Below are 57,671 nucleotides of genomic sequence, written 5' to 3'. Positions count from 1 at the left end.
CGATGGTTCCGAGTGAGTTTAGATAGCGCTCCATTTCATGAACGACGGGAGCGGCCGCCTCTTGAATACTTTCCTTCATGATTTCTCGACCATGACGTGAGTTATTCAAACCGGCCACGATCAGCGCCCCCAGCGGACTACCCTCTCGAATACTGCGCAAACGCTCAGGTGTCATTTCACCGCTACGAATTAACTCCCAAACCTCTGCCAGCAACCCTTCCGGCAAAATACGACTAGAGCGTAAAAACCATAGACGCTCTAAACAGATCGCGAGCGCTGCAACCGAACAGGCCAGAATCGGGATCATTAACCAGCCGCCAGAACGAATCAACTCAAACACCGCTTATACCTCCTTTTTGCACGCGACAACTCTAGCATAGGCCGATATCGATAAGTAGCATCTGCTTTAGCGCCAAGTCCAATAGCGGCGATGTTTAAGACGTTCAGCATCAACTCGACAGTCGTTTTGGCTGGCACTTAAAGCAATTGCGCCCACCTCTGCTGTGTTCATCATCTGAACACCCTGATCGCTAAAACTCTGCACGACACTGGGTGCAGGATGCCCATAACGGTTACGGAATCCAGCCGTAAAAAATGCCCACTCAGGAGATAAGGCACGAATGAAAGCAGGCGAGGAGGATGTTTTACTGCCATGATGAGCCGCCACCAACCAAGTCACCGGCTGCAGTGTCCGGCTGCGGATCAGGTCATACTCAATGGCATGCGTGATATCACCTGTTAAGAGCAAAGCACAAGCTTGATTGCGGATTTCCAAGATACAGGAACGATCATTCTCACTCTCGGTGGCGCTGGGTGCCGTGGAGAGATAGCGAAATGCCACACCCGCGCTTTGCCAAGCGGGCAGTTGATGACAGTCACGAAACCCCTCTTCGAGTAGCGTCAGACTGCCCGAATCGGCTAGCTGATAGGTGAGTCTCTGACGCAAATCAAGCAAACCGCCGGAATGATCCAGGTCACGATGGCTGATGACCAAACGATCTAGGTTCTGAATATTTTGTGCCTGCAAAATCGGCCACACCACTTTTGCAAAGGCACTACCACTCGGATAATAACCTGGCCCTGTATCATAGAGCAGCACCTCATCCCGGGTTCTCACGAGCACCGCTAATCCCTGCCCGGCATCCAAAATCCAGACCGAGAAGTGTCCATATTTGGGCAAGCCTGCGGGCTGAAACAGCAACATCAGCATGATGAACAGCGGCAGAAGACACCAACGCCGTGGCAAGGGCAGTAAAAAATAGACGATGGTGGCACTGAGGCTAAATAGCGCCCAGTAGGTCGGTTTTTTCACGGACCAGGAAAGGCCTGAAAAAACCTCCAGACTCCAGTCCAACAGAGTCCAAAAACCCTCAATCACCGCAACCAGTGAGCTCTGCGCATAAGGCACTTCGATAAAAACGGCCAAGAGCCAAAACGGCAAACTCATCATCCAAATCGAAAATAATGGGACGGCCCAAAGATTGACCCACGGAGCCAGTAAGTTGAGTTGCTGAAACCAGAAAACACCCAAAGGCAACATCACCCAGAAAATTCCCCACTGACTCAACCAAAGCTGTTTAAACCAAGTGGTACCGAGTGGCTGACGTGTTTGTAGGATCCAAATCAATAAGGCCACAATGCTAAAGGAAAGCCAAAAACCGGCCTGCAATATCGCCAAGGGCTGCAGTGTCACCACCAGGCCTAACGCCCAACGCCAACGCCGCCAAGCAGAGATGGGCATCCAGGTCAGCTGTGCCAGCAAAAAGACAGCGGCCATCATCCAGGCGCGTTGCACAGGAATGCCCCAGCCTGATAAGGCGGCATAGATGGACGCCATGAGCAAAGCACAGATCGGTGGTAGATAACGACTCGCGTGCCGCCACGTCGGAGCGATCCAAAATAGGACCGCAAATACTCGCCCCAGCCCCCAACCGACGGCCACAGCCAAACTGATATGCAAACCACTGACGACCCAGAGATGAGCCGTCCCCGTTTGCTGCAACAGATTGCGGAGCGCGGGATCAAACTCACCACGCTCACCCAAGATGATCGCAGGTAACAGCTGCGCTGCAGGTGTATTGCTAAATCGCTGCTGGAGTTGATTCAACAGCTCTTGGCGCAATGCGGGCCAGAACCGATCCCCAGAGACCTGTTGCTCGATGCTTTCCACCCAACCTAAAGCATCGATCCCCTGTGCCAGACGCTCCCTTTCCAGATCACGCGCATAAGGATTACGTAGATCGCGCGTTGAACGCAGACGTAACCGGAGCTCGAGATGATCGCCTGCGAAGACCCTACCTTGAGCCGCATCGAGACTCACCTGAATACGCCGCAAAGAAGGTAAAGCGGGCTGTGCTGCCTCGACCTGATCTATTTTGAAAAGAAATCTCTGCCCTCGCCAAGTCGGCTCGGGTAAGGTTTCAACCCAACCGCTGATACGCATCGAGGGAACTTCAGCTTGACTCGATAATCTAAACTGCAATTGCCACTGCGCCCAAAGTAAGGCCCAAAGCACACCCAAGGCAAAGCAAACAAGAGGTTTGCGCCCACAGCGCCAATACGCAGCTCCCGCTAAGGGAAGTAGATAGAAGAGCGCATAGAAATTTGGAATAAACGCCAAAACGCTTATACCCAAAAGGTAGAAGATCATCCTTGATCCCTCTTTTTGGTGCCATTTCCGTAACGGACTAGAGTCTAGGTTGGTTTAATTTGGGCAAATCGGCATAATTTAACTTTTACACTCTTCAGTAGCCACATCACAGTAGCCCCATCATGCCGCGCAAATTTCTTAAACGATTTATGCCTGATCCCCACTGGGTACGCAACCATCCGCACTTACGTTGGTTAGGCGAACATTTACGTAATCCGAATCTTTGGCATCTTTCACACCGATCCGTATCCCTGGCATTTATGATCGGTATCTTTTGCGCGTTTTTGCCCATGCCTTTTCAGATGGTGGTCGCCGCTACGCTGGCGGTCTTAATTGGCTGCAATCTGCCCGTGTCCGTCGCCCTGGTCTGGATCTCAAACCCAGTGACCATGCCTGCGATGCTGTATTTCTCCTACCGCGTCGGCATTTGGATTCTCGGCACCGATCTGTCTACTCACCCGATGGAGTGGCATCTCGATACCCTATACAGCAACTTCAAAATGATCTGGCGTCCTCTCATTTTAGGTTCCGTCATCTGTGGTATGGTTGCGGGACTATTAGGTTCTCTCAGCATCCGCCTGTTGTGGCTGATCAGTGTACGGCGTACCTGGATACGCCGTGGCCGTGAACGTCTGAAACGTAAACAAAAACCCTCTCAGGATGTTTAGAAGCGGCAAGAAGTGAGCTGACCGTCAACCAGTTGCAAGGCACGATCCATACGCGCCGCCAATTGTAGATCGTGGGTGACGACAATAAACGCAATCCCAAAGCGCTTATTCAGATCATCCAAATATTGCTGCACTTCTTCTGCGGTATGACGATCCAAATTTCCGGTGGGTTCATCCATAAGCACACATGCGGGCCGTGTTACTAGGGCACGGGCGATCGCCACACGTTGGCGCTCCCCCCCACTGAGCTGGCCTGGTTTGTGCTCAGAGCGTGCGGCCAACCCCACCTTATCTAACAAATCACGTGCCGCGGCACGTGCAGTTTCGACCGCTTCACCACGAATCAAGAGTGGCATCGCGATATTCTCCAACGCCGAAAACTCATGCAACAGATGGTGAAATTGATACACAAACCCTAATCGCTCATTGCGCATTCGACAGCGCAATCCCTCAGAAACCTGATAAAGCGCTTCACCTTGTAACCAGACATCACCCTGATCAGGCTTATCCAAACCACCGAGAATGTTTAACAGCGTACTTTTTCCACTGCCAGAGCTGCCAACAATCGCTAAACGCTCAGCCGCAGCCACTTCGATACTCAGGTGATCAAGAATCACCAACTCACGCCCTGCTTCAGAATAAGCCTTACGCAAGCTTTGCGCTTTTAAAACGGAATTATTCATAACGCAGGGCCTCCGCAGGCTGGGTACGGGATGCTTTCCAAGCAGGATACAAGGTCGCAAAGAAACTAATGCCTAAGGCTGTGGTGATAATGGTCACCAGATCATTCACCTGTAACTGTGAGGGCAGATAACTGATGAAATACACCTCAGCGGAGAGGAATTGAATACCCAACAAACTCTCAATACCGGCCACCAGATCACTGACGGTGAGCGCCAAGACAATGCCAAGCAAAGTACCCAGTGTGGTGCCAATCAAACCTATCACCACCCCCTGTACCATAAAGATTCGCATAATCATGCCAGGCGTTGCACCCATCGTACGCAGAATCGCAATGTCTGCACGCTTATCTGTGACCACCATCACTAAGGTCGACACGATATTAAAAGCGGCCACAAACACGATTAAAAACAACAGAAGTGCAATCATACGCTTCTCTAATTGGATCGCCTGAAAGAGATTGCCATGCGTGCGTGTCCAGTCCGTCACCTGCAATGGCCGATTCAAATCCCGCGCCAAGGATCTGACCAGGGCCGGTGCCTGAAAGAGGTCGGTAAACTCCAAGCGAATGCCATCCACTTGACCGGGTAACATACGCTGTACACGTGCGGCATCTTCAATATGTACATACGCAAGGCTGGCATCCAACTCAGCGCCCACCGAAAAAATACCTGCCACGGTAAAGCGCTTTAGACGCGGCACAATCCCGGCGATACTAACGGATGCTTCGGGTAATACCAGGGTAATCTTATCGCCCACCTGAGCACCCAGATAGCGTGCTAACAGATCACCGAGAATGATGTTGTACTCACCCGCCACCAAAACCTCTAAACCACCCTCTTTAAAATGATCCTCGATGATGGAAACCCGCGCTTCATGGATCGGATCAATCCCGCTGAGCAGCACACCCTGCACATGACCGGCATAGGTCAACATGCCCTGGGCTTGTACAAAGGGCGCTGTCGCGATCACCTGTGGCGAAGCCTCCAGCTCGGCTGCCACTTCTTGCCATGACTCTAACTTCGCGCCATAAGGGCTGAGCGTGGCATGGGGGACCATACCGAGAATTCTCTGCCTGAGTTCACGATCAAAACCGTTCATCACGGATAAAACTAGGATTAAGGCCGCGACACCCAACATCAGTCCTAAAATAGAGACGAGAGAGATGAAGGAGATAAAATGATTGCCGCGCTTCGCTGCGGTATAACGCAGACCGACAAAAATCGAAAAAGGCTTAAACATGCGACTCCATTGCCCTTAGGGGCAAGCACTCAGGCTGACAGCAGAAAGGTGGGTTGGGTATACTCACGGTTAATCATTCTATCCCATAGACTCCAGGGTTAAAACCAGGTTCCGCATGAACGAATCCAGACGCAAACTTCTTCACCACTGCGCCACAGGCGTAGGTTTTGTATTCCTAATTTTCTGGTTCTACCTAGGACGTAAAACCGGAATTCTGGATCTGATCACTGAGCAAGCCCCCTCAGGCTATGAAGGTGCAGGTTTAATGCTCGGCATTATGTTGATGATGACTCCAGGCTTTTTCCTCTGGACACTGTGGACACGCTGGACAGAGAAACACTTGCAGATCAAAGGGCGCTATTACGAAGACGGGGTCTTTAAAGACCCCGTCAAACGCAAAAAAGAGTGATCTTTAGGGCTTAAAGATTGGCCACACGATTCAAGCCGGCAATCGCCGCAACACGATAAGCTTCCGCCATAGTTGGATAGTTAAAGGTGTTATTAACGAAGTACTTCAGCGTATTCGCTTCACCTTCCTGACGCATGATCGCTTGTCCGATATGGATAATTTCAGAGGCCTGATCACCAAAGCAGTGAATCCCCAGAATCGCAAAGGTCTCACGATGGAACAGAATCTTCAGCATGCCCACTGGCTCGCCTGAGATCTGTGCACGTGCCGTATCTTTGAAAAACGCCTGACCGACTTCGTAAGGGATACATTCACGCGTCAGCTCTTCTTCCGTTTTACCGACTGAGCTGATTTCAGGAATAGTATAGATCCCAGTAGGAACTTCATTGATGTAGCGGAAATCATCGGCGTTCAGAAGATCCGAAGCCGCCGCACGCCCTTGATCCAAGGCGGCTGAAGCCAAACTCGGCCACCCAATCACATCACCGACGGCATATACACCTTCGCAAGCCGTTTGATAATGCTCGTTCACTTCGATCTGGCCACGACTGTTTGCCGAGAGACCAATTTTTTCCAAACCCAAACCTTGAGTATTGCCAGTACGCCCTGCACACCAAAGGAAAGCATCGGCACGAATACGCTTTCCAGACTTGAACTCAATGGTGACACCTTTAGCATCCCCAATCACAGTTTTATATTCTTCGTTGTGACGGATCTTAACAGCGTTGTTACGCAGGTGGTAACTCAAAGAATCGGAGATCTCCGCATCCAGGAAAGACAGAAGACGATCACGATTATCAATCAGATCGACCTTGACACCCAAACCACTAAAAATAGACGCATACTCACAACCAATCACACCGGCACCGTAGATCACCATGGTACGGGGGGTATGGCTGAGTTTGAGAATAGAGTCTGAGTTGTAGATACGAGGATGTTTAAAATCAACATCCGCCGGGCACCAAGGACTCGAACCCGTCGCGATAATAAAGTGCTTGGCACGCAGAATCTCTTGATCAGAGGTTTCGTTGCGCACGCGTACAGCCCCCTTCTCAATGAACTCGGCAAAGCCAAAGAACACATCAATGCGATTGCGTGCATAAAAATTGGTTCGCAACATGACCTGGTTAGAGATCACCTTTTCTGCACGACGTAACACCTTAGGGAAAGAGAACCAACGCGGCTCGCCGATATCACGGAACATCGGGTTGGTGTTAAATTCAATGATCTGCTTGACCGAATGACGCAGCGCTTTAGACGGAATCGTACCCTTATGTGTACAGTTACCGCCCACCGTGTCCTGCTCTTCCACGACGGCAACACGCAGACCTTTCTTGGCCGCATTCATCGCAGCGCCTTCTCCGGCAGGACCACTTCCAATTACTACGACATCATAGTCATACTCAGCCATTGCTTTACCCTTTTATGATTATGCCGACATTTCAAAGCCAGACTTTTAAGCTTTGCCCTAGCCTAACCTGAGCCACCTAGGAATACCAATTAACCTTTAGATTTAACCTCATAGGCAAGATCGGTTGTTGCAGAGGCCGTCTTAGCATCACGATTCTTCTCCTGCACATCATCACAGATCTGCTTATCACCGCCACACACATCACATGCCTTTTCCATGCCGAGCGCACTCATGCCTCCACAAGAACCGGAGATCGGCTTACGCCCCATTAAAACACCCACTGACATGGCTAAAGTCAGAGCCAGCAAAACTGCTAAAGTAATAATAAATGTATCCATTTCCACCTCCTACAAACAAAAATGGCCGGTCACAAAGATCCGGCCATTTTAACAAAGAACACCTAAGACTGTACGGAATTAGCCGCCAAAATCATCCAACAGGATGTTTTCTTGTTCAACGCCCATGTCCAACAGCATTTTGATGACTGCCGAGTTCATCATTGGCGGTCCACACATGTAGTACTCGCAATCTTCAGGCGCTTCGTGCTCCTTCAGATAGTGCTCATACAAGACATTATGGATAAAGCCGGTGTACCCCGTCCAGTTATCTTCAGGCAGAGGATCAGACAAGGCCAAATGCCAAGTAAAGTTCGGATTCTCTGCAGCCAGCTGATCAAACTCTTCTACGTAGAAGGCTTCACGCAGTGAGCGTGCGCCGTACCAGAAGGTAATCTTACGTTTCGAGTTCAAACGCTTGAGCTGATCAAAGATGTGCGAACGCATCGGTGCCATACCCGCACCACCACCGATAAAGACCATTTCGTTCTCGGTATCACGCGCGAAGAACTCACCAAAGGGTCCATATACGGTAATCTTGTCACCTGGTTTCAGGTTAAACACATACGAAGACATGATACCCGGTGGCAGATCCGTACCCGGCGGGGGGGATGCGATACGAATGTTGAACTTCACCAGACCTTTCTCTTCTGGATAGTTCGCCATAGAGTAAGCACGGATGGTGGTTTCGTTCACTTTCGATACATAACGCCACATATCGAACTTATCCCAATCACCACGATATTCGGGCTGAATATCGAAGTCCTTGTAGTTCACAACGTGAGGCGGACACTCCAGCTGAACATAACCACCGGCGCGGAAATCAACGTTTTCACCTTCTGGCAGACGCAGCGTCAACTCTTTGATGAAGGTCGCAACGTTCGGGTTGGACTCAACCGTACATTCCCACTTCTTCACACCAAAGACATCGTCTTCAACGTGAATTTTCATATCCTGCTTCACAGCCACCTGGCAAGACAAACGCCAGCCTTCCTTGCCTTCACGCAGGGTGAAATGTGACTCTTCGGTGGGCAGCATAGAGCCACCGCCATCCAGAATCTGACATTTACACTGAGCACAAGTACCGCCGCCGCCACATGCCGATGCCAGAAAAACCCCCTGATCAGCCAGGGCGTTTAACAGCTTTCCACCTGCGGGAACTGTGATTGTTTTCTCCGGGTCACCATTGATCTCAATCGTGACATTACCGGAGCTGACTAATTTTGAGCGAGCTGCCAGGATCACCGCCACCAGTGCAAGCACCACGGCTGTGAACATGACAACGCCCAGAACAATTTCTGCATTCATCAGCTTATTCCACCTATATACGTTTCTGTCTCAGCGGATTAAAGCGATACGCCGGAGAAAGACATAAAGCCCAGGGACATCAAACCTACGATGATGAAGGTGATACCCAGACCACGCAGACCTGCCGGTACATCACTGTACTTGAGCTTCTCACGGATACCTGCCAGCGCCGCGATCGCCAAGGCCCAACCGATACCGGCTCCAGCACCATAGACTACGGATTCACCGAAGGTGTAATCACGCTCAACCATGAAGAGTGCGGCACCCATGATGGCACAGTTCACTGTGATCAGTGGCAGGAATACGCCCAAAGCGTTGTACAGAGCGGGTACAAATTTATCCAAGAACATTTCCAGGATCTGTACCAGAGCCGCGATAACACCGATGTAAGAGATAAAGCCCAAGAAGCTTAAATCCACATCTGGATAGCCGGCCCAGCTCAACGCACCTTCACGTAACAGATAGTTGTAGATGAGGTTGTTGACCGGAGTTGTGATCACCAACACCACAACTACGGCAATACCCAGACCAATCGCAGTCTGCACCTTCTTCGAGATCGCCAAGAAAGTACACATCCCGAGGAAGAAAGCCAGAGCCATGTTTTCAACGAAAATCGCTCTGACAGCAAGGCTAATATATTGTTCCATGACTTATACGCCCTCCTTACTGGTGTTAGGGGCAATCACAAACTCAGGTTTTTCGACCTGCTCAGGATACCAAGTACGAATCGCCCAGATCAGAATACCGATCAGGAAGAAGGCACTCGGCGGCAGTAGGAAAAGACCGTTGCTGTAATACCAACCACCATTCGTGACCAGAGGCAGGATCTCAATGCCGAACAGAGAGCCTGCACCAAACAACTCACGGAAGAAGGCAACAAAGAGCAATACCATACCGTAACCTAAACCGTTACCTACACCGTCAATGAAGCTCGGGATTGGCGGGTTCTTCATCGCAAAGGCTTCTGCACGCCCCAGGATGATACAGTTGGTAATGATCAAACCTACGAACACCGATAGCTGCTTAGACACGTCATAAGCCACCGCTTTCAAGATCTGATCGACGACGATTACCAAGGAAGCGATGATCGTCATCTGCACGATGATACGTATATTGCTTGGAATGTGACTGCGAATCACAGAAACAAACAAGTTAGAAAAGGCTGCTACCGCCACCACCGCCAGGGTCATGACCACGGCGTTGTTCATGTTGGTAGTGACCGCAAGTGCCGAACACACCCCCAATACCTGCAGAGCAATTGGGTTGTTCTTAAAAATCGGCGTAACAATAATTTCTTTAGTATTCGCCATGATTACACCTCCTCCGTCGCATCGACATCTGCGCTCAGAGCTTCAGAATCGTCCGCAGCGTCCAGGTCTTCATCTGACTCCAGCTCCACTTCAGCCTCTGCCGCTGCTCCTTGAGCCGCACGCAGATTTGCCACCAGTGGGCCAAAACCGGATTCACCCAACCAGAAACGGATCATGTTGGTGACGCCATTGGCAGTCAAGGTCGCACCGGCCAGACCATCAATACGGTACTCAGCACCTGCCAGAGAGGTATCAACAACACCCTTCACCACCTGCAAGCTAGGACGTGAGGTATCTTCACCCGCGTAGATGCGCTTACCCTGCCAAGACGCTTTCCAAGACGGGTTGTCAATCTCACCACCTAGGCCGGGTGTTTCTGCGTGCTCGTAGAAACCTAAACCGGCAACGGTGTTAAGATCCCCTTCCAGGGCCAAGAAGCCATACATGGTTGACCAAAGGCCATAACCATAAACAGGCAGAATCAACGTTTCGATAGCGCCTGATGCATCTTCCACCATGTAAACCGGCATGTAGCGCGGCTGACGTTTGATCGAAGCAATATCGGTGCGACGATCCAGCGCTGAAGACAGCGCTGGGTCACCCGCCGCACGGCGGAAATCTTCCGCTTCAGGACGGCCATCCACAAACTCACCGGTTTCCATATCTACGATACGGGTCGTGATCTGGCTGAAAAGCTCATCGACGCTCTTGCTTGGATCTGTGATGCCCGCAGCACGCAGGATGTTCGACTTACGGTCTTGATCCTGGTTGTACTGCTGCATCGGCTTGAGGAGCACGGCCGCCGCAGACACGACAACCGAGCAGATCACACAGAGAAGTAAGGCAACCGTGACGGTTTTGCCGATTGAATCGTTATTAGACGACATTACGCATCATCCTCCGTTTGATGTTCGCCTGGACAACAAAGTTGTCGATCAGAGGCGCAAACAGGTTTGCAAACAGAATGGCCAACATGATGCCTTCTGGGAACGCCGGATTCACCACACGAATCAGAATGGTCATCACACCGATCAGAGCACCGAAGATCCACTTACCGGTATTTGTCATAGAGGCAGATACAGGATCTGTCGCCATAAAGAACATACCGAAAGCAAAACCACCGATCACGAAGTGCCACCAGAAAGGCATAGCAAACAACGGATTGGTTTCAGAGCCGATCATGTTGAACAAGAGTGTCGTCGCAATACCCCCTAAGGCAACCCCAGCCACAATACGCCAAGCGGCAATGCGCGCCCAGAGCAACACCGCGCCACCAATCATAATGGCCAATGTCGAAACCTCACCCACGGAGCCCTGAATGGTGCCAACAAAGGCATCAAACCAGGTCACATTCGCCGCCAGAATGGCTTCTACACCACCCTGTGCCGCCAGACCCAGTGGCGTCGCCCCTGAGAAGCCGTCAACCGCAGTCCAGATAGCGTCACCGGAAATCTGTGCCGGATAAGCGAAATACAGGAAAGCTCGGCCTGTCAGCGCTGGGTTAAGGAAGTTTTTACCGGTTCCACCGAAAACCTCCTTACCGATCACCACACCGAAGGTGATACCCAAAGCCACCTGCCAAAGCGGAATGGTTGCAGGCAAAATCAGCGAGAAGAGAATAGAAGTAACAAAGAAACCTTCGTTCACTTCATGGCCACGCTTCATCGCAAACAGCACTTCCCAGAAACCACCGACAATAAAGGTCACAGCGTAAATGGGCACCCAGTAGACAGCACCATGAATGATGTTATCCCAGACGCTGTTAGCGTTATAGCTTGTCAGAGCGCTTAGGATAGCACCTCGCCAACCGGTTGCTTCCGTCAGCCCCAGATCAGCCATTGCGGTATTGGCTTGTAAACCAACACTGTAAAGGCCAAAGAATACAGCAGGGAAAGTACACATCCAGACCAGGATCATCATGCGCTTGAGGTCAACCGCATCACGAACATGGGCACCGGCGCGTGTTACCTGACCCGGGGTGTAAAAAATTGTATCAACGGCTTCATAGAGCGCGTACCATTTTTCGTACTTACCACCTTTATGAAAGTGGGGCTCCATTTTGTCCAGAACAGTTCGTAAACTCATGCCAGCCTCTCTTACGCCTCTTTCTCGATGCGCGTCAGGTTATCGCGAAGAATGGGGCCGTACTCATACTTACCTGGGCAGGCAAAAGTACAGAGTGCGAGATCCTCTTCATCCAACTCAAGACAACCCAGCTGCATAGCCAGAACAATATCACCTGTCGCCAGGGCGCGTAGCAGCTGCGTTGGCAGAATATCCAGTGGCATCAGTTCTTCGAACTGACCAACAGGAACCATTGCACGCTCGGAGCCATTGGTGGTCGTTGTGAAGTCAAAACGCTTGTTCGGTGAGAACTGGGATAGGAACATGTTCAGTACCGAGAACTTATTCGCACCCGGTGCCACCCAACCCATGAACTCACGCTGATCACCTTCCAACAACACCGTGATCTGATTCGCATAACGCGTCAGGAACGCCAGAGGGCCCTGTGCGGTTGCACCATTCCAAACTGAACCACTGATAATTCTGTTGTTGCCTTTACGCAAACGGCCAGCCGTTAGCTCAGTCAGGCAAGCACCATTACGCGTGCGCAACAGCAGTGGTTTTTCCACCTGTGGCCCAGCCAGAGCCACGACACGACTCGTCGGCAGAACACCGGTGGTAAACAGCTGTGCAATGGCGACAACGTCTTGATAACCGACGTACCAAACATTTTTAGTACGTGAAACAGGATCCAGAAAATGGATATGGGTACCCGGATTGCCTGCAGGGTGAGGACCGGCGAACTCTTCAACCTGAACACCTTCGGCACCCGCAATTTTGCTGCCAGCGGCTTTACACAGGAATACCTTGCCGTCGGTAAGTTTTTTCAGCAAGGATAAACCCTGAGCAAAATCAGCTTCCTGACCGGCCAGCACCACTTCAGGCTGAGCTGCCAAGGGGTTGGTATCAATAGCGGTAACAAAAATGGAGTGAGGCACAGTTCCGACATGAGGAACCTTGCTAAAAGGACGTGTACGTAACGCCGCCCAAAGACCTGAAGCCACCAGATTCTGCTGAACCTGCTCGCGTGTCAGACCTGCAAGCTGAGCCGCATCGTAACGAGCAAACTCTATTGCATCTTCTTGGTCATCCAGTTCAATGACAACAGACTGCAGAACACGGCGCTCACCACGGTTAATTTCTTTGATTACACCGGCACCCGGTGCGGTGTATTGCACACCTTCGTTCTTCTTGTCAGTAAAGATCACCTGACCGAGCTTGACACGGTCACCTACCTTCACAGCCATAGTAGGTTTCAGACCAACGTAGTCATTCCCTACTAGGGCAACCGTACGAACCTTAGGAGCATCCTGAATCGTCTGCTCGGGCTCACCGGTAATCGGTAGATCCAGACCCTTTTTGATCTTGATCATTCGCCTCACCCAATTTAACTGAAAACTTCGGAATTCCGTTTGAGTCATGCGCAAGAAGTTATTCAGCTACAGAGACAACAAGTTGTTGTTTTTAGTAACTGAGTAGCATTCTCACGAACCTACAAAATCCCACCCAAAAGCCCCGGTAGTATATCTGAAGGAGCTGTAGTTTTTCTACCAAACCTCTGATTTTAGGACTCCTTCTATAGTTGCATACGCCCGCACTCGAACGAGTTTTTAGCTATAACCAGATAATTTTCAGCTATAAAAAAAGGCGGCCTAAGCCACCTTTTTAACTTTCTGCGCGGTTTACACCGCCGGATTACTTACTTTTTTTAGGGTAAGCCGGCAGAGTGCATTTGCAGATATGCTGCGCCATACGAATCACCTGACAGCTGTAGCCGTATTCGTTGTCGTACCATACATAAAGTACACAACGGTTACCGTCTACGATCGTCGCCAAGGCATCCACAACACCTGCGGCACGCGAACCGACAAAGTCGGTGGAAACGGCTTCAGGTGAGTTGCTGTAATCCACCTGCTTCTGCAGATCTGAATGCAGAGCAATTTCACGCAGATAGTCATTCAACTCATCACGTGTTGTACCGGCTTTCAGATTCAGGTTGAGGATCGCCATCGAAACGTTCGGGGTTGGAACACGAATCGCATTCCCCGTCAGCTTACCTTCCAGTTCAGGCAGCGCTTTGGCAACAGCTTTAGCCGCACCTGTTTCGGTCAAAACCATGTTCAGCGCAGCAGCACGACCACGGCGACTACCCTTATGGTAGTTATCGATCAGGTTTTGGTCATTAGTGTAGGAATGAACCGTCTCAACGTGACCATTCTCAACACCGAACTTATCCTGCAGGGCCTTTAAGACCGGCACAATCGCATTCGTGGTGCAAGACGCAGCCGACAGAATCGTATCGTCATCAGCAATATCAAGATGGTTAACGCCCATCACGATATTTTTCATGTTTTTACCCGGCGCGGTCAGCAACGCACGTGCCGCACCCTTAGCCTGCAGATGACGCGCCATACCCTCAGCATCACGGAACATACCGGTGTTGTCGATCACCAGTGCGTTATTGATACCGTAGGCGGTGTAATCCACATCTTCCGGCTTATCCGCAAAGATCACCTGAATGGAGACACCGTTGGCAATGATGCACTGGTTCTCTTCATCAACCTGAATGGTACCGCGGAAAGAGCCATGGACCGAGTCACGGCGCAACAGACTGGCACGCTTCTCCAGATCATTTTCTGCCTTGCCTTTACGTACCACAATCGCGCGCAAACGTAGGCTGTGACCAATACCGGCACGATCCACCATCTGGCGCGCTAAGATACGACCGATACGACCAAAACCGTACAGCACGACGTCGGTTGGCTGACGACCATCCTGCTGACCCATTAAGTCCGCCAGCTCATCGGCCAGGAACTGTTTAAGATCACGTCCGGCCGCTTCACGACGGAATTTCATCGCCAGTTTGCCGATATCGATGTGAGCGTTGTAAACATCCAGCTCACTGACCACTTCCAATACTGGGAAGGTGTCGACGACAGACAACTCTTCGCTTTCCAGCTGACGCACAAAACGGTGCGCTTTGATAATGTCGATGACAGAACGCTTTACAACAACGCGTCCGTATACAGAAATTTCTACGTTACGCTCGCGGTACAAACGACCAATCAGCGGAATCATGGCTTCCGTGATAGATTCGCGCGCATTCCAGTCAGCTAGGATCAGTTCTTGACTCACAGTTCACTCCGAAATTGTCTAGGCTCAATTTGCGTCGCGGCATTATCCCTATTTCCCCTGCCGGGATCAAACCACTCTGTGTATACTTTGGTTCATTTTTGCAGAACCATGACAGCTCTTAAGGGGAACAGCTTTGCTTAATGCTTTTTCCATCTCTTTGCCCCAGCGTACAGGAGATACACGTCGTTTAGGCCAGGTACTCGGCAGTAGCGCAGGTTTAGTCGTCCAACAGCTCAGCCAACACTACTCACAAGGCCCCGTACTGCTTCTCTGTCGCGACAGCGAAAGTGCGTTGCGTTTATTTCAAGAGATCGAGTTTTTTGTCAGCGGCCAACTGCCCGTCACGCTTTTCCCAGACTGGGAAACCCTGCCTTATGATGCCTTTTCTCCTCATCAAGACATCATTTCACAGCGTATCGAAACCCTATACCGACTGCCCAGTCTACAACGTGGCATCCTGATCGCCCCGGTGGCGACGCTGATGCAACGCCTGGCCCCCAAACAATTTATTGCCGCGCACAGCCTCACCCTGGATAAAGGCCAAACCCTGAATCCAGAACGCTTGCGAGCACAACTGGTAGATGCCGGTTACCAGGCCGTGAACACCGTGTATGAACATGGTGAGTTTGCGATTCGCGGCTCGATTATCGACATCTTCCCGATGGGCAGCCCACATCCCTATCGCATCGATCTGTTCGACGATGAGATCGACTCGCTGCGGAGTTTTGAACCCGAGAGTCAGCGCTCTCAAGAGGCCTTAGAATCGATTCGTCTGCTACCCGCCAAGGAGTTTCCGTTTAATGCCGAAGCCATACGTCATTTTAAGCAACACTGGCGCGAACGCTTTGATGTGGACTTTAATCTCTGCCCGATTTATCGCGATGTCGCCGATGGCTTGAGTCCAGCGGGGATCGAATACTATCTACCTTTGTTTTTCGATGAACTGGCCAGCCTGTTTGACTATTTGCCTGAGAATACGTTGATCGCCGAGATGGAAGGCACTCTGGAGGCCGCTCAACATTTCTTCCAGGACGTGGCGGAGCGCTATGAAGAGCGTCGTTACGATCGGCGGCGTCCACTGTTAGCGCCAGAGGATCTTTATCTCAAGCCTGATGATCTGTTTGCACGCTTAAAGGCCTATGCTCGCTTACGTCTGAGTGAGGCTACACAAGAGATCAAACCCGGGCGAGACAACCTCCCTTGCGTACAGCCCGCCGACATTAGCAGCGATCCCGGCAGCGAAGATCCTTTGTCACGCCTGCGCCACCTCAGTGCGAATGACTCAGCTCCGATTTTAATCTGTGCCGAATCGGCGGGGCGGCGTGAAGCCCTGCTGACCTTATTGCGCAAGAGCCAACTTCAGGCGGTTGAGATCAAGGATTGGGCAAGTTTTAGCGCACAGCCTATGCCTCTGGCTTTAACAGTTGCCCCGCTGGAGCGCGGTTTCTCCATGCCGGGCCAAGTGCATCTGATTACCGAAACACAGCTGTTTGGACGCCAAGTGTTTCAGCGCCGTCGTCGTCAGCGCGAGCAGGATCAAGCAGATCAATCCATACGCCATCTGTCTGAACTTACCGAGGGTGCACCTGTCGTTCACATCGATCACGGTGTGGGGCGCTATCAAGGCCTGCAAAGCCTGAGCGTGGATGGCCAGACCAATGAATTTTTAACCCTCGCCTACGCTAATGATGCCAAGCTGTATGTCCCTGTATCTTCGCTGCATCTGATCAGTCGCTACACCGGCGCAAGTGATGAACTCGCTCCGTTGCATCGTTTAGGCACCGAACAATGGAGCAAAGCACGGCGCAAAGCCGCCGAAAAGGTACGCGATACCGCTGCCGAACTGCTGGATATTTATGCACGTCGAGCGGCACGCCAAGGTTTTGCCTTTACCTATCCGGAAGAGGATTATGCGCGCTTTGCCGCGCACTTCCCGTTTGAAGAAACGCCGGATCAAGCCAGCGCCATCGAGGCAGTAGTGCGCGATATGCGCAGCCCGCAGCCGATGGATCGCCTGGTCTGCGGTGATGTCGGCTTTGGTAAAACCGAGGTCGCCATGCGCGCCGCATTTGTCGCCGCACAATCCGGCAAGCAGGTTGCGGTACTGGTACCCACGACTCTGCTGGCTCAACAGCATTACGAAAATTTCTGCGACCGTTTTGCCGATTGGCCTGTGAATGTCGAACTGATCTCACGCTTTCGAAGCGCCAAGCAACAACAGGTGATTGCCGATCAGCTAGAAGCTGGACAAGTGGATATTCTGATAGGTACCCACAAACTACTACAGGGCACGCTGCGCTTCAAAAATCTGGGCTTGTTGATCATCGATGAAGAGCATCGTTTCGGTGTTCAGCAGAAAGAGAAGATTAAACAGCTGCGTGCCGAGATCGACATTCTTACCATGACGGCCACCCCCATCCCACGCACACTGAACATGGCCATGTCGGGGATGCGCGATCTCTCCATTATCGCCACCCCACCGGCCCGACGTCTGTCAGTGAAAACCTTCGTGCGCGAAGCCGACGACGCCATGATCAAAGAGGCGATCCTGCGTGAGTTGCTGCGTGGCGGCCAGGTGTATTACCTGCATAACGAAGTCAAAACTATTGAGAAAAAAGCCGCTGAAATTGATGCCCTGGTGCCGGAAGCACGTGTCGTCATCGGCCATGGCCAGATGCGTGAACGCGAACTGGAACAGGTGATGAGCGACTTCTACCACAAACGTTTTAATGTCCTAGTATGTACCACCATCATCGAGACGGGGATCGACATCCCCAATGCCAACACCATCATTATTGATCGTGCTGACAAGTTCGGGCTTGCCCAGCTGCATCAGCTAAGGGGCCGTGTCGGTCGCTCACATCATCAAGCCTACGCCTACCTGCTCACACCGGATGTGCGCAATATGACGGATGACGCACAAAAGCGCTTGGAGGCAATCAGTCAGGCCAACACGTTGGGCGCCGGCTTCACTCTGGCCAGCCACGACCTAGAGATACGCGGGGCTGGCGAGCTGCTGGGCGAAGAGCAGAGTGGACAGATGCAAAGCATCGGATTTGGTCTCTATATGGAGATGCTGGAACAAGCCGTGACCGCGATACGTGAAGGTAAAACTCCCGATCTAGATAAGCCTCTCCAGCATGGCTGCGAGATTAACCTGAATCTTTCAGCGTTGATTCCAGAGGAGTATCTACCGGATGTTCATAACCGCTTGATGCTCTACAAACGCATCTCCAATGCGCGCTCGATCGCACAGCTGGATGATATTCAGGTCGAGATGATTGACCGGTTTGGCCTACTCCCGGAACCGACAAAAAACCTCTTGCGCCTAACACAGCTAAAACTACGTGCCGAAGCGCTCGGGGCGGTGAAGTTGGAAGCGAACGCACGCGGCGGCAAGCTTGAGTTTGCCGAGCAGCCCAAAATTGAGCCGATCAAAATCATCCAGATGATTCAACGCCAGCCCAAGGTGTTCCGCCCAGAGGGCAGCAACACGCTGCGCTTCACGTTGGAGATGGGCAATATCGAAACGCGCTTCCAACGCCTAGAGGAGCTGTTCAGCCATCTGGAAAGCTAAACCGCAGGGTTAACGAAGGTGAGTATCCAACTGGCAGTGCTCACCTTCTAATTCCAACAAATTGCGCGCCTGGTCCAGTGTTTTACGCAATTCCGCCAGGTCTCGTCGATGCCCGGCACGCAACTGTTTACGTAACTTCCCCATGACAAAGCGCCGCACCTCCTGATCCGTTTGCAGAATCAAACCGGGAACCGCCGTGGGTTTGCGTGTCTCCTCATCCACTGCCACCATAGTGAAATAGCTCGTATTGGTGTGTTTCACAATCTCCTGGCGGAAGTCTTCCGAAATCACTTTGATCCCCACTTCCATGGAACTGCGCCCAACATAGTTGACCGAAGCAAACAGGGTAACTAACTCCCCCACCTCAACCGGATTGACAAAGTCGACTGAATCTACCGATGCCGTGACACAGTAAGCCTTGGCATGTGTGGCAGCACAGGTATAAGCAATCTTGTCCATCAGTGACAACAAAACCCCACCGTGCACCTTACCACCAAAATTTGCATAAGAAGGTACCATCAACTCTTTAAGGATTACCTGAGAAGACTGTACCGTGCGAAAACGACTGTCATTGAGCATCAAACACTCCAAAGCTGTTCATCCGCCCTCAAAAGCAGCCTTTGCGCGGCGGGCAGAAGGTTAAATTAATTCGCGCAAAAAGATCGGGATCACTTGCGTCGACTGGTCCAATTGAAACAGCCCGGGCAGGCTGCTTCTATACCGCCGGCCAGTAACCATATCTGCTTCACTGTGTTCCGAGCTCACAGTCAGTTGATGGCAGAAATGTACCCTTTTCAAAGTGGTCAACCCGTGTCGTCCCATCTGAGGCAATTTGTTCCAGCATACTGGGGTATTTCACCGATGCTTGATACTTCACGCTACTGTGTGACAGGTCGACGTTTAGCTCCCGGTTATCACGCAGATGTTCCAGCTCGTTGAACAGATCATCCGGATCAATGCCAGGCGTGAGCACAGGCTCAACCTTCACACGCGCCAGGCCACTACTCACCTGCAAAAGAGCATCCTGCGAGAGGGTACTCGCGACCTGACGACCTATATCAGCCCAGTGCTCAATCTGTTCAGCCGTAGAACGGTGCAATTGCTTTCCCGCCAGCGTTGCCTGCCGAACATTGTGTGAATTGGTCGCGATAGGAGTGCCGGTTACCTTGCACCCCTCGCACAGATCCCGCGTGCACTACTCATGCACTTATTTCTTCTTCGAAGTTTCGGGCAAGGGCTTCTGCGAACTCTGCGGCCTGTCGTTTTCCTTCAGGGCGAGCGTCAAGCATCGCACTCCGGGCTGTAGTTGTTTCTCCCGCTCCTTGGATGGCGGCATTGAGTCTTTTGATTCTTTCATCCTGAATTACTCCATCTGTTTAGGTATCAAAAGAGGTTACTCCATCTCGATTACTGAAGCGAATGTCAGAATTGCCCTGCTCAGATAGAACGTCTGTATCCTTCTGAAGAGCGCCTTTCACATAAGGATCGATTTTGTTGCGAATACCAAGCTGATCTACTACCTTGTTGAAATCGGAGCTGCCACCCATCACCGCATACAAACGGTTCATTCCCTTCACCACAACCTCATCGGCGTACAAGGCATTTACACCGCCATGCGTTCCCTCATGGAATAGCAGTGTTTCCACTTCACCGGCTGAGGCCTGCTTATCAGCCACTAAATAGATCTTGTCATTATGAAATACGCCCTATACGTCATCCCCATTGCTGACCTGCTTGGCGGCATCCCCCGCGTCCGCTTGCTCAGACATCACTGAAGAGACAAGCTGGCCTGCTTTAGATCGACCGTCAAACACACCCTGCTCGGCCTGCGCTGTATCAGACTGCTCTGTGGTTTGCTGTACTTCCTGCTGCCCACAGGTGTTAACCAAGCCAAACATATCGTTTTGGCCTGCCGCAGCCGCTACATCAGAGACTCGATTTGATCCGGTGAGTGTGAAGCTACCCAGCTCGGCTTTTTGTTCAGCTTCACGTATGGCAAGCTCTTCGCTTCGGCTTCACGCTGCTGACGCAAGGATTCCTCACGCGCAGAGAGATCCGCTTCAGAGTAAGCGAAGATTGATTCCTGTGCTTCTTCAGGATTTCGATTAAAGAAGCGGTCTGCAACCTACTTATACAAGAATCATTTAATTCATGTTATGAAATTAACTACATGGACGATTTTAGAGGATGGATTCTCTTGATAACACACAGGATCAAAGCTATGTCTTGGTGATCAGATGATGGTGACAGCAAACGATTATGATGCAAACATTCGAAATGGTGATCTCAGTTCAAACTATGAGATTTTTGAATAACCTAGAGGTGATGCATATGGAGTTTTACAGATTGAAGGAAAAAATAACTCTTACATTGAAAGCATTGCAAAATCTAGACCTTGGATACGGGATAACAATAGATAAACGTTAAGGATCTCAATAGGACACATGTATTTTACTGCTCCCATTCTACGCAAAGCATAGGATAGGATATATAAAACTTTGCTGTATACTACCATCACACGCGCTGCTAAAAATTTTATTATTTTTGGGGATAAGTGAATTATAAATGCAAAAATTAATCGCGGTTCAGTTGACCCAAATGGAAACACAAACATAAGAAATCTTATATTCAGGATAAAATAAACAATGCTATAAAATAATTACGCATGGGCTATGACCCTCATATATAAACATATGACTTGAATGATATATGTGCCACTAATTTACTAACCAACAAGGTGATATATGAAATACATTATTAATTGCTTTAGCAAGAAAATGATATATATATTAGCATTGCTCATTTTATTGATATTCAGTGGGAATGCATTCTCAAACAACATCAAAGACTCAATGATCACCTTATACTCAAATTGCATAAATGAGAATGGTGGAATATCCAATGGAAGCATTTCATACTGCACATCCCTTGTAAATAATAAAATTGATGAGGAGATTGCAATAATAATTTCTAATGCAATTGCAAGCTCACGAATTCGTGTAGATATAAATAATGATAGCCTAGTTAAATATGACCAAGAAATGACCGATAAATTAAATAGTTCAATATATAGAATGCTTTTACATACCGCAGAATTATGCACCTACTTTTCATATAACATAGGCGGGCCTGCTGGTCCGATTTGCAATATGAATTTTAGATTAAATCTTCTAGATGAATTAAGTTCACTTGAACAGGATTGATCTCATGAAAAGAAATCTGACTAAGCCTCACTTTTTCACTTTATTTATTTTGTTATTTTCCAGCAACCTGATTGCAATTGAGAAAGATGTAGTATGCGTCAAATATCAAAATCAAAGTGAATGGTCAGAAGCATATGAAGTAGATGGGAAAATTTTAAAAGGTTTTGATCTTAACAGGTTAACAATGAGCAATTCATATAAACCTTTGGTTACATATATCGTAGTATTTTAGAAAAATAATCAAGCAACTATAATTGAAAGTGATAGCTTAATGATTACGTTAATGGAATCAAATGGCGTAGACCAAAATGGAGTTGCCTGGAAAGTCAAGAAAGGTGGAATTTGCTTCTAAAAAATAGATAATTATTTACTTGACGGCACAACAGTGTGGATCCAATTATTGGGCATCTGAAATCGGATGGAAAAATGAAACGGTGCTTGCTTAAAGGAGTTCTAGGTTATGCACTCAATTTCATACTGAGTGCCCGTGGTCAAAACCTGCATAAGCTACTGCGCTGGATTTAAATTATGTGGCGCTTCAGGCTAGAAACGCCACTTTTCAGGTTCAACTAATTATTAATAAACCTTTATCGAATTTCTGAACCGTAAAAAATTATCCGCTCACAAACCAACTCTTTCCTATAAGCCTTTAACCTTCAGAAGGTCTGAATTTATAAGCTCAACATTTTCAACTTAAAGAATCCCAATAAAATCATAAACCCATAGATTTAATCATCTCAGACTCTGTGACAGCATCTGGTGTTACAAGCGCATCTTTAAGCATTAATTTTCCACTTAACAGACGATCTAAATTCACATCAAAAGAGTCATACTTAGGATGAAGTGCAGCTGGCAGATGAATAAATACATCTTTTGTCTGACCAATACGATAGACCCTATCAGTCGCTTGAGCTTCCTTAGCTGGATTCCAATGTCTTTCAACGTGCACTACATGGTTTGCCCCAACTACAGTTAAGCCAACACCTGCTGCAACAGGTGACATAATGATGATATTAAATCCATCTGTGGATTCAAAATGCTCTATCATCCCTTTTCGGGTAAGTGTGTCTTTCTTAGTCTGGACTGCTGTTGTATCGCCATTAACGATATGAATATTTAAGCCGTATATCTGGTCAAGCCATAACTTCAATAAGCGTTGCATTTGTTTGGTAACAAGAAAAAGAATAACCTTTTCACCCATAGCTCGAATGTCATCTAGAAGATTAAGTAAAATTCTAAGTTTTGCTGACTCGCTCATAACTTCACGACATTTAATAGCACTACGTACTATTAATGCCGCCTCATTACTTAGCTGTGGGTGCAAAGAGATAAGTTTTAACTGATGCAAAGCAGTCAATGCATGTCCACGCATATCTTCAGTAACATTCCGCTGTCTATAGTCTTCAAGTACCGCATCGTAAGCTGCCAGCTGGTGTGATTGCATTGTTTCGGCCATTTCTTTGACATACAGCATATTCGGTCCAGATTGCGACAATGCACTTCTTAAATACTTAGATGGCAGGCCTTTTAATTGATCTTCTTTAATTCTTCGCAACATGAAACCATCTACCGCATCACGAAGATCAGCACCCACCTGACGCCTTACGTCGTCGCGATCTTCCTCAGTCGCTCTGTTGATAGGAGTTATCCAACGATCACGAAAATAGTGCCAACTACCTAGAAGTCCTGGCTGTGCGGTATCCATAAGGCACCAGAAATCGCCTAGGCTGTTTTCAACTGGCGTACCCGTTGCGAGTAGTTTAAAGTCAGCTTTTAAGCCTTTTGCTGCTCTTGATTGCAAAGTATTTAGATTTTTAATATTTTGTGCTTCATCAAAAACTACTACCCCCCAATCGATAACACATAGTGAAAACTGATAATCTCTTAAAGTTTGGTAGGTTGTTAATACTAAACGTCTATCAATATCCAGCCGCTTTACACCAGCATCAGGCCCTATGTGTAGGGCATAGCGGACATCATTAACTGATATAGTGCCCTCTTCATCAGCAGCATCACTAAACTGAATTGAGTCTTTTACAGCACCTTTTATCTTAAACTCTTTTAGATCTCGACCAGATTGAAGGACTTTTACATCACGAAATGGATTTTCCTTGAAGGTATTACTTATTTCTTGTTCCCAGTTCTCCAATAAACTTAGAGGGGCTACAACTAATACAGGCTTTTGAGTTTTGCCCACGATCTTTTGCAATCTAAAATATTCAGATAGCATAACCAATGTCATATAAGTTTTTCCCAAACCCATATCATCAGCCAACAACGCCCCCTGTACACGATACATATCACTATGATCATCTTGAATAGATTGCGATAACAAACCCATCAACCATCGAATACCTTCTTTCTGATGTGGGAAAGGTAATCTTGATAAGAAATTCCAATCAGGTTCCTGATAAGAATTTGAACTTGAAACTTTTTCTCGTAATGATTGATTAATTTCTTCAGCTTCACGCAGAAGTACTGTAATTTGTTGTTTGGGTAGATTTTCATCTGCCTCATTTGTCTCTATAAGCTTTTCCTTGCGATGTATCTCCTGCTCTATATCAGCTATGATTTTATCAACCTTAACCAAATCACTGATATCGATTTTTTTTCCATCATACTCAATAATGCTAGCGCCCTGCTTTCTGGCAACAGAGAGCTTTTGTTTGAATCGATCTAGATCCTCATCACATACAATGCTTTTATGAAGCACCTCAGGTGGGTCTGGGCATCCTACCGTAGCAAACCAATCACGATTATTATCATCTAAGGTGCCAAAATCCATATATTGCATTTGACCGACACCAAAAACCCTCAGTGAAAATCCTAAATCAAGGTTAACCAAGGAAGCATCAAGAAATGCGGAAGGTGACTTAAGAAAGTCCGATACTTTATCAGCTGGAATTCTTTTATTATTTAGCACCTCTCGAACACCAGCCATTTTTTCAGGCTGGATTAGTAATAAGCGATTTTCAACTCTTATCACACCACCATCTTTATTTAGATCTATCTGACTCCAGCGTTTTTCTAATTGATCAGGATTAATACCTGAGCCAAGCGTAGGGCAAAGTTCTAAGCTTCCATCAGGTAACTGTGTAGCAACGATACCTACATCATCAGGTATTACTACATCAAGACGATCGAAGTTACTCAAATCTAGTCGCATGCCACTTCGTTGCGCTGTTTGAAGTAATGCCATTAGCTTTAGATTTTCTGATTCATTTCGTTGCTCTGGTGTAAGATGTTTGTGTATTTCAAGAGACTTAAGCGCCATAAGCTCTGAAGAGCTCAATCGATAAAGATTCTCAGTACCACCGAGATCAATGAACGGACCAATTCGTTTAAATGGATATAGCTCACCATCAATCTCAACAAAGAGCTGGACCTTGAAGCTAGATTTTCTTGTATGTCCACTTATTTCTGTTATGAACTCGCCTGAAAAGTAATTTGGCAAATTTAGCAATTCAGCCTGCTCTTCATCCAGTGCTGCAACAACTTCTTCATCAAGTCGATAGCCATTAGGAAGCTCTTCAGCTGCTTGTTGTTCATATAGCATTTGCAAAACAATAAATTGCATCTGGAGTAACGGATCAGCCTGTCCTGACTGTAGATCCTTGAAAACCTTATTATCGGTATAAAATAATAATCCCGTTGAATCAGAACTATACTCTAATCCCTGCCCACCATCGATTTTTTTATCACCAAAAAGATACGATTTTAGTGCAGATATAAATGAGTCATTTCTCACTTAATTACTCCAAGCAAAGTCAATTTTTCTACACCAGAAGGAAGAATTTTCCAACCACCATTACGCGATTGTATACATAGGCTTTGAAGCTCATTATTAATTACATTTGAAATTTTCTTATCTGTACTTTGTAAAAAGTAAGCAATAAACTTAATGTTTGCGCGTGGATTTAAATACATGTAATAAAGAACATCAATTGCTGCTTTAGATAAATCATCATTTACCTTTTCATCAAACAAGTTCTTTTCAGTTCTATTATATTTAGACGCGCTATTAGGGTTTATAGAACTTTTCCTTACAGCATAAGTTTTATCTTGATCCAAAGCAGTTAAAACAGTTTTAGGCGATTTAATAAATGGCACACCAAATCGTGATAGATAACGTTTATAATCAACAGGTGATAGTAATGCTTCAATATTAAGACGAATTCCATGTGATGCAAGAAAAGCTATCACTTTATTTTGCCAAATATTAGGTGTATGGGTAACACCAATATAAGGAGCACTTCTTCCATAAGTATTCATATATGAATTAGGTGTTTTCACTGTCAATTCATGATGAGATAAAGATTTTGTATCATAACTAGATACATTTTTGTTTGGTGGTGCTAAGTAAGCCCAAAGCTTAAAGCTATGTGAGCCTTCGATTAAACAAAAGTCGCCACAATCTATATATATAACAGCTTTATCATTCATTCCTGACAAGTTAACATAGCTTGTTTTAAGATCGCTACCTAATATCTTCTTTACAGCATTTGCAGCCGAACTACCAAGCATTAATCTTGTTTGCTTAATTAATTTAATTCTCTCTAGGCCTTCAAGAAAATACTTGCGCGCAGGAAACATACGCTGCAAATCATGATTATCAGTATCTTTGCCATACTGATCTAAAGCACTTAAAAACAATCTCAAATCTTCTTTTGCCAACCAACTGCGTACCTTATTAACACGATCTTCACCAAGTGGCTGCCACCACTCTCGAAAATTTGGTGCATTGCTTGCGATACGAGGGTCACCAGCTAGATCTATGATGAAATTTTGCCAAATTTCACTGGGGTCTTCATTCACACGGTCTATCAAAATTTCCATAGCCACATGCCCTATACGTTTTTCGTTTTGATAGGGTGCTTTGCTAACGGTTGGTTTTAAAAGCTCATCCAAGACATCGTCATATTTTCCAATAGGAATACTCTTTAGCGTTTCAAGATAATAATGAGCTCTACATACATCACCATAACGACCTACATCCAAACCTTGTAACTGATACTTAACGAATGAATCAGAAAGCTCTGTATTATTTGCTTTAGTTAGATTAACAAGATTAATGGGACCATTTTCTGATAATAACCAAGTGGCTTCACTATGCAATACAAACAATAAGCTTCTTGGTTGATCGTTTGAAATACCTAGAAATCTCAGATTTAATTGCTCTTTGATAAGTTGTTCAAGCGTTTCTCTAAGACTTTTTTGATCATTCGGCACTAAGGAATCGAGAAGATCAAAATCTTTAAAATAAAGAGTGATCAAATTCTGAAGCGCCATGATACCTAACCTAGGTTTTTGCATCAGCACCAGTGAATCTAACATTTGGTTGTTCAGTAAACGCTTTTTAACACTTTGATCTTCTAACCAAAGCTGTGTAAGTGCTCTAGCCGCGACTCGAGATTGAATTAAAGAAGCCAAATCTGAAAAGCTGGCAGTTCTAGCCATATCTTTCAATTTTATTAGAACTTTTTGAAACTCATCACCCTTCCCCGCATTAGAGCCAAGCACTTTTACTTCATTGATTAAGTTCTTCCAGTTAACTTGAACATCTGGCTTCCAATTAATATTGAACGAATTAAGTGGAGGCAGCTTCACTGTGCCCCCTCAATATGAACATCAAGAACCCTCTTGTACTCTTCACTAGTAGGTCTACGAATAGTAAAACGAATATCAATTCGGCGGTTTGCTCGAAAATCATCATCGGTTACCTGGTTTTCAATCACGGGTCTCGTTGGCCCGTAACCACTTACTGAAAAAAGCAATTGTTGGTCTTTATTTTTAAGTTCATTAAGCTTGTGCTCAGGTGAAAGCAACTCGTCCCATAATAACCATAATGAAACTGCACGATCAGCTGAAAGGCCCCAATTCCCTCTTCTACCTGGTAGAGGTCTATTGTCAGTATGTCCTTCAACGAAAATAGTATCGAGATAATCTATTCTGTTTTCCTTACGAATAACCTCACTTAAAACCTCACCTATTTCCAATGCCGTAGCACGATATTGAAGTCCGATCTGATCAGCACCTGTATCAAAACCTAATATTTCATTGGGAATACTGAGTACTGTATCATTCTCACTTACACTGACTCGTATACCACGTTGTTGAAGCAATTCAGCTGCTTCATGAATAATAGTTCTTCGGACAGCTTCAGCTTGTTGTAGCTCTAATATTTCTTGCTCAAACTCAAGCTGTTTCTGCTGCAATTCCTCCTCAATTTCCATCAACTGAACAATCAGAACAACAGAAGCCAAAATAAAAATAATCAGTAGCGCAGACATAACATCAGAAAAAGACATCCAGTATGGATTATCCTCATCTACATGAGCAGGTGCTTTCCTAAACAGAGCCATTATTTTCGCTGCTCCAGATCTTCAACTATCCCACTAATAGCACTGACTGTTACACGCATTTGGTCGGCAAACTGCAAAGTAGACTTATTCCATAGATCCATACGATCTTCAAATTGGTTCTTCACCGTATCTGAGTAATTATGAAGCCACTCTTCAGCTTGTTTCTCAATCCCCGAAACTTGCTCCTGCAAAGTTTTCCCCAAAGATTGAAACTCTCGACTAATACCTTCAAGAAATGCCTTTTGGTGTTGATCCATCAACTTGAAACCACTTTCAGCACTGTAAGCTGCTTTTTCAAAACGCTGGGCAGCTTCAGCTAACTCATTTTGAAGCTGTTTTAGAGCTGTCGCCTGTTCAATCACTTGACCTGCAAGATTGGCATTCTCATCCGAGGCTTTCTCTAGACTTTCGGTCACTGCTTGCAAACGAATATCTAAAACATCTGTTACCTGCTTTAGATTAGTGGATAGAAGTCCCAGCTGCGAAGAGCTGCTTTGCATATTCTGGCTACTAGTCTCAATGGCACCAGTGACACTTTTCAGTTCTAACATTAATGATTTATGCTGATCTGCCATTTCTATCATTTGCTGTTGAGTTTTTTGTGCGCCATTTGCTATAGCACCAAGTAATTGTTGTTGCTCACTAATCAAGCTTTCCATTTGACCCTGGAAACGTTCCTGGATATTCAATTCACGTTGATCAGATGCACTGGTATGTTCCGCAATTACCTTTTGAAGATCTTCTAAAGTGGTCTTAAAAGCCCGATTTGTATTATTTTGCTGTTCTTCACCAGCACGAGTGATAGCTGCAATTTGATCTATAGAAACACTGCGGAATTGTTCAATTGCTTGTGCAATATCTTCAGATAACTGTTTCTGAACCTTTGCGTGAGCATCTGCTCGCTCAGTATCAACTTCTTTTGCTTTATCAAAATGACCGGATACTGTTAATGTCATTTTATTAATAAGGTCATTAAATCGCTGTTCCATAGAAGCTTGTCGACTTTCAGCGTCTAAACGCATTCTCTCAACTAATTGTGCAAATTTAGCTGCAGAGTTTTCCGTGTTTTCACGCGCTTTATTTTGTTGTTCACTCAGCTGAGAAAATAGCTGATTCATCTTGGTAGACATTTCATCAACAGCTAGTTTTACATCGCCAGCAGCTCCTTCCATTCTTTTACCCTGCTCCATACCAGCCGCTTTCATTCCATCCATGAACTGTTCAACTAGTTTCTGCAAAGTATCTGTTGATTGCTGACTTGCATTAGTAACTAATTTTTGAATTGCGGGTGCCATAACATTGTTAAGTGCATCAGTGAATGCCTGCTGCATCGTTTCGCTCATACCTGATACAGTCTCTTGCAGACGATCGCCTATTCGCTCATGCAGCTCTTGCAATGCTTCTTTACTTTCTTCCGTCGCTGTCGCAATCTGAACTAGTGATTGCTCAGCGGGTAGCCGTGGAAAAAGATAATCAATTTTTTGCTGTAATTTTCGTATACTTGAAAGTGCATCTCGTTCGAAAAGCTTTTCAAACATATTCAAAAACAGACTAAGTCCTACCCCCCATACTGATGTCATAAACGCAACAGCAGCACCATTGATCATTGCCGATACACCCACTTTCAATGTATCAACGTCATCAGCATTAACTTGAAGGTCCTTTAGACCCAGAGTAAGTCCAACAAATGTACCTAATACACCAATTGCAGTTAAAAATGTTGGGGCAGCTGAAAGTAAGCGACTAGATGTCAATCCATAGGCTAAGGTTTTGCTATTAAAAAAATGTTCCGCATCAAGCGTATTTGATAGCTTTGTTTTATCTGATGAATAGACAAGACTTTCATCAAATTCACGCCAGAGAGCTCCCGTTACCTTTGGGTCTTGGTCAACAGCTTTATCTAATAAAGCTTTACGGTTCTGAGCAAGCGAATGCTTATCTTCAGCTGCAATCAGCTTTATAAGTCTAGATACTCGTTTAGAACAGTTCCAGCGATGAATAATTACAGCAACTACCGAAATTAATGTTATGGATACCATAAATATCCAAAACCACACACCAATTTCCATAATTTGAATTCCTGGTGTCGCAAGTAATTCAAACTGAGGCCAAAGATGGCCAAGTATATCCAACATAGTACTTCCCTTAATGTGAACTTAAATCTACCCATTCAACAGCTGAAACGATACCCCAATTGCCATTTTGGTTTGGTCTGCGCCAGCGAGCTGTCGGCATCTTACTGAGAAAATCCAAAGCTTCAGCAAAATTTCGAAACTTCTTTTCATCACCTTTATCACCAACGGTATAGATTCCGTTTTTAGAACAGAAGCCTGGCGAAAAGAATGTCCCATCTCTGGCTATTGGCACTAAAGTTTTAGGATTATCTTGTGTTTTTGCTTCTGATAATGTTCGAACTGAAATATCTTGAAACTCAGTGTGGGATAGCGACACTAGTGATTCAGAGTTCTGGTTTAATTGGCTTTGTGCAAGCTCATCAAGTTCAACCCATATCACTGAACCGTTTTTATGAACATAATGCACAGGTGTATCCAGAGGGATTACATTTTCTAGCTTCTATGCGAAATGCCATTTATAGTCAGGTCGCGAAATAATATGCTCAGGCACGCGATGGAACTCGAACGTGTCTCGAAGCTGATTGAGCGTTAAAGGTCCTTCTGAAGAGATTACTTCGGCAATTGCGACAACCTGCTTACTGCCTTTCTTGATAAGGCCGACTTTTCCACGCTTATTACAGTGAGATGTTCGCATTTCCCAAGTCTTTTTTCCTTGAACAATGTAATCAATCCAAGGGGTATCGATAATCAAGCCATGTGTAATGACATCGTTACTCAATTTAGCTTATCCTTATATTGAATAAATAATAACAAGTAAAATCATCAAAGCAAAAAATAACATCATCGAACAAAGCAGACTGAATTAGGGTTTTTCTTAGTGGGGCATCAAAGATTTAGTATTTCAGCTCTTTCAAGAATTCATCCAAATACGCTGGCACCACGTCTGTTGCTGGGCCATAAACACCCTGATCAAACTGATGGCTGGTCGCTTCCAGATTCAATTCAACGGTCAAGGCACCCTGCTCCTGTGCAATTTGCATAAAACCTGCGGCAGGGTACACCTGCCCCGAGGTGCCGATGGAAATAAACACATCCGCATCCATGAGGGCGTCATAGCACTCCTGCATCGCATAGGGCATCTCGCCAAACCACACAATATCAGGTCTTAGGGGCTGTGGCGGCTGACAACAGAGGCAAGAGTCCTGTTCAGTAATATCAGTAAACCAAGGAATCGACTGGCCGCTATGCACACACTTCGCACGTTGCAATTCACCATGCATGGGCAGAAGATTCTGTGTGCCGGCGCGCTGGTGCAGGTTATCTACATTCTGCGTAATCAACAAAAAATCCCCGCCCAGTGCCAAGAGCTGCGCTTCAAACTCCGCCAGAGCCAAATGTGCGGCATTCGGTTGGATCTCGGGATCTTGCAGTTGTGCGCGCCGAGCGTTGTAAAAGGCTTGTACTAATGCCGGATTGCGGGCAAAACCCTCGGGGGTTGCCACATCCTCAATGGCGTGAGACGCCCAAAGTCCATTCTGATCACGAAAGGTTTGTATGCCCGATTCCGCTGAAATACCGGCACCGGTCAACACCACTACACGTTTCATATTCCACTCCTCAGGCCAACCCATTTAATGAGCAGCTGACAACCTACTGACATTCAATATCCACATTCCTGTGAACCTCACAGATGTTGCTGCACCCACTGCTTAAACTGCGCCGGTGGCAGCGCCCCGGAAAGACGTGCCACCTCTTGTCCCTGACGGAACAGAATCAGAGTTGGGATGCTGCGGATGCCAAAACGGGTTGCCAACTGAGGCTGTGCTTCCGTATCCACTTTAGCCAAACGCACCTGAGGCTCCATTTCAGTCGCGGCTTGCGTGAAAATGGGTGCGAATTGCCGACAGGGGCCACACCAGGGTGCCCAAAAATCGACAAGCAAAGGCAGATCGGCGCTTAGATGTGCTTCAAAATTTTGCACACTCAGCTCAAGCGGCTGTCCATTAAACAATGACTGCTTACACGCACCACACTGACCTTGCTGGGGCGAACGCTCTGCGGGGATACGATTTTTACGGTGACAATGGGGGCAGGTTATGATTTGAGCGGCTGACATCATTCATCTCCTTAAAGAATCTGAAAATCATCGGCATCCTGCCAGGCAGGAAATGCCTCACGAAAAGCCTTAAGTGCCTCTAGATTCAGGGTTTCTGTTGCAATAAACGCCTGATTAATGGGCCGATCACAGATCAACTCACCTCTGAAGTCGACCAGGAGTGAATCTCCGGTATAGTGATTACCTTTGGCATCATCCCCCACGCGGTTCACACCCGCGACATAGCATAGATTCTCACTGGCACGTGCTTGTAACAGGGTGCGCCATGCATGGCGACGCGGATCGGGCCAATTGGCGACACAGAGTAACAGGTCATATTCAAACGGCTGCTGAGGTGACGACTGTTGACGCAACCAAACCGGGAAACGTAAGTCGTAACAGACACACAGCTGAATGCGAAACCCTTTCCAGTTTAGGATGACACGCTCAGTGCCCATCGCATAACGTTCATGCTCACCGGCCATGCGGAATAGATGGCGCTTATCATAATGCTGTAACTGACCATCCGGCTGCGCCCAGACCATCCGATTAAAATACTGCCCCTGCTCCACCACCGCCACACTGCCGACCATGACCACCTGCCGTGTGCGTGCCTGTTCAAGCATCCAGGCCACCACTTCGCTCTGCGCATAGGGCTGCGCCATTTCACGCGAATTCATGGTAAAGCCGGTGGCAAACATCTCCGGCAAGATAATGAGATCGGTCGAGTGGTGATCGAGATCGGCAAGCTGCAATGCCAGGTTGTGACAATTCTCTTGTGGGTCTTCCCAGCGCAAATCACTTTGCACCAGCGTTAAACGTAAATCGGACATCGCGTTTTCCGTTCTTATTAAGTATTGAGGGGCTTGTCGGCACCTGAGCTTTTACTCAACTCCAGCGCTAAACGACTTTGTAATAGAAATTGATTAAAGACCCGAAAATCACTGTCTTCAATTAAACCTGAGTCTTCGGTTTTATCTGCATACAGCAGACCGATCGCTTTGCCTGCCACCATCAAGGGGGCAATGATCAGACCACTCGGTCGGACTTGTTGTAAAAACTCCAGTGGCAGACGTTGTTGCCAACCCACATCACGCGCATCCGCAACCAACAGGGTGACACCTCGATCCAATATATGAAAAAACAATCGACTCTGCGGATGGCTACGTTCCAGATCGAAGTAACTGAGCAGCGGTTCAAGTTGCACGCCCTCCAACAGCTTAGCCTTGAGCTGATCGCCCTTCTGCCCGGCCAAACAGAACACCACTCTTTCTAAAGAGCTGGAGGCTTCAATCGCTTCAACGCAGGTGGCCAAGACACGTGGCGCTGCGGCTTTTTCATTAATCAACGCACTCATCTTATCCAGATAAGCCAACTGCTGTTGGGCAAAATCTAAGGCTCGCTTTTGTTCTTCGTGATGTTTTTCGACTTCATAAACTTTTTTCTGCTTCTGCTGGTCTTGGCGTGAATGCAGATAAAAGGCTAATTTGCGGGTGACTTCGTCTAACTGTTCATTGCCGCTGGCTTTAACGGGTGGAATTAAGGACTTATGTGAGAGGCCATACTCTTCGATATGCTCACATAACAAACGCACCGATTCGCCCAACAGGGTTTCAACACGTTCCTCCGGCAAACGACAGGCTTCCGACAGCGCACTCAGCTGTTGATTATACTCTTCCCCCGTAACCTGTTCGGAGCGATGGTAAATCTGCTCAAACAGCTCATAACAACCGGAAACAATTTTATGATTAAGCTGCTCTTGCGCGCTGCTCTGCCCGACCAGCTCCTCAGTCCGCAGCGTATTCACCACACTCTTGGCAAAGCCCCAAGTCTGGATCAGATCTCGTCCGAGCGTCACAAACTGCCCACCTAAGGCTTGTTGCTGAATGCATGTCCAGCTATACAAGCCCTGTTTGCGCTGCTGTAACATCTCGCGATACAGCTCCGGCAGGGTGAAGGCGACAACGATCTCCCCCAGGCCAAAAAGCAGACCGCAGATATAGGTTTCTTCGATATCCAAAACCCCGGCACTGATCGCCATATCACGTGCTGTCGCCGCATTTAATACCGCGGCGACGAGAAGATCCTCTACCTGAGTGCCGGGTTCTTTCTCACCAAAGCTTTCAATCAACTTCAGCGTCATACACAGGTTACGGATACGTTCAAAACCGATCAGCACCACTGCGCGCGACACCGCAGTGACCTTGGTGCCACCACGGTTAAATTCGCTGGAGTTGGCCAGACGCAACAGTTTGGTCGTGAGATTTGGATCCTTCATCACCGCAATCGCCAAAGACATTGCATCCGTATCACTGGAGCTGCTGATTTGACGAATGTGGTTTACCGTAGCACTAAAGACGGGCAGATCACCTAAACGATCGAGCTGAGCATACACACGATTCAGGGTTTCCTGATACTTCAATGCCATCACACTCCGACTAAACGTCCACGATCCAGACGTATGACACGATCAAATGCCTGCAAATGCTGAGTATGGTGCGTAATCAGCAGCAGAGTTTGTTCTGGGCGATAGGACAAGACCACTTCCAGCATCTGCGCTTCGCTCTGGGCATCCAAACCTTCGGCAGGCTCATCTAAAATCAGAATAGGCGCTTTTTTCAACAACGCACGCGCTACGCCCAAGCGTTTGCGCTGCCCACCGGATAAACGATTGCCGCCCTCACCCACTTCACGGTCCAAGCCTTCGTTGCCAAGCATGGTGTCCAGCCCCAAACGCTGCAGTAACTGCAACATCTCAGTATCACTGATGTCATCACCTGCCAAACGCAGATTATCACGCACGCTGCCGGCAAAGAGTTGCACCGGCTGAGATAAAATTGCCATCTGCTCACGCAACTGCTCTTGCGGATAGTGATTCAGTGGCACACCGCCGAGCCGGATCTCACCGCTTTGCGCTTCCCAAAAGCGCGTCAGCAGATTGATCAATGTACTCTTACCACTCCCGGTATGGCCCGTGATCGCCAGCTTCTCTCCAGCGGCGATCTGAAGTGTAAAATCCTGAAGAACCTCACGCCCTTCATACGCAAAATTGACGGCAGACCATTCGATTTGGCCGGGGTCAGGTGGATTGACGCGCGTGTCGGGAAAGGAAATATCACTGCGCTGCTGGGTAATCTCCAAAAGATTACGCGCGGCCGCACGTGTTTTTCCCAAATATTGATAGGCCAAAGGCAAGGGCGCAATCGCTTCAAAGCTGGCGAGGACACAAAACACCACCAGCGCCAGCCAGGCCGGTGCTAGATTCTCTGAACTGACCAGCTCAATTGCGATCGCCAAGGCAGCAAAAGTTGTCAGACCTGCCGCCAGGGTCATCAAGGCCGATGTCACGCCACTGATCAAACTCATCTGCTGCTGTAAGCGCAACCAATCGTTCTGCGTTTGCGCTAAGGCCTGCTGCTCTCTCTCCAGCGCAGCATAGACATGCAGCTCGGTCATACCTTGCACATAACTCAGCGTTCGTGCACGCAAATGCGCACTGAGTTGTACCTGCTCAGCACCGCGCTGACCGGCCCAAAGATAACCGAGCCAAGGCACTCCAAATCCAGCCAGCAATAGGGCACCTAAGAGTAAAAATCCAAGCGAGGCATGGATCCAAGCCATAAAGCCCGCCACCAGAAGGCTAGTGATCAGGGCGATCGCACTGGGTGATAAAACACGAAGATAGAGATTATCCAATGCATTAATATCACTAGTGATCCGACTTAACAGATCGGCTGAGCGATAATGGCGTAAGCGCGCAGGATTGAGCGGTTCAAGATGCGCATAAAACCAGCTGCGCAACTCCGCCAAAACACGGAAAGTCGCTTCATGAGTGGTCACACGTTCGAAATAACGCCCGGCCGTCCGTGCAATCGCAAAGCCTCGCACCCCCCCTCCTGGCGTCAAATAATTAAACGCTTGCGCGCTGGCCAGCGTCACACCGGCCAGAGCCGTCGCGGAAATAAACCATCCGGACAGGGTAAGCAAGCCTATGCTGGAGAAGAGCGTTAATAAACCGAGAAAGCTGCCTAACAGCACCCAACCTTGATGACGGCGCAACAAGCCAAGAAAAGGTTTTAATTCAGACATCTCTTACACCCTCCTCGTCTGCACCTAGGGGCGCGGCTAAACTCACCACACGATCAGCCAGTGCTTGGGTACTGGGACGATGCGTCACCAACAAAACGGTGCGCCCAACACAGAGCTGCTTAAGCGCCTGCAAGACTTTCGCTTCACTTTCAGCATCCAAGCTGGCTGTGGGTTCATCGAGCAGCACCACGGGAGCATCGCGTAAGAATGCTCGCGCCAGAGCTAAACGTTGTAATTGCCCACCGGAAAAGCCCTGCCCAGCTTCGGCAACGGGGGTGTCCAAGCCTTGCGGCAGCGGGTGGATAAACTCACTGGCTTGAGCCAGATCACAGGCGCGCCAGAGGGCCGCATCATCCGCGTGAGGATTGGCCAGTAACAGGTTATCGCGCAGGCTACCTGGGAAAAGCACCGTCTGCTGGCTAATCCAAGAGAGGGCACCCATCCAACTGGCACGCTCTAACTCGGCTAATGGGATACCGGCAATACGCACCTCCCCCCTTTCCACCTGATTAAAACCGGCCAGTAGATTTAAAACCGTCGATTTACCCACACCGCTCGGCCCAACCAGCGCGAGCGTTTCCCCGGCCGGCACATGCAGCGAGAATTGATCCAGCACCCAGGCGCCATGAGCACTATAACGGAAACTGATATTTTCCAAGGTTAAATCGAGCGCCACAGCGGGAAGCTGGCGCTGCCCACTGCTTTGCATAGTTTCCGCTTCTTGCAATAAATCCATCAAGCGCTCTGAAGCAGCCACCGCTTCCTGCTTAGCATGATAGTGAGTGCCTAATTCACGTAAAGGCTGATAAAACTCAGGCGCCAGAATCAAAATAAACAGGGCATGGTAAAGCGTGACACCCTGCCCCCAACTGCCAAAATCAAGCAAGCCGAGAAAACTAAAGCCCAGGTAAACTGCGAGGATGGCAATTGAAACTGAGGCAAAAAACTCCAACACCGCAGAGGATAAAAACGCCAAACGCAACACCTGCATGGTGCGGACACGAAACTCTTCTGCATTGGCTGCGATGATCTGGGTCTGCTCACGGCTACGCGAAAAGTGCTTCAGCGTACTTAAGCCCTGCACCACATCCAAGAAATAAGCACTTAAGCGCGCCAAAGCACGGAAATTCCGACGATTGGCATCGGCTGCCTTAATACCCACTAAGGCCATAAACAACGGGATCAATGGCGCGGTAAACAGGAAAATTAACGCTGCCGCCCAGTTCACCGGCAGGACAAAAGCCAGGATGACCAGAGGCAGTAAAGACGCCAAAGCCATCTGTGGCAAATAACGTGCGATAAAACCATCCAGTGCCTCAACCTGCTCAATGATCAGGCTGGAAATTTCCCCACTGCGCTGACTCTGAGTGTAGGCCGGCCCCAGAGCCGCTAAACGCGCCAACAATTGATTACGCAGGCGTTCGCGCACCGCCACCGAGGCTTTTTGCCCACTCCACTCTCGCACTACACCCAAGGCGGCACGTAACAGCAACGCCACAACTAATAACCACAACAGCGGCGTTAAATCACTAAGTTGAGCCTGATGAAAGAGGGTAGCATCCACGGCACGCGCTAACAGATGGGCTTGCAAAATCAATAACAAACCCGCGGCAAGCGCGGCAATCAAACTTAACCTCAACCAACGTTGATCGGCGGCGACCAACTGCTTGAGCCAACGCGACTTCGCACGCGCCACCTCTCGCGACAAGTGTTGCATGGGCTGTTTACCTATTTGTTTTTGCCGTTGGAATTAGACTTGAGCCTGTTGACAGAGACTCGCAGCCAGTTGCTGTGCCGCCGATAAACGCTCGACATCTGTGTTCAGCTTACGACCACGCATCCGCTGCAAACGCTGACGCGCCGGAAGTGTGACGCTGTCCGCGAGCGTCTGCAAATACGCCAGCACCTCTAAGGCCGGCTGGCGCTGGTTACACACGAGCACCATATCACAACCGGCTTGTAAGGCTTGCTGACAGCGCTCGGGATAACTGCCTGCCAGGCTGGCGCCTTCCATCGTCAAATCATCACTAAAAATCACGCCGTTAAAACCTAAGCGTTGGCGCAAGACTTCTTGTAACCAATAAGATGAGAAACCCGCAGGCTGAGAATCAAGCTGTGTGTAGACCACATGCGCTGGCATGATCGCATCCAACCCCTGAGTAATCAGTTGCGCAAAGGGCTGCATGTCCGTATTAAGTTCTGCTGCGCTGCGGTGATCCTGTGGTAGCTCCAGGTGAGAATCCGCTTCGACCCAACCATGTCCAGGGAAATGCTTCCCGGTCGCAGCCATACCGGCTTCATGCATCCCCCGCATAAACGCACCCGCCAGGGCAGTCACCTGTTCAGGCAGGGCCGCAAAGGCACGGTTGCCGATCACTTCACTTTGCTGCCAATCTAGATCTAACACGGGCGCAAAACTGATATCGATATCAAAAGCTCGCAACTCACTGGCCATCAACCAGCCCAGTTCATGCGCGCTCTTTTCGGCCAACGCCACATCCTGTTGATACAGCTGCCCCAATACCGACATCGCAGGTAAACGCGTAAAACCTTCGCGGAAACGCTGTACACGCCCCCCCTCCTGATCCACAGCCACTAAAAGATCCGGGCGCAAGGCACGAATCGATGCCATTAAGGCGCGTAGCTGTTCTGGATCACGGTAGTTACGACTAAAAAGAATCAAGCCCCCTACTTCTGGAGACTGCAAAAGACGAGCTTCTTCTTCACTCAGCTCGGTGCTGAGCAGATCCAACATCAATACGCCTGAAGTCATAGGTTTACTCTGCTGTCAGGGTCACCGGTGTTCCGGGACACACTAATTCAAATAGTTCAATTAAATCCTGATTACGCATACGAATGCAGCCATGAGAGCGCGCTACTCCCATAGGTTCGCTGTCGGGTGTGCCGTGGATGTAGATATAACGCTGAAAAGTATCAACGGCACCGAGACGATTCACCCCTTTTTCCCGACCGCTTAACCAAAGAATGCGGGTCAAAATCCAGTCTCTTTCGGGATAAGCACTCGCCAACTCCGGTGTGTAAATTTCGCCGGTGAAACGCCGCCCAACCAATACCGCGCCCTCAGGTAACCCCGCACCGATCTTGGCACGAATATAGTGTTCACCCAGAGGCGTACAGCCCGAGCCTTTATGATTACCCACGCCATTGAGTGCGCTGGAGATAGGCCAAACACGCAGCAATTCTGAGCCCTGATTCAGGGACAACAATTGTTGGCCGATGGAGATCTGCAGCGTTAGAGGGGACATTCAGAGACGGCAAAAGTAGGCTTTTTCAGCGCGCGCTTGTAATCCGGCACTGAGGACAGGAATCATGCGATGTAAGATCTGTTCAATCTCAACATTACCCTGAAAACTCTTCTTCTCCAATGTCAGCAGCATATGGTAATTGGAGAGCGTAAAGATGACCGATCCCAACATAAAATGCAGGCGCCAGAAAAACTCATTGTCCTCCATCGGCGCAGCATCCAATCTTAAACACTGCAAATATTTCTCCAGTCGCGGCGCATATTGAGTGATAAAAAACTCACGCAACTCTTCCTGGTTTTTCATGTACGCCAGTTCCAGCAAGCGCATAAACACCGCCAGCGAGTGACTGTTGATATGACTGACACTGAGCAAAGCGCGCATCAGCATTTCCAAGAGTTCATCCAGGCTCACCGCCAGACCACTGCTTAGACGCTCGTCGAGGGCTTTTTCAATATAATCACACAAAGGCTCCATCAAACGCTCACAGACTGCGTTCACCAAACCCTGTTTAGAACGGAAGTGGTAGTTCACGGCAGCCAGATTCACCTCGGCAACCGCTGTAATCTGGCGCATGGTCGTTTCATTAAAGCCCTGCTCAGCAAACAAGGACTCAGCCGCTTGTATGATCCTTGTCGCGGTATCCGCACGACGCTTCATTACAAATCTCCTGTCTCAGGGCCGGTGCAAAGCAAATCTGAACTGATGTTTAAAACTTAACTTATTATACGCCTTGTGTTCTGAGTGTCATCTTTGATCAGAAACCCTTACGCGCAGGAGCCGTCAAACGCTGCCACCAACGCAACATCAAACGATCAGATCCTTCTACCGCGAACTGCCCTAAACGCTCCTGCAGGCCTTTTTTCTCTTCATAACGCACTTCAAAAAGATCGGCGTTTTGACTGATCTCCGTTAAGTATTCATCACTGGTCATTAAGTCATCGACCAGTTTTTTCGCCAACGCTTGACGGCCATACCAGATTTCACCGGTCGCCACTTCATCTAAAGCCAACTCAGGGCGATACTCAGCGACAAAATCTTTAAAAAGATGATGCGTTTCTTCCAGCTCTTCAATGAACTTTTCACGACCTTTCTCAGTGTTCTCACCAAACACAGTCAAGGTGCGTTTATATTCACCGGCCGTCAGCACTTCATAGTCAATATCATGCTTTTTTAAGAGACGATGAAAATTCGGCATCTGTGCCACCACACCGATCGAACCCAACACAGCAAAAGGCGCTGCGACCAAGCGATTGGCAATACACGCCATCATATACCCCCCGCTGGCGGCCACCTTGTCGACACAGATGGTCAAAGGAATATTTTTACGGCGCAAACGTTCCAGCTGCGACGCCGCCAGTCCATAACCGTGTACCATGCCACCGGGGCTCTCTAACCGCAGCACCACCTCATCCTTCTCTGGACGTGCGATCGCCAGTACAGCGGTGATCTCTTCCCGCAGAAAATCGACTTCGGACGCCGCCATATCGCCGTCAAAATTGAGTACGTAGACGCGCTTGCGCTCCTCTTCGTCATCACGCCCCTCTTTTGCCGCTTTTTTGCGTGCTTTCGCGTCTTCTTTATCGCGCTTTTTTTCTTCTTTAATCTTTTGTTTAATCTGCCACTCATCGAGGATCGCATCCTCCATGGTTTGCAGCATCTCTTCATAACGATCATTGAGACTTTTAACCTCAATGTGTCCCTCATGCTGATGCTGACGGCGCTTAGATGCGAGCATGACGATCACAGCCACCACCAACAGAATGGCAAAGACCAAGGTGAGGGTTTTGGCTAAAAACAAACCATACTGCGATAAAAATTCGATCACTCTTCTCTCCAGTTGTTACCGTCCGCCTCGGCGGGTTCGTTTTCACGGCGCGCTAATGTACCATATTCGTCGATTCTTGAACCCTCGGATCTTTCCATGCACGTAAATATCACGCTTTCCAAAGTTATCGAAAAACTGCCTAGCCGTTTTAACGCCTCACATGCCGGTGATCTCCAGGCGGTGTTTCAGTTTGAACTCGAGGATGCCGATGCTTTTTTTATCCAGATTCAGGCCAGCCAGTGCCAAACACATTTAGGCACGCATCCTGATCCCAGCATCACCCTATTTATGGATGAAGCCACGCTGTTGCGAGTCATCAGCGGTGAGCAAGATGGCATGAGTGCCTTTATGAAAGGCCAGTTGCGTGCTGAGGGCAATGTCATGCTGGCCACTCGCCTAGGCAAGCTCTTCAGCGCGGCAAGTTAAACCCTGAAGAGCTTAAGCCCTGAAGCACTTAAGCCTTGAAGAGCCCGCGGGTTTACGCACCTGGCGTGTGCCCCTGCACAAAGGCCTGGATGAGTTGTCGCGACAAGGTGAACTCGGGCGGCAAATCCTCCGGAAGCGCGTCAGGTGTGAACCAGTCTGCCTCCAAGATTTCGATTCCATCCGGCTCGATCTCACCGCTTTCATACTCGGCAAAAAAGCCTAACATCAACGCATGAGGAAAGGGCCAAGACTGGCTGGCAAAGTAACGGATATTTTTCACCTGAATACCCACTTCTTCCATCACCTCTCGTTTGACCGCTTGCTCGGCACTTTCCCCCGGCTCGATAAACCCGGCCAAGGCACTAAAGCGTCGACCACTAAACTTAGCCGCATGAGCCAACAAACAACGCCCCTGATGCGCAACCAAGACTAAAACGCAGGGGGATACAGGTGGATAGTGCAGATGCCCACAAACACGGCAGGCTAAAGCTTCATCTTCGTTATGTGGCTGCAAAGTCCCAGAACAGAGCGCACAAAATCGATGCCGCTCATGCCAGCGTTGCAGCTGAGATTCGCGCGAGAGGCGCAGATATTCCTGCTCATCTGCCTGAGATAAGGCCTGACGTAAGGACTGTTCAGTGATGTTCGGCATGGTTCGACTCCTCAGCGACGGGCGCGGCCTCTAACTGCTGCCACAGACAATCGCCCCCAGATTTTTTCTCCAACATCTGCAAAAATGCAGCATGTGCCGCCAACTCAGCCGCATCCGCTTTTAAAACCGGTAGCACCAGATCCGCACGCACCGGACGTTTACGGCTCACGCCCTCCTCACCCTCATCATCGCCCTGGCCTAATTGCAAAGCCGTTTGGCCACCGGTGAGTAGCAGATAGACTTCCGCCAGAATTTTGGAGTCGAGCAGAGCGCCGTGCAGATCACGATCAAAGTGCTCGATACCAAAACGTCGACAGAGTGCATCTAGGTTATTTTTTTGCCCTGGGTATTTTTTCCGCGCCAGCAACAGTGAGTCGGTCACCTTAGGGCAGATATCCTGCATACGTTCTGCATAACCATTACGGGCCAACTCTGCGTTCAAGAACCCTATATCAAAGGCTGCGTTGTGGATGATCAGTTCCGCTCCGCGAACAAACTCAATAAATCCAGGCAGAATCTCGGCGATCAGAGGCTTGTCGGCCAAAAATTCATTGGTAATTCCGTGTACACGCATCGCCTCTTCTTCGACTTCACGTTCAGGGCGAATGTATTGATGAAAGGTTTCACCGGTGAGGCGCCGCTGGGCCATCTCCACGCAACCTATCTCAATAATGTAGTGCCCCTGCTCCGGATCTATACCGGTGGTTTCCGTATCTAAAATAATCTGACGCATTCTCAGCCTCGTTTCAGAATTTCATCAACACCACGATTGGCTAACTGGTCGGCACGCTCATTTTCCGTATGTCCGCTATGGCCTTTTACCCAACGCCACTCAATCTGATGCTGTTTGACCAGCAGATCCAATGCTTGCCAAAGATCGGCATTCTTGACCGGCTGCTTACTCGCAGTTTTCCAACCATTACGCTTCCATCCGGCTAACCATTGCGTGATACCTTTACGCAAATATTCAGAATCCGTTGTCAGAATGACATGACAAGGGCGCTTTAAAACTTTTAAAGCTTCGACGGCCGCGGTCATCTCCATACGATTGTTTGTGGTCTCAGCCGCGCCCCCCCACAACTCTTTTTCTTGCTGATTAAAGCGCAACAAGGCACCCCAGCCACCAGGGCCGGGATTGCCTTTACAGGCACCGTCCGTAAAGATTTCAACGGGTGTCACACAGACTTTCCTCGGGCAGATTTATTTCGCGCCGTCGGTTCGGCGAGGGGAAAAGCGATGAGTTTACGTGTTTTCCAGGCCGGTTTTAAGGGCGTCATGCCACCGACATCCTTACGTGCCCAAATCAAAAGCACCGCACCTGAGGGTAATAAGCTGTTCGCGGTCCAGCTCTCCAGAAAGTTCAAGCGTGCTCGCCAAGACTCTGAAGCCAGCAAGGGTAGATAAAACGCCGTCTCTGACTTCAGCTCCGTAAGTTCCAATAAGCGCAACCAATCATGCAGACGATGATGACTCAGCGCCTGGGCATTCCAGGGCGCCTGCTCGCGTCGTCGCCAACGGCACACGCCCCAAAAGCTTAAGGGATTAAAGCCTAGAATCAGCAAATGTCCGCCCGGGCGTAAAACACGTGCCGCTTCACGTAAGACCTGGTGCGGATCATTACTAAAATCCAAGGCATGATGCAAAAGTACCGCATCCAAAGCCTGGGATTGCAGAGGCAGCTCCTCAGGACGCGCGACCACCGCATGCGCATCCAAGCCTAACTGCATCTTCGGCGATAAATGAATTTTGTGTGGGATCGGTGAGTGTTTGAGCAGATCAAGATGCGCCAGACAACCGATCTGCACCAGATGATAACCAAACAGCTGCGGCAAAATATCGGCTAAGAGCGCCTCTTCTGCCGCAAAAACCGCCTGCCCGAGAGAGGACTGGAACCAATCCGCCAATTCGTTGGTCAAGCAGGCGTCAGAATCAGAAACCGCTCGGCCAGCGGTTCGAGAGAGTTTCATAGCGGCTCCTTCTGCAAACCTAAAGTTTTTCTAAACATTGCAAGGCTAAACAACCCCAGTCAACTTGAGTAGAATCAAGCCTAATTGCCTAGACCTTGCTTGGAGATGACATGTTACACCTAACTCCAGTTCCAGCTTTTCAGGATAATTATATTTGGGTACTGTCGGCACGCTCACCGGCGCTGAATTGCCCTGTGGTCGCCGTGGATCCCGGCTGCGCCGCGAGTCTCAGCCAGTGGCTCGAAGATCAGGGCTGTCAGCTCCATGCTATCTTGATCACCCACCACCATGCGGATCATACCGGGGGTGTGGCCAGCTTACAGGCGCAATGGCAATGCCCTGTCTATGGTCCCGACAACTCTCCTTTCTCCGGTATTACCCAACCCTTACATCAGGGTGACCTAATCTATTTACTGGAGACTCAGTTTCAAATTCAAGCGGTGCCTGGGCACACTCTGGATCATATCAGTTACTACTCCGCAGAGGCTGACTTACTTCTCTGCGGCGACACGCTGTTTATGGCCGGATGCGGACGTTTGTTTGAAGGCACAGCCCAGCAGATGCTGGCCGCAATGGATTATTTTGCTCAGTTGCCGGATCAAACCCGCGTGGCCTGCACCCATGAATACACCCTATCTAACCTTGCCTTTGCACAAGCTGTTGAACCTGAAAATCCAGAGATACAACAGACCCTGAAGCGCTGCCAAGCGCTCAGAGCCGAAGGTCATCCGACTCTCCCTTCCAGTATAGGCCTGGAAAAAAAGATCAACCCTTTCATGCGTACTCGTGAAGCCGCCGTGCGGCACGCCGTGGCTTTACATGCGGGTCGGGAAGTCGAGAAGGCTGACGCCATCCTGGCACAACTGCGGGAGTGGAAGAACGCTTTTTAATTACAGGCGCGACTTCACTTGTTAGAATCACGGTTCAGATTATATTCAGATTCAGGTTACGGAATGACGAAGCAACGACTCAGCACACTCGCACTCACCTGCGCTCTCGTGCTCTCGGGCTGTAGTAGCGCCCCGCAACAGACGCACACTCAGCTGCATCAGCATGATCGACTGGACAAGCACAGTGCACTCCTGATCCAAGCACGGATGGCTCGCTTTGCGCATTTACAGCAGCAAAGCGAAGAGGACGAGATTTCGGATCTTTGGTCCTTAACACGTACCCATTTGGGTTTGGAATTAGATCTGAATGATCTGCGTATTGAGCAGCACTTTGCCTGGTTGGCCAAACATCCCCAGCACTTGACGAATGTCAGCGAGCAGGCGCTGCCGTATTACTACTATGTTCTGGATCAGGTGATTGAGCGTGGCATGCCGGCGGAAGTGGCTCTGCTTCCCGTGATCGAAAGTGGTTACAACCCCTATGCTCTCTCCCCCTCTAACGCCGCCGGTCCCTGGCAGTTTATTCCCGGAACCGCCAAGCATTTTGGTCTAGAGAACAACTGGTGGTATGACGCACGCCGTGACATCGTTGCCTCCACCGACGCGGCTTTAACCTATCTTTCCCAACTCAACGAGCAGTTTGGCGGGGATTGGTTACTGACACTGGCGGCTTATAACGCCGGCGGCGGCACCGTCTCGCGCGCCATCGAATACAATCAAGCACGTAACCTGCCAATCGATTTCTGGTCACTCAATCTGCCACAGCAGACCATGAATTATGTGCCCAAGCTCCTCGCGACGGCACGTATGATCCGTGATGCCGAGGACTATGGTTTGGAGCTAGCGGATATCCCTGCTGAACCCTACTTCGCTGAGGTGGAGACCGGTGGCCAGGTTGACCTTAAACAAGCCGCCGAATTGGCCGAAATCGATCTGGATGAACTCAAACAATTAAATCCTGGTTTCAGTCGTTGGGCCACCGCACCTGAAGGTCCGCATCGTTTATTGGTTCCGGTTGAGCAAGCTGAGCAGTTACAACAAGCGCTTGAGTCCCTGCCGGATGAAGAACGCGTCAACTTTGCCAGCTACACCATTAAATCCGGTGATACACTCGGTGCCCTCGCACGTCGCTTTAATACAACGGTTCAAGTCTTACAGACAACAAATCGTATCCAGCCCCATCAGCTACGTGTGGGACAAACTCTACTGGTACCCGCCGCATCTGACCGGATCGCACTCAAACCTTCAGGATCAGGGCCAGGTTAAGACACGATGATCAGATCGCCCCTGACCCGCCTAAGTCGTCTGCTTATAGCTGGTTTTTTCTGCCTAGCCGCCAGTCTGCCTCTCTCCGCTCAAAGCGGGCTAGAAGGCGTGCACGGCATTGCCATGCATGGCGATCTAAAATATCCACCGGACTTCACGCACTTTGATTATGTCAACCCGGATGCGCCTAAGGGTGGACGGGTCGTACAATCGGCCATCGGCAGCTTTGACAGCTTTAACCCCTTTATCGTTAAAGGCACACCTGCCGACGGCTTAGGTTTACTCTATGACAGCCTGACCAGCAAAGCTCAGGATGAGCCCTTCTCAGAATACGGCTTGCTCGCCAAGCGCATCTATGTTCCAGAGGATCGGCGCTGGATTGAGTTTGAAATGCGTCCAGAAGCCCGCTTTAGTGATGGGGTTCCGGTCACCGCTGAAGATGTCGTAAATACCTTCCGCTTGTTACGTGAAGAAGGCAGCCCTTTTTATCGCGCTTATTATGCCGACATCTCTAAGATTGAAGCCGTCAGTCGCCATCGCGTGCGCTTTGAGTTTGCCGATACCGATAACCGCGAATTGCCCCTGATCGTCGGTGAAGTACCTATTCTGCCTAAACATTTCTGGGACAGTCGTAATTTCGCTGAAACCGCGCTGGAAATTCCGATTGGTTCCGGCCCTTATGAGATTGCCAGCTACAACCCCGGACGCTCTATTACCTACCGTCTGCGTGAGGATTACTGGGGCGCTGATCTCCCCGTCAACCGTGGGCGCAACAACTTCGCACAATGGGTCTACGACTATTATCGTGACAGCACCGTCGCTCTCGAAGCCTTTAAAGCGGGGCAATACGATTTCCGTCTAGAAAATTCCGCCAAAAACTGGGCCACAGGTTATACCGGCCCAGCCTTTGACCAGGGACGCATTCTCACGCGTAGCATCGAACATGATAATCCAACCGGCATGCAGGCCTTTGTGATGAACTCACGGCGCAGCCAGTTCCAGGACCCTCGTGTGCGTTATGCTCTGGCCCATGCATTTGATTTTGAATGGACTAACCGCAATCTTTTTTACGGTGCTTATAAGCGCAGCCATAGTTTTTTTTCCAACTCAGAAATGGCCGCCGAAGCACTGCCCGATGCGGCTGAGCGAGCGATCTTAGAACCCCTGCGCGCGCAATTGCCCGAAGAGGTGTTTACCCAGGTTTACCAGGCTCCGCAAACTCAAGGTGACGGCAATATGCGTCTGCAGGTACGCAAAGGCTTACATCTTCTGGCAGAGGCTGGCTGGACGCTGGATAAAGGCGTTTTACGCAACTCAGCAGGCGAACCCTTCCGCTTTGAAATTCTACTGATCCAGCGTGAATTTGAACGTATCGTCAATCCCTTTATTCGCAATCTTGAGCGAATGGGCATCAGTGTGAACGTACGCGTAGTTGACATTTCACAGTATATCAATCGCTTACGTGAATATGATTTTGATATGATTGTCGGCAGTTTCGGTCAGTCTAATTCGCCTGGCAATGAACAGCGTGAATACTGGCATTCTGAAAGCGCAGAGCGCCCAGGCAGCCGCAATCTGGCCGGGATTCGTAATCCAGCCATTGATCAACTGGTTGAGCTGGTGATTCAAGCCCCCGATCGTGAAGCCTTAGTCGTGCGTGCACGTGCGTTAGATCGTGCCTTGCAATGGAATCACTATGTTATTCCGCAGTATCACATCAACGCCTACCGTGTGGCTTATTGGAACAAATTCGGTATGCCGGAAACGCGGCCTAAATATGCTCTCGGTTTTGATACTTGGTGGATACTGCCCTAATGGCCGCCTATATTTTTCGACGCTTACTGCTCATCATTCCCACCCTGTTTGGCATTTTGTTGCTGAACTTTCTGATTATTCAGCTCGCACCTGGCGGACCCGTCGAACAAACCCTGGCTCATCTTCAAGGGATCGGTGATGCCGGTGATCGCACCGGCGCTGCAGCACGCTCCGACCTGGCCGCTGGCAGTGACTCTTCAGGGTATCGTGGCGCTCAAGGCTTAGACCCCGCCTTGATTGCTGAAATCGAGCGGATGTACGGTTTTGACAAGCCTGCGCATGAGCGTTTCTTGCAGATGGTCGGCAACTATTTACGCTTTGATTTTGGCAGCAGTTTTTACAGCAATAAAACGGTGATGGAACTGATCATTGAGAAGATGCCGGTTTCCATCTCCCTAGGTTTATGGACGACTCTGCTGACCTATCTAATCTCGATTCCGCTGGGAATACGCAAAGCCGTCAAAGATGGCAGTGCCTTTGATATGTGGACGAGTACCGCTGTGATCATCGGTTACGCGATTCCAAACTTTCTGTTTGCGATTCTCTTGATCGTGCTCTTTGCCGGTGGCACCTATTTTGACTGGTTTCCCCTGCGCGGCCTCACCTCACCAAACTTTGCTGAGATGAGTTTACTGGAAAAAATCGGGGACTATTTCTGGCACATCACTCTGCCCGTGTTAGCTTCGGTCATTTCCAGCTTTGCGACGCTGACCATGCTGACCAAAAACGCCTTTCTCGATGAGATTCATAAACAATATGTGCTCACCGCACGCGCAAAAGGCCTCACTGAAAATCGCATCCTCTACCATCATGTTTTCCGCAATGCCATGCTGTTGATTATTGCCGGGATGCCGGCCGCGCTGATTGGAATTTTCTTTACCGGTTCGATGCTGATCGAAGTCATTTTCTCTCTGGATGGCTTAGGTCTGCTCGGTTATGAAGCGGTAATTCGCCGTGACTATCCGGTGATTTTTGGCACACTCTATATCTTTACCCTGGTCGGCCTACTCCTGAAGCTGATCAGTGATGTGACCTACACCCTTGTGGATCCACGCATCGACTTTGGCAGCCGGGAGACTTAAGCATGACACCGATTATGCGCCGCCGCCTGCAAATTTTCTGTCGTAACCGCCGTGGATTCTGGTCCCTCTGGATTTTTTTGGCGCTTTTCACGCTGTCCTTAGCGGCTGAGTTGATTGCTAATCACAAACCTATCCTGGTTCAGCATCAAGGCACACTCTATTTCCCCGTGCTGAAGGAATATTCCGAACTGGAGTTTGGCGGTGAGTTTGATATCAGCACGGACTACCGTGATCCTTTCATTCAAGAACTGATTCAAGAATCGGGGGGCTGGATGCTCTGGCCGCTGATTCGTTACAACTACCAAAGCATCAACTACGATCTGCCCTCACCGGCCCCCTCACCGCCGAGTCGTGAAAACTGGTTAGGCACGGATGATCAAGGCCGAGATGTGCTGGCTCGTGTCATCTACGGTTTTCGAATTTCAGTGCTTTTTGCGCTCGTACTGACGCTGGCCAGTTCCGTCATTGGGGTCGCGGCAGGTGCTGTGCAGGGCTATTACGGAGGCAAGATCGATCTTGTTTTTCAGCGTTTTATCGAGATATGGTCCGGCCTACCGGTGCTCTTCCTGTTGATCATTCTAGCCAGCGTTGTAGATCCTAACTTCTGGTGGCTGCTGGGTATTATGCTGCTGTTTTCTTGGATGGCACTGGTGGATGTGGTACGTGCTGAATTTCTGCGCGGACGCAATCTGGAGTATGTGCGGGCGGCACGTGCGCTCGGCCTGAGTAACGCTAAAATCATGTATCGCCACGTGTTACCCAATGCGATGGTGGCGACGCTGACTTTTATGCCCTTTATTTTTAATGGCTCAATTGTCACCCTCACCGCGCTCGATTTTCTCGGTTTTGGTTTACCGCCGGGTTCACCCTCTCTCGGTGAGCTGGTCGCTCAGGGCAAAGAAAACTTGCATGCGCCCTGGTTAGGTTTAACCGCTTTCTTTACCCTATCGATCATGCTGACCCTGCTGATCTTTATTGGTGAAGCGGTGCGAGATGCTTTTGACCCACGCAAAACCTTTTAAGCGAGTAGAGGGTTGAGTCGGATAATCAGCTGAAAGCAGCAAAATTAACCTCTGGCAGACACTCAAATCCGGGCTTGGCAAAATAATAGCCCTGCATCAGATCCACGCCTAATTCATAAAAATACTCAACTTCGGCGAGGGTTTCCAAACCCTCAGCCAACACCCGAATATTCAGCTGCCGACAGATATCCATCAGACCCTTAACGATGATCTGCTTGACCTTATTGCTATCAATATCCCGAACCAGCTCCATATCCAATTTGAGCAGATTCGGCGTAAAGCTCGCCAGCAGATTTAAACCCGCGTGGCCGGCACCAAAATCATCCAGTGCCGTGATAAATCCCTGCTCCTGATAGTGGCGGAAAATTCGTGTGAGATGTGCCGGATCGTGTACTTTTTCAGACTCAGTAATTTCAAACATCAGATTGTGTACAGGAAAGCCACTTTGCTGCGCCGCCTGAAGCGTACTCCGAATACAATGGGCCGGTTCATAGACCGCATTCGGCAAAAAATTGATGCTCAATACCTTGTCGTGCAACCCCAACTGGCTGGCCAGTGTAATCGCTTTCACGCGACAGGCCTGATCAAAAGCATAACGATTCTGATCATTGATTTTTCTCAGAATCTCGTAGGCCGATTCGCGTTGTGGCCCACGTACCAAAGCTTCATAACCAAAAATTTCCTGTTTGCGCAGATCCACTATGGGTTGAAATGCAAAGGTGAACTCAAAACCCAGGGGGACAAAGCAATACTGGCATCCGTATTCCAGTTGATCTGAAGGGACAAGCGCTGGCATAGATTTCCTCGGCAGGATGAGTTGTTTAGGGTTTAGTGTGGCAAAAAATCCTTGGGAATGCTCAGATTTTTTAACTCGATTTGACAGCTAAGCCTTGAGCCAAGCAGACTTGGCCTCCGGAGACTGAGCGGTAAAAAGGAAGCAACAATGATACAACCTGGCTTTATGGTGCTACAGGGCAATCGCCTGGAGAGTTTACGGGCGGTGTGTGTCGAATGGTTACAACGTTATCCACTGACACCTCTCGAAAACGAAGTCATCCTGGTCCAAAGCAACGGTATCGCGCAGTGGTTAAAACTGGCCTTGGCTGAGGATGTCGAGCAAGGTGGCTGTGGCATTGCGGCAGCCATGGATGTGTGTTTACCTGCACGTTACCTGTGGCGTGCCTATCGCGCCGTGCTTGGAGATCTGCCTAATACCTCGCCTTATGATAAAGACCTGCTGACCTGGCGTTTGCTGCGCCTTCTGCCCAGTCTCGTTACCTTGCCGGAGTTTGAGCGCTTAAGACGCTTTTTACAGCAAGATCCCGGACAACGTAAAACCTATCAACTCGCGCAACGTCTTGCCGACCTCTTGGATCAGTATCAAATTTATCGTGCTGATTGGCTGAATGCCTGGGCGCAAGGCCGTGATGAGTTTACGCTCGATCAGGCTTGGCAACCCTTGCCTGCAAACCAGCGCTGGCAAGCTGAACTCTGGCGACGTCTGCTGGAGGATCTGCATCCTGAGCAGCGTGAGACCAGTCGTGCACATATTCACCAACGCTTTTTACACGCCTGCACACAACTGACGCCTGAGACCCGCCCCGCGCAACTGCCACGACGTGTCATCGTCTTTGGTCTCTCTTCGCTGCCACAACAGATGCTGGAAGTCTTGTCAGCGGTTTCCTCAGTCAGCCAAGTTTTACTCTGTGTGCATAATCCTAGCCCCTACTACTGGGGGGATCTGGTCGATCCCCACGCTGCCCGCTTTCTGTTCAAACAAGCGTATCAGCGCCACGCCCCCAAACCCGGGCTACCACCGCTGCATGCAGAGAGTGATGATCAAACACTAGAGCATCTCTTTCTTCAGGCGAACCCCCTCCTCGCGGCTTGGGGGAAACAGGGCCGTGATTACATGCGTCTATTAGATGAGCATGATCAAACGCAGCAATATCGCGCCCTGTTTCAACAGAACAAACTGGATATCGATCTATTTGAAGCCCCAACCTCCGCCTCACTCCTGCATCAGATCCAAGCGGATATTTATCATCTGCGCAGCCTCGATGAAGCTCGCCTAGCCGCGCAGGCACTCACAGCTGAAGCACTGGCCACAGAGCGCGGTGTAGACAAGGATCTTAGCTTGAGTTTTCACCGTGCCCACAGCAGCCAGCGCGAGGTGGAAATCTTGCAGGATTATTTGTTGGCACTTTTTGCACGCGAACCCGATCTTAAACCGCGTGATGTTCTAGTTATGGTGCCCGACATCAACACCTTTGCGCCCTATATTCGTGCGGTGTTTGGACGCATTCAACGTCAAGATCCACGCTATCTACCCTTCACGCTGTCCGATCAGGGACAGCGCCAGCAACACCCGTTATTCGTGGCCTTAACCTGGTTATTGGCCTTACCGGAATCACGCTTTAGTGTCAGTGAGTTGTTGGATTTCCTCGATGTCAAAGCGGTGCAAGCTCGCTTTGGTCTGGAAGCATCCGACAAACCTTTATTGCAACGTTGGATCGAAGGTGCCGGTATCCGCTGGGGATTAGATGCCGAGCAGCGCCAAGCGCTTGGGCTACCGCCAGGCTTACAGCAAAACACCTGGGAGTTTGGTCTGCAACGTATGCTCCTAGGATACGCGCTCGGGCCAGGTGAAGCGTGGCAGGGGATTCATCCCTATGCCGAAGTGGCGGGTCTCAGTGCGGAACTGCTCGGCAAGCTGATGCAGCTTCTTAACCGCTTAGAGTGGCACTGGCAAGGCTTACAAACCCCTCAAACACCGGATGAGTGGAGTCATCGTCTACACGCCCTAGTACAGGATCTTTTCCTCTGTGAAGAGGAGCGTGATCAACAACTGATCCGCCGTATTGAGGAACGTCTGCAAGACTGGTTAGAGGCCTGCCAAGCAGCGGAGTTTGCTGAACCCATCAGCTTAGACGTGATGCGGGATTTTCTGCTACAGAGTTTGGATCAGCCTCATCTTACCCAACGCTTTTTGGCCGGCGCCATCAACTTTGCGACCTTGATGCCGATGCGCGCCATTCCTTTTCGCCACATCTGCCTGCTGGGTATGAATGACGGCGACTATCCGCGTCAGGTCAATCCCATCGATTTTGATTTGATGCGTTTAAACTATCGCGCAGGCGATCGCTCACGGCGCGAAGATGATCGTTACCTCTTCCTGGAAGCCCTGCTCTCGGCACGCGAGGGTCTTTATATCAGCTGGACCGGATACAGCATTCGTGACAACTCTGAACGTGCTCCATCGGTATTAGTTGGGCAGCTACGTGATTATCTTCTCAGCACCCAAGGTCCTGAATGTTTGGCGGCGCTCACGCAGGATTACCCGTTACAAGCTTTTAGTCATCAATATTTTCGCCAATCCAGCGGTCAGCGCACCTTTGCACATGAGTGGGCCGGTATTTATCACCCTGGCTCGATCACAACCCAGCGCTCAGATGCGCTCACACCTGTCCAAGACGCCCGCGAGTTGAGCTTGACTCATTTAAGTCAGTTATTACGCAATCCAGCGGCCAGCTTTTTTCAGGAGCGTTTAGGCATCTCCTTTTACGATGAGATCTTGCCCGAGTTGGATGATGAACCCTTTGATTTGCAGGGTTTGGCTCTGTGGAAACAGCAACACACACTGATTGAAGCGTGCTTAGAGGCTTGGAGTCTCAGGCCCGATCAACCTGCCGCCGCGCTGCTACACGAAAAAATCGACGAACAACTAGGGTGTGGTAACCTTCCCCTCGGCCCTTTTGCGCAGAGCTATCAAGAGAGCCTGCATGCGCGCCTCTTGCCGGCGTTAAGCCTGTATCAACAGCTTTTGCTGACTTGGCAGGCACTGCCCAGCGAAACCCTGACTTTGCAACTCGACACCCTAGCACTGACTTTGCAAGATGAGCTCGATCATCTGTATCAAACCGCTCAAGGCCAAAGAGTGCGCTGCCTCTTACTCGCCAGCCAAATTTGGTCTGGGCGCAAACAAATGAAGTGGCATCATCTGGCACGTCAGTGGCCACAACATCTCGCCGCCCAACTGCAAGGCCCTACAGATACCTGGATTCTCGGCCCAGACACCCAACTTCTCTGGCCAAGCCTGCCAGCCGATCAGGCACAGGTCCATTTGTGCTCACTGATGCAGCTCTGGCACAGCAACCTTAATGTTCCCTTACAGGCAGCCTGCCAAACCAGCTGTGCTTTTTTGCTGGCAGATCCTGAAAAAAAAGATCCTCTATGGGTCGCTGAAGAGATCTATATGGGAGGATTTCAACGCCAGGGTGAGGTACAACAAAGTGGCGCTCTCGCACGGCTCTGGCCCAACTTTCAAGCCTTGCAAGGCGAGCAGGGATTTGAGCGCGACAGCCAAGCGCTCTATGGCGCCCTGCTCCAACACCCTCCCCACAAACCGGATCAGATACTCCGGGATCTCGGTGCTCTGGAGGTCAAAGCATGAACGCAAATCCTCTCGTTTTGAATCAATTCCCACTGCACGCCAGTCAGCTGATTGAAGCCAGTGCGGGGACAGGCAAAACCTTCACCATCGCACTGCTCTATACCCGCCTGATCTTACAACATGGTGGAGAAGCAGCCTTTGTACGCCCCCTGTCTCCCGATGAGATTCTGGTGGTGACTTTTACTGAAGCGGCCACGCAAGAATTAAAAGAACGTATTCGTGCCCGTTTGGTGGAGGCGGCGGCTTGCTTTCGTGTCACGATTGAAGATGCGCCGGCTGCCGGTGACAATCCCTTATTACAACTACGCGATGACTTTCCTCCCGAGCGTTGGCCCGCCTGTGCACGCCTACTCAGCCTGGCGGCACAAAGCATGGATCAGGCGGCGATTTCGACGATTCATGGTTGGTGTTATCGAATGCTGCGCGAACATGCCTTTGACAGCGGTAGCCTATTTACGCCGAGCCTATTAACCGACCCCAGCGAACAGCTTGCAGCCTTAATTCGGGATTATTGGCGTATCCACTTCTATCCACTGCAACCGGCACAAGCAGCACTCGTACAATCGATTTTTAAAGATCCCGATCAGCTGCTGCAAGCGCTTAAGCCCTTCTTAAACTGGCCCGATGCGGAATTAACCCTCGCCGATCAACCTTTTGTGATTCCCGAGCAACTGGATTCGATCTTAGCAGAAGCCAGCCAGGCGCTTACACAGCTTGCACAAGCGCAGCAAACGGCTCGCCAATGCTGGGCCGAGGATATTGACACTCTAGAAGCCCTCTTGTGGGAGTATCGGCCCGCATTAAATAAGACCTCCTATCGTGAGGCAAAAGAAGAGGAAACCTTTGCTCAACTGCTGCAAGAGCTCAGACGCTGGGCCGAAGAGGGTGAAGCGCCGCAGGGTAAACTAGAGCGTTTTGCACAGGGTCAGTGGAAGCTCAGTGGCGGTAAAAAAGCGCCACAAGCACCTGAGCATCCGGCATTCACCGCTCTGGCACACTGGCATGCACTGAATCAGACGTTAGCTGAGCAAGATCTCAGCCCCTGGCTGCTCGCCCATGCCAGCCGCTGGCTACAAACAGCGCTTGGGCATCAGTTGCAGAAACAGGCGGAACTGCGTTTTGATGATCTCTTATTGCAACTCGATCAAGCCCTGACCTCTGAGCAAGGTGACGCGCTGGCCGCACAGATACGTCAAAGCTTTCCCGTTGCCCTCATCGACGAGTTCCAGGACACCGACCCGGTACAGTATCGAATATTTCAGCGTATCTATGCTCAGGCGCATGCCGATCAGCCCAGCGCTTGGATCATGATCGGTGATCCCAAGCAAGCGATCTACTCCTTCCGTGGGGCCGATATTCATACCTATTTAGCCGCACGCCAAGCCACCCAAGGTCGTCACTACAATCTGGATACCAATTACCGCTCCTCTCTAGCCCTGGTGCGAGCGGTGAATTATGTGTTCACCCAGGCTGAAGCCTATCCACGTGGCGCTTTTCGCTTCCAAACCGAGGAGCATAATCCTCTGCCTTTTCTTGAGGTGAAGGCACAAGGCCGTGCCGCTGAGCTCTTTTTATCGGGCCAAGCGGCCACTGCTTTAAACCTCTGGCACCTGGAAGGCGAGGATGCGGAAACCCCCATCAACACCCAAACCTATCGTGATGAAATGGCAGAGCGCTGCGCCAGCCAAATTTGTGAGTGGTTAAATGCACCCGAGCACTGCGGCTTCCAAGAGGGCGAGGCCTGGCGGGCGTTGCAGCCTAAGGATCTTGCCATCCTGGTACGTGGGCATGGAGAAGCCCAGGTGATACGTGATGCGTTGCAGGCGCGTGGATTAGCCAGTGTTTATCTCTCGGACCGTGACTCGATCTTTGCCGCGCAGGAGGCTCAGGATATCCTGATCTGGCTACAGGCCTGTGCTGACCCGGCTGATGACCTGCGCTTGCGCCGCGCTCTGGCCACTCCCTCCATGCACCGTACTCTCGCGGAACTGGACGCTTTACAAAATGATGAATGGCACTGGGAGCAGGAAACAGAAGCCTTTCGCAATCTGCAACGCACCTGGCGCCAACAGGGTGTGCTACCGATGCTGCACCAGCTGTTGCATCACTGGCAACTGCCGAAACGCGCCCTACTGCAACCCGAAGGCGAACGCCAGCTGACCAACCTTCTCCATCTAGCGGAATGGTTACAGGCAGCCAGCCAACAACAGGAAGGCGAACAAGGTCTGATTCGTCACCTCGCGGAGCAACTGCAAAATCCTGATCACGAGGAGATACTCCGGCTTGAAAGTGATGCGGATCTGATCCGTGTGATCACCATCCATAAATCCAAAGGCCTCGAATATCCCTTGGTACTCCTCCCCTTTATCAGCAATTGGCGTGGTATCGATAAA

51 protein-coding genes and 1 pseudogene (2 of these 52 cut by a window edge) are annotated in these 57,671 nt (G+C 49.4%); 14 read left to right on the top strand and 38 right to left on the bottom strand.

Annotated elements, in window-relative coordinates; translation table 11 throughout:
- Positions 1-340: the 5' portion of a MotA/TolQ/ExbB proton channel family protein gene (locus tag E1H14_RS04915; RefSeq protein WP_149390346.1), read on the bottom strand. 281 nt of this gene lie to the left of the window's left edge; only the first 340 of its 621 coding nucleotides appear in the window; the start codon lies at positions 338-340; its stop codon lies off the left edge, out of view.
- 66 nt (positions 341-406) lie between these two features.
- Entirely contained in the window at positions 407-2,650 is a 2,244-nt protein-coding gene (locus E1H14_RS04910) for a DNA internalization-related competence protein ComEC/Rec2 (RefSeq protein WP_149390345.1), read from the bottom strand.
- A gap of 122 nt (positions 2,651-2,772) precedes the next feature.
- Here E1H14_RS04910 and E1H14_RS04905 point away from each other — a divergent pair, with 122 nt between their 5' ends.
- Complete coding sequence (locus E1H14_RS04905) at positions 2,773-3,318, top strand: DUF2062 domain-containing protein (RefSeq protein WP_149390344.1); 546 nt, start codon at positions 2,773-2,775, stop codon at positions 3,316-3,318.
- Here the strand turns inward: E1H14_RS04905 and E1H14_RS04900 are convergent.
- Positions 3,315-4,001, bottom strand: a complete 687-nt coding sequence (locus E1H14_RS04900; protein WP_149390343.1) for an ABC transporter ATP-binding protein — start codon at positions 3,999-4,001, stop codon at positions 3,315-3,317. The genes E1H14_RS04905 and E1H14_RS04900 overlap by 4 nt on opposite strands.
- Positions 3,994-5,241 carry a lipoprotein-releasing ABC transporter permease subunit gene (locus E1H14_RS04895; protein WP_149390342.1) on the bottom strand — a complete coding sequence of 416 codons (1,248 nt, stop codon included), beginning with the start codon at positions 5,239-5,241 and terminating at the stop codon, positions 3,994-3,996. The genes E1H14_RS04900 and E1H14_RS04895 overlap by 8 nt, the downstream gene beginning before the upstream one ends.
- Before the next feature lie 115 nt (positions 5,242-5,356).
- Between E1H14_RS04895 and E1H14_RS04890 the strand changes: the two genes are divergently transcribed.
- Positions 5,357-5,650, top strand: a complete 294-nt coding sequence (locus tag E1H14_RS04890) for a hypothetical protein (RefSeq protein WP_149390341.1) — start codon at positions 5,357-5,359, stop codon at positions 5,648-5,650.
- A 10-nt stretch (positions 5,651-5,660) separates the two neighbouring features.
- Here E1H14_RS04890 and sthA read toward each other — a convergent pair whose 3' ends face one another.
- The 9 genes from sthA to E1H14_RS04845 form a co-directional block, all read right to left on the bottom strand.
- A complete protein-coding gene (gene sthA, locus E1H14_RS04885; RefSeq protein WP_149390340.1) occupies positions 5,661-7,061 on the bottom strand; it encodes a Si-specific NAD(P)(+) transhydrogenase in 1,401 nt (466 codons plus the stop codon).
- Between the two features lie 89 nt (positions 7,062-7,150).
- On the bottom strand, positions 7,151-7,399 hold the full coding sequence (gene nqrM / locus E1H14_RS04880) for a (Na+)-NQR maturation NqrM (RefSeq protein ID WP_149390339.1): 249 nt from the start codon (positions 7,397-7,399) through the stop codon (positions 7,151-7,153).
- Positions 7,400-7,477: 78 nt separating this feature from the next.
- Positions 7,478-8,704 (bottom strand): NADH:ubiquinone reductase (Na(+)-transporting) subunit F, encoded by a 1,227-nt coding sequence (gene nqrF / locus E1H14_RS04875; RefSeq protein ID WP_149390338.1) that lies wholly within the window; start codon positions 8,702-8,704, stop codon positions 7,478-7,480.
- Positions 8,705-8,742: 38 nt separating this feature from the next.
- On the bottom strand, positions 8,743-9,351 hold the full coding sequence (gene nqrE / locus E1H14_RS04870) for an NADH:ubiquinone reductase (Na(+)-transporting) subunit E (RefSeq protein WP_149390337.1): 609 nt from the start codon (positions 9,349-9,351) through the stop codon (positions 8,743-8,745).
- A 3-nt stretch (positions 9,352-9,354) separates the two neighbouring features.
- Positions 9,355-10,014, bottom strand: a complete 660-nt coding sequence (locus tag E1H14_RS04865; RefSeq protein WP_149390336.1) for an NADH:ubiquinone reductase (Na(+)-transporting) subunit D — start codon at positions 10,012-10,014, stop codon at positions 9,355-9,357.
- 2 nt (positions 10,015-10,016) lie between these two features.
- Positions 10,017-10,901 carry a Na(+)-translocating NADH-quinone reductase subunit C gene (locus E1H14_RS04860; protein WP_149390335.1) on the bottom strand — a complete coding sequence of 295 codons (885 nt, stop codon included), beginning with the start codon at positions 10,899-10,901 and terminating at the stop codon, positions 10,017-10,019.
- Positions 10,891-12,099 (bottom strand): NADH:ubiquinone reductase (Na(+)-transporting) subunit B, encoded by a 1,209-nt coding sequence (locus E1H14_RS04855; protein WP_149390334.1) that lies wholly within the window; start codon positions 12,097-12,099, stop codon positions 10,891-10,893. Before E1H14_RS04855 ends, E1H14_RS04860 begins: the two co-directional genes overlap by 11 nt.
- Before the next feature lie 11 nt (positions 12,100-12,110).
- Positions 12,111-13,451 carry a Na(+)-translocating NADH-quinone reductase subunit A gene (locus tag E1H14_RS04850; protein WP_149390333.1) on the bottom strand — a complete coding sequence of 447 codons (1,341 nt, stop codon included), beginning with the start codon at positions 13,449-13,451 and terminating at the stop codon, positions 12,111-12,113.
- Between the two features lie 322 nt (positions 13,452-13,773).
- Positions 13,774-15,213, bottom strand: a complete 1,440-nt coding sequence (locus tag E1H14_RS04845) for a glyceraldehyde-3-phosphate dehydrogenase (protein ID WP_149390332.1) — start codon at positions 15,211-15,213, stop codon at positions 13,774-13,776.
- Between the two features lie 133 nt (positions 15,214-15,346).
- Between E1H14_RS04845 and mfd the strand changes: the two genes are divergently transcribed.
- Positions 15,347-18,790, top strand: coding sequence for a transcription-repair coupling factor (gene mfd / locus E1H14_RS04840; RefSeq protein ID WP_235017384.1), 3,444 nt, complete (start codon positions 15,347-15,349; stop codon positions 18,788-18,790).
- Positions 18,791-18,799: 9 nt separating this feature from the next.
- Here mfd and E1H14_RS04835 read toward each other — a convergent pair whose 3' ends face one another.
- The 4 genes from E1H14_RS04835 to E1H14_RS04820 form a co-directional block, all read right to left on the bottom strand.
- Complete coding sequence (locus E1H14_RS04835) at positions 18,800-19,369, bottom strand: acyl-CoA thioesterase (RefSeq protein WP_200834037.1); 570 nt, start codon at positions 19,367-19,369, stop codon at positions 18,800-18,802.
- A gap of 166 nt (positions 19,370-19,535) precedes the next feature.
- Positions 19,536-19,904 (bottom strand): TA system antitoxin ParD family protein, encoded by a 369-nt coding sequence (locus tag E1H14_RS04830; protein WP_268814356.1) that lies wholly within the window; start codon positions 19,902-19,904, stop codon positions 19,536-19,538.
- Between the two features lie 262 nt (positions 19,905-20,166).
- Positions 20,167-20,466 carry a hypothetical protein gene (locus E1H14_RS04825; RefSeq protein WP_149390330.1) on the bottom strand — a complete coding sequence of 100 codons (300 nt, stop codon included), beginning with the start codon at positions 20,464-20,466 and terminating at the stop codon, positions 20,167-20,169.
- A 30-nt stretch (positions 20,467-20,496) separates the two neighbouring features.
- Positions 20,497-20,688, bottom strand: coding sequence for a hypothetical protein (locus tag E1H14_RS04820; protein WP_149390329.1), 192 nt, complete (start codon positions 20,686-20,688; stop codon positions 20,497-20,499).
- 846 nt (positions 20,689-21,534) lie between these two features.
- On the opposite strand from E1H14_RS04820, the gene E1H14_RS04815 reads away from it, so the two are divergent.
- The 3 genes and pseudogenes from E1H14_RS04815 to E1H14_RS04805 all read left to right on the top strand — a co-directional run.
- A complete protein-coding gene (locus E1H14_RS04815) occupies positions 21,535-21,993 on the top strand; it encodes a hypothetical protein (RefSeq protein WP_149390328.1) in 459 nt (152 codons plus the stop codon).
- 4 nt (positions 21,994-21,997) lie between these two features.
- Positions 21,998-22,225: a hypothetical protein gene (locus E1H14_RS04810; protein WP_149390327.1), complete on the top strand. Its 228-nt coding sequence runs from the start codon at positions 21,998-22,000 to the stop codon at positions 22,223-22,225.
- A 143-nt stretch (positions 22,226-22,368) separates the two neighbouring features.
- Positions 22,369-22,515 (top strand): annotated as a pseudogene (locus tag E1H14_RS04805) (IS5/IS1182 family transposase); the annotation flags it as partial.
- A gap of 190 nt (positions 22,516-22,705) precedes the next feature.
- Here the strand turns inward: E1H14_RS04805 and E1H14_RS04800 are convergent.
- From E1H14_RS04800 to sohB, 16 genes are all read right to left on the bottom strand, one after another.
- Complete coding sequence (locus E1H14_RS04800; RefSeq protein WP_200834036.1) at positions 22,706-25,741, bottom strand: DEAD/DEAH box helicase; 3,036 nt, start codon at positions 25,739-25,741, stop codon at positions 22,706-22,708.
- Positions 25,738-27,600, bottom strand: a complete 1,863-nt coding sequence (locus tag E1H14_RS04795; protein WP_149390326.1) for an EH signature domain-containing protein — start codon at positions 27,598-27,600, stop codon at positions 25,738-25,740. Before E1H14_RS04795 ends, E1H14_RS04800 begins: the two co-directional genes overlap by 4 nt.
- Complete coding sequence (locus E1H14_RS04790; protein WP_200834035.1) at positions 27,597-28,301, bottom strand: OmpA/MotB family protein; 705 nt, start codon at positions 28,299-28,301, stop codon at positions 27,597-27,599. The genes E1H14_RS04795 and E1H14_RS04790 overlap by 4 nt, the downstream gene beginning before the upstream one ends.
- Before the next feature lie 53 nt (positions 28,302-28,354).
- On the bottom strand, positions 28,355-30,490 hold the full coding sequence (gene zorA, locus E1H14_RS04785) for an anti-phage ZorAB system protein ZorA (protein ID WP_149390324.1): 2,136 nt from the start codon (positions 30,488-30,490) through the stop codon (positions 28,355-28,357).
- 10 nt (positions 30,491-30,500) lie between these two features.
- A complete protein-coding gene (locus E1H14_RS04780; RefSeq protein ID WP_149390323.1) occupies positions 30,501-30,896 on the bottom strand; it encodes a hypothetical protein in 396 nt (131 codons plus the stop codon).
- 33 nt (positions 30,897-30,929) lie between these two features.
- Positions 30,930-31,208 carry an ASCH domain-containing protein gene (locus E1H14_RS04775; protein WP_149390322.1) on the bottom strand — a complete coding sequence of 93 codons (279 nt, stop codon included), beginning with the start codon at positions 31,206-31,208 and terminating at the stop codon, positions 30,930-30,932.
- A gap of 115 nt (positions 31,209-31,323) precedes the next feature.
- The gene (cobB, locus tag E1H14_RS04770) at positions 31,324-32,037 is read right to left on the bottom strand and encodes a Sir2 family NAD+-dependent deacetylase (protein ID WP_235017383.1); all 714 of its coding nucleotides are present in this window, start codon (positions 32,035-32,037) and stop codon (positions 31,324-31,326) included.
- A gap of 77 nt (positions 32,038-32,114) precedes the next feature.
- Positions 32,115-32,546: a thioredoxin TrxC gene (gene trxC, locus E1H14_RS04765; RefSeq protein WP_149390320.1), complete on the bottom strand. Its 432-nt coding sequence runs from the start codon at positions 32,544-32,546 to the stop codon at positions 32,115-32,117.
- An 11-nt stretch (positions 32,547-32,557) separates the two neighbouring features.
- Complete coding sequence (locus E1H14_RS04760; RefSeq protein WP_149390319.1) at positions 32,558-33,358, bottom strand: amidohydrolase; 801 nt, start codon at positions 33,356-33,358, stop codon at positions 32,558-32,560.
- Positions 33,359-33,375: 17 nt separating this feature from the next.
- The gene (locus tag E1H14_RS04755; protein ID WP_149390318.1) at positions 33,376-34,953 is read right to left on the bottom strand and encodes an HDOD domain-containing protein; all 1,578 of its coding nucleotides are present in this window, start codon (positions 34,951-34,953) and stop codon (positions 33,376-33,378) included.
- On the bottom strand, positions 34,953-36,614 hold the full coding sequence (cydC, locus tag E1H14_RS04750) for a heme ABC transporter ATP-binding protein/permease CydC (protein WP_149390317.1): 1,662 nt from the start codon (positions 36,612-36,614) through the stop codon (positions 34,953-34,955). The genes E1H14_RS04755 and cydC overlap by 1 nt, the downstream gene beginning before the upstream one ends.
- On the bottom strand, positions 36,607-38,331 hold the full coding sequence (gene cydD / locus E1H14_RS04745) for a thiol reductant ABC exporter subunit CydD (RefSeq protein WP_149390316.1): 1,725 nt from the start codon (positions 38,329-38,331) through the stop codon (positions 36,607-36,609). Before cydD ends, cydC begins: the two co-directional genes overlap by 8 nt.
- Before the next feature lie 33 nt (positions 38,332-38,364).
- Positions 38,365-39,387: a beta-N-acetylhexosaminidase gene (gene nagZ, locus E1H14_RS04740; RefSeq protein ID WP_149390315.1), complete on the bottom strand. Its 1,023-nt coding sequence runs from the start codon at positions 39,385-39,387 to the stop codon at positions 38,365-38,367.
- Positions 39,388-39,391: 4 nt separating this feature from the next.
- Positions 39,392-39,880, bottom strand: a complete 489-nt coding sequence (locus tag E1H14_RS04735; RefSeq protein ID WP_149390314.1) for a L,D-transpeptidase — start codon at positions 39,878-39,880, stop codon at positions 39,392-39,394.
- Positions 39,881-40,537, bottom strand: coding sequence for a TetR/AcrR family transcriptional regulator (locus E1H14_RS04730; protein WP_149390313.1), 657 nt, complete (start codon positions 40,535-40,537; stop codon positions 39,881-39,883).
- A 97-nt stretch (positions 40,538-40,634) separates the two neighbouring features.
- Positions 40,635-41,705 (bottom strand): protease SohB, encoded by a 1,071-nt coding sequence (gene sohB / locus E1H14_RS04725; protein WP_200834034.1) that lies wholly within the window; start codon positions 41,703-41,705, stop codon positions 40,635-40,637.
- A gap of 96 nt (positions 41,706-41,801) precedes the next feature.
- On the opposite strand from sohB, the gene E1H14_RS04720 reads away from it, so the two are divergent.
- Positions 41,802-42,131, top strand: a complete 330-nt coding sequence (locus E1H14_RS04720) for an SCP2 sterol-binding domain-containing protein (protein ID WP_200834033.1) — start codon at positions 41,802-41,804, stop codon at positions 42,129-42,131.
- Positions 42,132-42,183: 52 nt separating this feature from the next.
- On the opposite strand, the gene nudC is transcribed toward E1H14_RS04720, so the two are convergent.
- The 4 genes from nudC to E1H14_RS04700 are packed head-to-tail and all read right to left on the bottom strand — an operon-like array spanning position 42,184 to position 44,750.
- Positions 42,184-42,783 (bottom strand): NAD(+) diphosphatase, encoded by a 600-nt coding sequence (gene nudC, locus E1H14_RS04715; protein WP_149390312.1) that lies wholly within the window; start codon positions 42,781-42,783, stop codon positions 42,184-42,186.
- Positions 42,767-43,516, bottom strand: a complete 750-nt coding sequence (gene dnaQ, locus E1H14_RS04710; protein WP_149390311.1) for a DNA polymerase III subunit epsilon — start codon at positions 43,514-43,516, stop codon at positions 42,767-42,769. The genes nudC and dnaQ overlap by 17 nt, the downstream gene beginning before the upstream one ends.
- 2 nt (positions 43,517-43,518) lie before the next feature.
- Positions 43,519-43,962 (bottom strand): ribonuclease HI, encoded by a 444-nt coding sequence (gene rnhA / locus E1H14_RS04705; RefSeq protein ID WP_149390310.1) that lies wholly within the window; start codon positions 43,960-43,962, stop codon positions 43,519-43,521.
- Positions 43,959-44,750, bottom strand: coding sequence for a class I SAM-dependent methyltransferase (locus E1H14_RS04700; protein WP_149390309.1), 792 nt, complete (start codon positions 44,748-44,750; stop codon positions 43,959-43,961). The genes rnhA and E1H14_RS04700 overlap by 4 nt, the downstream gene beginning before the upstream one ends.
- A 110-nt stretch (positions 44,751-44,860) precedes the next feature.
- On the opposite strand from E1H14_RS04700, the gene gloB reads away from it, so the two are divergent.
- The 5 genes from gloB (at position 44,861) to E1H14_RS04675 (ending at position 50,825) form a co-directional block, all read left to right on the top strand.
- Positions 44,861-45,640 carry a hydroxyacylglutathione hydrolase gene (gene gloB / locus E1H14_RS04695; RefSeq protein ID WP_149390308.1) on the top strand — a complete coding sequence of 260 codons (780 nt, stop codon included), beginning with the start codon at positions 44,861-44,863 and terminating at the stop codon, positions 45,638-45,640.
- A 63-nt stretch (positions 45,641-45,703) separates the two neighbouring features.
- Complete coding sequence (locus tag E1H14_RS04690) at positions 45,704-46,906, top strand: transglycosylase SLT domain-containing protein (RefSeq protein ID WP_149390307.1); 1,203 nt, start codon at positions 45,704-45,706, stop codon at positions 46,904-46,906.
- A gap of 6 nt (positions 46,907-46,912) precedes the next feature.
- Positions 46,913-48,721 carry an extracellular solute-binding protein gene (locus tag E1H14_RS04685; protein ID WP_149390306.1) on the top strand — a complete coding sequence of 603 codons (1,809 nt, stop codon included), beginning with the start codon at positions 46,913-46,915 and terminating at the stop codon, positions 48,719-48,721.
- On the top strand, positions 48,721-49,803 hold the full coding sequence (locus E1H14_RS04680) for a microcin C ABC transporter permease YejB (RefSeq protein ID WP_149390305.1): 1,083 nt from the start codon (positions 48,721-48,723) through the stop codon (positions 49,801-49,803). The genes E1H14_RS04685 and E1H14_RS04680 overlap by 1 nt, the downstream gene beginning before the upstream one ends.
- A gap of 2 nt (positions 49,804-49,805) precedes the next feature.
- Positions 49,806-50,825 (top strand): ABC transporter permease, encoded by a 1,020-nt coding sequence (locus E1H14_RS04675; RefSeq protein ID WP_149390304.1) that lies wholly within the window; start codon positions 49,806-49,808, stop codon positions 50,823-50,825.
- Between the two features lie 25 nt (positions 50,826-50,850).
- Here the strand turns inward: E1H14_RS04675 and E1H14_RS04670 are convergent, their stop codons facing one another.
- A complete protein-coding gene (locus E1H14_RS04670; protein ID WP_149390303.1) occupies positions 50,851-51,621 on the bottom strand; it encodes an EAL domain-containing protein in 771 nt (256 codons plus the stop codon).
- A 147-nt stretch (positions 51,622-51,768) separates the two neighbouring features.
- Between E1H14_RS04670 and recC the strand changes: the two genes are divergently transcribed.
- Both recC and recB read left to right on the top strand, forming a co-directional pair.
- On the top strand, positions 51,769-55,278 hold the full coding sequence (recC, locus tag E1H14_RS04665; RefSeq protein WP_149390302.1) for an exodeoxyribonuclease V subunit gamma: 3,510 nt from the start codon (positions 51,769-51,771) through the stop codon (positions 55,276-55,278).
- Positions 55,275-57,671 carry the 5' portion of an exodeoxyribonuclease V subunit beta gene (gene recB / locus E1H14_RS04660; protein ID WP_149390301.1) on the top strand. 1,389 nt of this gene lie beyond the right edge of the window, so 2,397 of the gene's 3,786 nt are visible here — the first part of the coding sequence; its start codon is at positions 55,275-55,277; the stop codon falls past the right edge of the window. Before recC ends, recB begins: the two co-directional genes overlap by 4 nt.

Source organism: Nitrincola tapanii, from assembly GCF_008368715.1.
Classification (GTDB): domain Bacteria; phylum Pseudomonadota; class Gammaproteobacteria; order Pseudomonadales; family Balneatricaceae; genus Nitrincola; species Nitrincola tapanii.
Note: the sequence above shows the minus strand (reverse complement) of the source record. Positions and strands in the feature narration are given on the sequence as shown.

What these genes read in the sequence shown, in the direction of transcription:
- nqrF (WP_149390338.1), bottom strand. Translation starts at nt 8,704, where the DNA reads ATGAATGCAGAAATTGTTCTGGGCGTTGTCATGTTCACAGCCGTGGTG.
- E1H14_RS04755 (WP_149390318.1), bottom strand. Translation starts at nt 34,953, where the DNA reads ATGGCATTGAAGTATCAGGAAACCCTGAATCGTGTGTATGCTCAGCTC.
- E1H14_RS04900 (WP_149390343.1), bottom strand. Translation starts at nt 4,001, where the DNA reads ATGAATAATTCCGTTTTAAAAGCGCAAAGCTTGCGTAAGGCTTATTCT.
- cydC (WP_149390317.1), bottom strand. Translation starts at nt 36,614, where the DNA reads ATGTCTGAATTAAAACCTTTTCTTGGCTTGTTGCGCCGTCATCAAGGT.
- E1H14_RS04905 (WP_149390344.1), top strand. Translation starts at nt 2,773, where the DNA reads ATGCCGCGCAAATTTCTTAAACGATTTATGCCTGATCCCCACTGGGTA.
- E1H14_RS04910 (WP_149390345.1), bottom strand. Translation starts at nt 2,650, where the DNA reads ATGATCTTCTACCTTTTGGGTATAAGCGTTTTGGCGTTTATTCCAAAT.
- E1H14_RS04850 (WP_149390333.1), bottom strand. Translation starts at nt 13,451, where the DNA reads ATGATCAAGATCAAAAAGGGTCTGGATCTACCGATTACCGGTGAGCCC.
- E1H14_RS04810 (WP_149390327.1), top strand. Translation starts at nt 21,998, where the DNA reads ATGAAAAGAAATCTGACTAAGCCTCACTTTTTCACTTTATTTATTTTG.
- nudC (WP_149390312.1), bottom strand. Translation starts at nt 42,783, where the DNA reads ATGCCGAACATCACTGAACAGTCCTTACGTCAGGCCTTATCTCAGGCA.
- zorA (WP_149390324.1), bottom strand. Translation starts at nt 30,490, where the DNA reads ATGTTGGATATACTTGGCCATCTTTGGCCTCAGTTTGAATTACTTGCG.
- E1H14_RS04790 (WP_200834035.1), bottom strand. Translation starts at nt 28,301, where the DNA reads ATGTCTTTTTCTGATGTTATGTCTGCGCTACTGATTATTTTTATTTTG.
- E1H14_RS04820 (WP_149390329.1), bottom strand. Translation starts at nt 20,688, where the DNA reads ATGTTTGGCTTGGTTAACACCTGTGGGCAGCAGGAAGTACAGCAAACC.
- sthA (WP_149390340.1), bottom strand. Translation starts at nt 7,061, where the DNA reads ATGGCTGAGTATGACTATGATGTCGTAGTAATTGGAAGTGGTCCTGCC.
- E1H14_RS04855 (WP_149390334.1), bottom strand. Translation starts at nt 12,099, where the DNA reads ATGAGTTTACGAACTGTTCTGGACAAAATGGAGCCCCACTTTCATAAA.
- E1H14_RS04860 (WP_149390335.1), bottom strand. Translation starts at nt 10,901, where the DNA reads ATGTCGTCTAATAACGATTCAATCGGCAAAACCGTCACGGTTGCCTTA.
- E1H14_RS04700 (WP_149390309.1), bottom strand. Translation starts at nt 44,750, where the DNA reads ATGAAACTCTCTCGAACCGCTGGCCGAGCGGTTTCTGATTCTGACGCC.
- recC (WP_149390302.1), top strand. Translation starts at nt 51,769, where the DNA reads ATGATACAACCTGGCTTTATGGTGCTACAGGGCAATCGCCTGGAGAGT.
- E1H14_RS04835 (WP_200834037.1), bottom strand. Translation starts at nt 19,369, where the DNA reads ATGCTCAATGACAGTCGTTTTCGCACGGTACAGTCTTCTCAGGTAATC.
- dnaQ (WP_149390311.1), bottom strand. Translation starts at nt 43,516, where the DNA reads ATGCGTCAGATTATTTTAGATACGGAAACCACCGGTATAGATCCGGAG.
- E1H14_RS04815 (WP_149390328.1), top strand. Translation starts at nt 21,535, where the DNA reads ATGAAATACATTATTAATTGCTTTAGCAAGAAAATGATATATATATTA.
- trxC (WP_149390320.1), bottom strand. Translation starts at nt 32,546, where the DNA reads ATGTCAGCCGCTCAAATCATAACCTGCCCCCATTGTCACCGTAAAAAT.
- E1H14_RS04865 (WP_149390336.1), bottom strand. Translation starts at nt 10,014, where the DNA reads ATGGCGAATACTAAAGAAATTATTGTTACGCCGATTTTTAAGAACAAC.
- nqrM (WP_149390339.1), bottom strand. Translation starts at nt 7,399, where the DNA reads ATGGATACATTTATTATTACTTTAGCAGTTTTGCTGGCTCTGACTTTA.
- nagZ (WP_149390315.1), bottom strand. Translation starts at nt 39,387, where the DNA reads ATGACTTCAGGCGTATTGATGTTGGATCTGCTCAGCACCGAGCTGAGT.
- nqrE (WP_149390337.1), bottom strand. Translation starts at nt 9,351, where the DNA reads ATGGAACAATATATTAGCCTTGCTGTCAGAGCGATTTTCGTTGAAAAC.
- E1H14_RS04690 (WP_149390307.1), top strand. Translation starts at nt 45,704, where the DNA reads ATGACGAAGCAACGACTCAGCACACTCGCACTCACCTGCGCTCTCGTG.
- cydD (WP_149390316.1), bottom strand. Translation starts at nt 38,331, where the DNA reads ATGCAACACTTGTCGCGAGAGGTGGCGCGTGCGAAGTCGCGTTGGCTC.
- cobB (WP_235017383.1), bottom strand. Translation starts at nt 32,037, where the DNA reads ATGAAACGTGTAGTGGTGTTGACCGGTGCCGGTATTTCAGCGGAATCG.
- E1H14_RS04760 (WP_149390319.1), bottom strand. Translation starts at nt 33,358, where the DNA reads ATGTCCGATTTACGTTTAACGCTGGTGCAAAGTGATTTGCGCTGGGAA.
- E1H14_RS04685 (WP_149390306.1), top strand. Translation starts at nt 46,913, where the DNA reads ATGATCAGATCGCCCCTGACCCGCCTAAGTCGTCTGCTTATAGCTGGT.
- E1H14_RS04670 (WP_149390303.1), bottom strand. Translation starts at nt 51,621, where the DNA reads ATGCCAGCGCTTGTCCCTTCAGATCAACTGGAATACGGATGCCAGTAT.
- E1H14_RS04730 (WP_149390313.1), bottom strand. Translation starts at nt 40,537, where the DNA reads ATGAAGCGTCGTGCGGATACCGCGACAAGGATCATACAAGCGGCTGAG.
- gloB (WP_149390308.1), top strand. Translation starts at nt 44,861, where the DNA reads ATGTTACACCTAACTCCAGTTCCAGCTTTTCAGGATAATTATATTTGG.
- E1H14_RS04895 (WP_149390342.1), bottom strand. Translation starts at nt 5,241, where the DNA reads ATGTTTAAGCCTTTTTCGATTTTTGTCGGTCTGCGTTATACCGCAGCG.
- E1H14_RS04680 (WP_149390305.1), top strand. Translation starts at nt 48,721, where the DNA reads ATGGCCGCCTATATTTTTCGACGCTTACTGCTCATCATTCCCACCCTG.
- E1H14_RS04890 (WP_149390341.1), top strand. Translation starts at nt 5,357, where the DNA reads ATGAACGAATCCAGACGCAAACTTCTTCACCACTGCGCCACAGGCGTA.
- E1H14_RS04720 (WP_200834033.1), top strand. Translation starts at nt 41,802, where the DNA reads ATGCACGTAAATATCACGCTTTCCAAAGTTATCGAAAAACTGCCTAGC.
- E1H14_RS04675 (WP_149390304.1), top strand. Translation starts at nt 49,806, where the DNA reads ATGACACCGATTATGCGCCGCCGCCTGCAAATTTTCTGTCGTAACCGC.
- E1H14_RS04735 (WP_149390314.1), bottom strand. Translation starts at nt 39,880, where the DNA reads ATGTCCCCTCTAACGCTGCAGATCTCCATCGGCCAACAATTGTTGTCC.